At 74.4% G+C, this 55,999-nt stretch carries 52 protein-coding genes and 2 pseudogenes (2 of these 54 only partly in view); 27 read left to right on the forward strand and 27 right to left on the reverse strand.

Annotated features, from left to right (window positions below):
* Positions 1 to 218, forward strand: partial view of a hypothetical protein gene (locus tag AB0E83_RS03625; protein ID WP_362105245.1) — the end only. Its footprint begins 1,132 nt before the window's first position; 218 of the gene's 1,350 nt are visible here — the last part of the coding sequence; its start codon lies beyond the left edge, outside the window; its stop codon occupies positions 216 to 218.
* Positions 219 to 369: 151 nt separating this feature from the next.
* On the opposite strand, the gene AB0E83_RS03630 is transcribed toward AB0E83_RS03625, so the two are convergent.
* Entirely contained in the window at positions 370 to 1,383 is a 1,014-nt protein-coding gene (locus tag AB0E83_RS03630) for an Lrp/AsnC family transcriptional regulator (protein ID WP_362105248.1), read from the reverse strand.
* A 548-nt stretch (positions 1,384 to 1,931) separates the two neighbouring features.
* Between AB0E83_RS03630 and AB0E83_RS03635 the strand changes: the two genes are divergently transcribed.
* Together AB0E83_RS03635 and AB0E83_RS03640 are read left to right on the forward strand one after the other, a co-directional pair.
* On the forward strand, positions 1,932 to 3,437 hold the full coding sequence (locus tag AB0E83_RS03635) for an MFS transporter (RefSeq protein WP_362105251.1): 1,506 nt from the start codon (positions 1,932 to 1,934) through the stop codon (positions 3,435 to 3,437).
* Entirely contained in the window at positions 3,434 to 4,732 is a 1,299-nt protein-coding gene (locus tag AB0E83_RS03640; RefSeq protein ID WP_362105254.1) for an amidohydrolase, read from the forward strand. Before AB0E83_RS03635 ends, AB0E83_RS03640 begins: the two co-directional genes overlap by 4 nt.
* A gap of 207 nt (positions 4,733 to 4,939) precedes the next feature.
* Here the strand turns inward: AB0E83_RS03640 and AB0E83_RS03645 are convergent, their stop codons facing one another.
* Together AB0E83_RS03645 and AB0E83_RS03650 are read right to left on the reverse strand one after the other, a co-directional pair.
* Positions 4,940 to 5,197 (reverse strand): hypothetical protein, encoded by a 258-nt coding sequence (locus AB0E83_RS03645; protein ID WP_362105257.1) that lies wholly within the window; start codon positions 5,195 to 5,197, stop codon positions 4,940 to 4,942.
* Entirely contained in the window at positions 5,187 to 5,423 is a 237-nt protein-coding gene (locus AB0E83_RS03650; RefSeq protein WP_362105260.1) for a hypothetical protein, read from the reverse strand. Before AB0E83_RS03650 ends, AB0E83_RS03645 begins: the two co-directional genes overlap by 11 nt.
* A gap of 271 nt (positions 5,424 to 5,694) precedes the next feature.
* On the opposite strand from AB0E83_RS03650, the gene AB0E83_RS03655 reads away from it, so the two are divergent.
* The 5 genes from AB0E83_RS03655 (at position 5,695) to AB0E83_RS03675 (ending at position 12,807) form a co-directional block, all read left to right on the forward strand.
* Positions 5,695 to 6,900 (forward strand): phospholipase D-like domain-containing protein, encoded by a 1,206-nt coding sequence (locus tag AB0E83_RS03655; protein WP_362105263.1) that lies wholly within the window; start codon positions 5,695 to 5,697, stop codon positions 6,898 to 6,900.
* 601 nt (positions 6,901 to 7,501) lie between these two features.
* Positions 7,502 to 9,136 (forward strand): ribosomal protection-like ABC-F family protein, encoded by a 1,635-nt coding sequence (gene abc-f / locus AB0E83_RS03660; protein ID WP_362105266.1) that lies wholly within the window; start codon positions 7,502 to 7,504, stop codon positions 9,134 to 9,136.
* A 384-nt stretch (positions 9,137 to 9,520) separates the two neighbouring features.
* Positions 9,521 to 11,227 (forward strand): VCBS repeat-containing protein, encoded by a 1,707-nt coding sequence (locus AB0E83_RS03665; RefSeq protein ID WP_362105269.1) that lies wholly within the window; start codon positions 9,521 to 9,523, stop codon positions 11,225 to 11,227.
* 168 nt (positions 11,228 to 11,395) lie between these two features.
* Positions 11,396 to 12,196, forward strand: coding sequence for a hypothetical protein (locus tag AB0E83_RS03670; RefSeq protein WP_362105272.1), 801 nt, complete (start codon positions 11,396 to 11,398; stop codon positions 12,194 to 12,196).
* A gap of 71 nt (positions 12,197 to 12,267) precedes the next feature.
* Positions 12,268 to 12,807, forward strand: a complete 540-nt coding sequence (locus tag AB0E83_RS03675) for a hypothetical protein (RefSeq protein WP_362105275.1) — start codon at positions 12,268 to 12,270, stop codon at positions 12,805 to 12,807.
* Between the two features lie 202 nt (positions 12,808 to 13,009).
* Here the strand turns inward: AB0E83_RS03675 and xdhC are convergent, their stop codons facing one another.
* Genes xdhC through AB0E83_RS03690 form a run of 3 tightly spaced genes read right to left on the reverse strand, consistent with a single transcriptional unit; the run spans position 13,010 to position 17,716 of the window.
* Positions 13,010 to 13,819 (reverse strand): xanthine dehydrogenase accessory protein XdhC, encoded by an 810-nt coding sequence (gene xdhC, locus AB0E83_RS03680; protein ID WP_362105431.1) that lies wholly within the window; start codon positions 13,817 to 13,819, stop codon positions 13,010 to 13,012.
* Position 13,820: 1 nt separating this feature from the next.
* Complete coding sequence (gene xdhB / locus AB0E83_RS03685; RefSeq protein WP_362105278.1) at positions 13,821 to 16,196, reverse strand: xanthine dehydrogenase molybdopterin binding subunit; 2,376 nt, start codon at positions 16,194 to 16,196, stop codon at positions 13,821 to 13,823.
* Complete coding sequence (locus AB0E83_RS03690) at positions 16,193 to 17,716, reverse strand: FAD binding domain-containing protein (RefSeq protein WP_362105434.1); 1,524 nt, start codon at positions 17,714 to 17,716, stop codon at positions 16,193 to 16,195. Before AB0E83_RS03690 ends, xdhB begins: the two co-directional genes overlap by 4 nt.
* A gap of 741 nt (positions 17,717 to 18,457) precedes the next feature.
* On the opposite strand from AB0E83_RS03690, the gene AB0E83_RS03695 reads away from it, so the two are divergent.
* The 3 genes from AB0E83_RS03695 to AB0E83_RS03705 are packed head-to-tail and all read left to right on the forward strand — an operon-like array spanning position 18,458 to position 22,214.
* Positions 18,458 to 19,897, forward strand: a complete 1,440-nt coding sequence (locus AB0E83_RS03695) for a uracil-xanthine permease family protein (protein ID WP_362105281.1) — start codon at positions 18,458 to 18,460, stop codon at positions 19,895 to 19,897.
* Positions 19,894 to 21,507 (forward strand): amidohydrolase family protein, encoded by a 1,614-nt coding sequence (locus AB0E83_RS03700; protein WP_362105284.1) that lies wholly within the window; start codon positions 19,894 to 19,896, stop codon positions 21,505 to 21,507. Before AB0E83_RS03695 ends, AB0E83_RS03700 begins: the two co-directional genes overlap by 4 nt.
* The gene (locus tag AB0E83_RS03705) at positions 21,504 to 22,214 is read left to right on the forward strand and encodes a sulfite exporter TauE/SafE family protein (protein WP_362105287.1); all 711 of its coding nucleotides are present in this window, start codon (positions 21,504 to 21,506) and stop codon (positions 22,212 to 22,214) included. The genes AB0E83_RS03700 and AB0E83_RS03705 overlap by 4 nt, the downstream gene beginning before the upstream one ends.
* Here AB0E83_RS03705 and AB0E83_RS03710 read toward each other — a convergent pair.
* From AB0E83_RS03710 to AB0E83_RS03725, 4 genes are all read right to left on the reverse strand, one after another.
* Entirely contained in the window at positions 22,198 to 23,247 is a 1,050-nt protein-coding gene (locus AB0E83_RS03710) for a substrate-binding domain-containing protein (protein ID WP_362105290.1), read from the reverse strand. The genes AB0E83_RS03705 and AB0E83_RS03710 overlap by 17 nt on opposite strands.
* Positions 23,248 to 23,532: 285 nt before the next feature.
* Entirely contained in the window at positions 23,533 to 24,729 is a 1,197-nt protein-coding gene (gene argJ / locus AB0E83_RS03715; RefSeq protein WP_362105293.1) for a bifunctional glutamate N-acetyltransferase/amino-acid acetyltransferase ArgJ, read from the reverse strand.
* A 138-nt stretch (positions 24,730 to 24,867) separates the two neighbouring features.
* A complete protein-coding gene (locus AB0E83_RS03720) occupies positions 24,868 to 25,362 on the reverse strand; it encodes a carboxymuconolactone decarboxylase family protein (RefSeq protein WP_362105296.1) in 495 nt (164 codons plus the stop codon).
* Between the two features lie 347 nt (positions 25,363 to 25,709).
* Positions 25,710 to 26,486: a DUF4232 domain-containing protein gene (locus AB0E83_RS03725; RefSeq protein WP_362105299.1), complete on the reverse strand. Its 777-nt coding sequence runs from the start codon at positions 26,484 to 26,486 to the stop codon at positions 25,710 to 25,712.
* Between the two features lie 254 nt (positions 26,487 to 26,740).
* On the opposite strand from AB0E83_RS03725, the gene AB0E83_RS03730 reads away from it, so the two are divergent.
* A complete protein-coding gene (locus AB0E83_RS03730) occupies positions 26,741 to 27,364 on the forward strand; it encodes a hypothetical protein (RefSeq protein ID WP_362105302.1) in 624 nt (207 codons plus the stop codon).
* Between the two features lie 233 nt (positions 27,365 to 27,597).
* On the opposite strand, the gene AB0E83_RS03735 is transcribed toward AB0E83_RS03730, so the two are convergent.
* On the reverse strand, positions 27,598 to 27,948 hold the full coding sequence (locus tag AB0E83_RS03735) for a hypothetical protein (protein WP_362105305.1): 351 nt from the start codon (positions 27,946 to 27,948) through the stop codon (positions 27,598 to 27,600).
* Between the two features lie 211 nt (positions 27,949 to 28,159).
* Between AB0E83_RS03735 and AB0E83_RS03740 the strand changes: the two genes are divergently transcribed.
* The 6 genes and pseudogenes from AB0E83_RS03740 (at position 28,160) to AB0E83_RS03765 (ending at position 33,866) form a co-directional block, all read left to right on the forward strand.
* Positions 28,160 to 28,591 (forward strand): hypothetical protein, encoded by a 432-nt coding sequence (locus tag AB0E83_RS03740; protein WP_362105308.1) that lies wholly within the window; start codon positions 28,160 to 28,162, stop codon positions 28,589 to 28,591.
* A gap of 384 nt (positions 28,592 to 28,975) precedes the next feature.
* Entirely contained in the window at positions 28,976 to 29,347 is a 372-nt protein-coding gene (locus tag AB0E83_RS03745) for an RNHCP domain-containing protein (protein ID WP_362105311.1), read from the forward strand.
* A 27-nt stretch (positions 29,348 to 29,374) separates the two neighbouring features.
* Positions 29,375 to 29,791, forward strand: coding sequence for an RNHCP domain-containing protein (locus AB0E83_RS03750; protein ID WP_362105314.1), 417 nt, complete (start codon positions 29,375 to 29,377; stop codon positions 29,789 to 29,791).
* 270 nt (positions 29,792 to 30,061) lie between these two features.
* Positions 30,062 to 31,456 carry a Mucin-2 gene (locus AB0E83_RS03755; protein ID WP_362105317.1) on the forward strand — a complete coding sequence of 465 codons (1,395 nt, stop codon included), beginning with the start codon at positions 30,062 to 30,064 and terminating at the stop codon, positions 31,454 to 31,456.
* 161 nt (positions 31,457 to 31,617) lie between these two features.
* Positions 31,618 to 32,476 (forward strand): annotated as a pseudogene (locus tag AB0E83_RS03760) (MBL fold metallo-hydrolase).
* Positions 32,477 to 32,663: 187 nt separating this feature from the next.
* Positions 32,664 to 33,866 (forward strand): S8 family peptidase, encoded by a 1,203-nt coding sequence (locus tag AB0E83_RS03765; protein ID WP_362105437.1) that lies wholly within the window; start codon positions 32,664 to 32,666, stop codon positions 33,864 to 33,866.
* Between the two features lie 118 nt (positions 33,867 to 33,984).
* On the opposite strand, the gene AB0E83_RS03770 is transcribed toward AB0E83_RS03765, so the two are convergent.
* The 3 genes from AB0E83_RS03770 to AB0E83_RS03780 all read right to left on the reverse strand — a co-directional run bounded on the left by AB0E83_RS03770 (position 33,985) and on the right by AB0E83_RS03780 (position 36,263).
* On the reverse strand, positions 33,985 to 34,215 hold the full coding sequence (locus AB0E83_RS03770) for a ferredoxin (RefSeq protein WP_362105320.1): 231 nt from the start codon (positions 34,213 to 34,215) through the stop codon (positions 33,985 to 33,987).
* Between the two features lie 50 nt (positions 34,216 to 34,265).
* Complete coding sequence (locus AB0E83_RS03775) at positions 34,266 to 35,465, reverse strand: cytochrome P450 (RefSeq protein WP_362105323.1); 1,200 nt, start codon at positions 35,463 to 35,465, stop codon at positions 34,266 to 34,268.
* A gap of 228 nt (positions 35,466 to 35,693) precedes the next feature.
* Positions 35,694 to 36,263, reverse strand: a complete 570-nt coding sequence (locus AB0E83_RS03780; protein ID WP_362105326.1) for an EF-hand domain-containing protein — start codon at positions 36,261 to 36,263, stop codon at positions 35,694 to 35,696.
* 445 nt (positions 36,264 to 36,708) lie between these two features.
* On the opposite strand from AB0E83_RS03780, the gene AB0E83_RS03785 reads away from it, so the two are divergent.
* A complete protein-coding gene (locus AB0E83_RS03785) occupies positions 36,709 to 39,300 on the forward strand; it encodes a tetratricopeptide repeat protein (RefSeq protein WP_362105329.1) in 2,592 nt (863 codons plus the stop codon).
* 27 nt (positions 39,301 to 39,327) lie between these two features.
* On the opposite strand, the gene AB0E83_RS03790 is transcribed toward AB0E83_RS03785, so the two are convergent.
* The 9 genes from AB0E83_RS03790 to AB0E83_RS03830 form a co-directional block, all read right to left on the reverse strand.
* Positions 39,328 to 39,804, reverse strand: coding sequence for a S26 family signal peptidase (locus AB0E83_RS03790; RefSeq protein ID WP_362105332.1), 477 nt, complete (start codon positions 39,802 to 39,804; stop codon positions 39,328 to 39,330).
* Between the two features lie 23 nt (positions 39,805 to 39,827).
* Complete coding sequence (locus AB0E83_RS03795; protein ID WP_362105335.1) at positions 39,828 to 41,819, reverse strand: ABC transporter ATP-binding protein; 1,992 nt, start codon at positions 41,817 to 41,819, stop codon at positions 39,828 to 39,830.
* A complete protein-coding gene (locus tag AB0E83_RS03800) occupies positions 41,816 to 42,373 on the reverse strand; it encodes a hypothetical protein (protein ID WP_362105338.1) in 558 nt (185 codons plus the stop codon). The genes AB0E83_RS03795 and AB0E83_RS03800 overlap by 4 nt, the downstream gene beginning before the upstream one ends.
* Positions 42,374 to 42,397: 24 nt before the next feature.
* Positions 42,398 to 42,961 carry a MauE/DoxX family redox-associated membrane protein gene (locus AB0E83_RS03805; RefSeq protein WP_362105341.1) on the reverse strand — a complete coding sequence of 188 codons (564 nt, stop codon included), beginning with the start codon at positions 42,959 to 42,961 and terminating at the stop codon, positions 42,398 to 42,400.
* A gap of 60 nt (positions 42,962 to 43,021) precedes the next feature.
* Positions 43,022 to 43,210 carry a hypothetical protein gene (locus AB0E83_RS03810; RefSeq protein ID WP_362105344.1) on the reverse strand — a complete coding sequence of 63 codons (189 nt, stop codon included), beginning with the start codon at positions 43,208 to 43,210 and terminating at the stop codon, positions 43,022 to 43,024.
* A 325-nt stretch (positions 43,211 to 43,535) separates the two neighbouring features.
* Positions 43,536 to 44,546 carry an ABC transporter substrate-binding protein gene (locus tag AB0E83_RS03815; protein ID WP_362105346.1) on the reverse strand — a complete coding sequence of 337 codons (1,011 nt, stop codon included), beginning with the start codon at positions 44,544 to 44,546 and terminating at the stop codon, positions 43,536 to 43,538.
* Positions 44,547 to 44,560: 14 nt separating this feature from the next.
* Entirely contained in the window at positions 44,561 to 45,334 is a 774-nt protein-coding gene (locus tag AB0E83_RS03820) for an ABC transporter ATP-binding protein (RefSeq protein WP_362105349.1), read from the reverse strand.
* A gap of 1 nt (position 45,335) precedes the next feature.
* A complete protein-coding gene (locus tag AB0E83_RS03825) occupies positions 45,336 to 46,355 on the reverse strand; it encodes an iron ABC transporter permease (protein ID WP_362105440.1) in 1,020 nt (339 codons plus the stop codon).
* Between the two features lie 249 nt (positions 46,356 to 46,604).
* Positions 46,605 to 47,450 (reverse strand): methyltransferase domain-containing protein, encoded by an 846-nt coding sequence (locus AB0E83_RS03830; RefSeq protein WP_362105352.1) that lies wholly within the window; start codon positions 47,448 to 47,450, stop codon positions 46,605 to 46,607.
* Positions 47,451 to 47,743: 293 nt separating this feature from the next.
* Here AB0E83_RS03830 and AB0E83_RS03835 point away from each other — a divergent pair, with 293 nt between their 5' ends.
* The 6 genes from AB0E83_RS03835 to AB0E83_RS03860 all read left to right on the forward strand — a co-directional run bounded on the left by AB0E83_RS03835 (position 47,744) and on the right by AB0E83_RS03860 (position 53,161).
* A complete protein-coding gene (locus AB0E83_RS03835; protein WP_362105355.1) occupies positions 47,744 to 48,514 on the forward strand; it encodes a methyltransferase in 771 nt (256 codons plus the stop codon).
* 13 nt (positions 48,515 to 48,527) lie between these two features.
* Positions 48,528 to 49,571 carry a pyridoxal-phosphate dependent enzyme gene (locus AB0E83_RS03840; RefSeq protein ID WP_362105358.1) on the forward strand — a complete coding sequence of 348 codons (1,044 nt, stop codon included), beginning with the start codon at positions 48,528 to 48,530 and terminating at the stop codon, positions 49,569 to 49,571.
* 150 nt (positions 49,572 to 49,721) lie between these two features.
* On the forward strand, positions 49,722 to 50,543 hold the full coding sequence (locus tag AB0E83_RS03845; RefSeq protein ID WP_362105361.1) for a DUF364 domain-containing protein: 822 nt from the start codon (positions 49,722 to 49,724) through the stop codon (positions 50,541 to 50,543).
* Positions 50,540 to 51,844, forward strand: a complete 1,305-nt coding sequence (locus tag AB0E83_RS03850; protein WP_362105364.1) for an MFS transporter — start codon at positions 50,540 to 50,542, stop codon at positions 51,842 to 51,844. Before AB0E83_RS03845 ends, AB0E83_RS03850 begins: the two co-directional genes overlap by 4 nt.
* Before the next feature lie 79 nt (positions 51,845 to 51,923).
* Complete coding sequence (locus AB0E83_RS03855; protein WP_362105367.1) at positions 51,924 to 52,367, forward strand: Fur family transcriptional regulator; 444 nt, start codon at positions 51,924 to 51,926, stop codon at positions 52,365 to 52,367.
* Positions 52,368 to 52,438: 71 nt separating this feature from the next.
* A complete protein-coding gene (locus AB0E83_RS03860) occupies positions 52,439 to 53,161 on the forward strand; it encodes a DoxX family protein (protein ID WP_362105370.1) in 723 nt (240 codons plus the stop codon).
* A 48-nt stretch (positions 53,162 to 53,209) separates the two neighbouring features.
* Here AB0E83_RS03860 and AB0E83_RS03865 read toward each other — a convergent pair.
* The 3 genes and pseudogenes from AB0E83_RS03865 to AB0E83_RS03875 all read right to left on the reverse strand — a co-directional run.
* A pseudogene (locus AB0E83_RS03865) lies at positions 53,210 to 53,362 on the reverse strand (indole acetimide hydrolase); the annotation flags it as partial.
* A 117-nt stretch (positions 53,363 to 53,479) separates the two neighbouring features.
* On the reverse strand, positions 53,480 to 53,866 hold the full coding sequence (locus AB0E83_RS03870) for a hypothetical protein (protein ID WP_362105373.1): 387 nt from the start codon (positions 53,864 to 53,866) through the stop codon (positions 53,480 to 53,482).
* A complete protein-coding gene (locus tag AB0E83_RS03875; protein WP_362105376.1) occupies positions 53,863 to 54,129 on the reverse strand; it encodes a hypothetical protein in 267 nt (88 codons plus the stop codon). The genes AB0E83_RS03870 and AB0E83_RS03875 overlap by 4 nt, the downstream gene beginning before the upstream one ends.
* A gap of 192 nt (positions 54,130 to 54,321) precedes the next feature.
* On the opposite strand from AB0E83_RS03875, the gene AB0E83_RS03880 reads away from it, so the two are divergent.
* Positions 54,322 to 54,825: an SRPBCC family protein gene (locus tag AB0E83_RS03880; RefSeq protein ID WP_362105379.1), complete on the forward strand. Its 504-nt coding sequence runs from the start codon at positions 54,322 to 54,324 to the stop codon at positions 54,823 to 54,825.
* Between the two features lie 104 nt (positions 54,826 to 54,929).
* Here AB0E83_RS03880 and AB0E83_RS03885 read toward each other — a convergent pair whose 3' ends face one another.
* Positions 54,930 to 55,910 carry an NAD(P)-dependent oxidoreductase gene (locus AB0E83_RS03885; RefSeq protein ID WP_362105382.1) on the reverse strand — a complete coding sequence of 327 codons (981 nt, stop codon included), beginning with the start codon at positions 55,908 to 55,910 and terminating at the stop codon, positions 54,930 to 54,932.
* On the opposite strand from AB0E83_RS03885, the gene AB0E83_RS03890 reads away from it, so the two are divergent.
* A protein-coding gene (locus tag AB0E83_RS03890) for an ABATE domain-containing protein (protein ID WP_362105385.1) crosses the window boundary here: on the forward strand, positions 55,909 to 55,999 show its start. Its footprint extends 485 nt past the window's final position; the window shows 91 of its 576 coding nt (coding positions 1–91); it begins with the start codon at positions 55,909 to 55,911; its stop codon lies beyond the right edge, outside the window. The two genes, AB0E83_RS03885 and AB0E83_RS03890, sit on opposite strands and share 2 nt — an antisense overlap.

A 55,999-nucleotide genomic window follows, 5' to 3' on the forward strand; every position in this document is an offset into this window, starting at 1 on the left:
ACGCGGCGCCGCGCATCGCCGAGCTGCTCGCCGGCGCCGGGCGCGTCGAGGAGGCCGTGGCCGTTCTCGCACGGCACGCCTCCGCGAACCGCCACGACCTGGCCGGCCACCTCATCGACCTCGGCCGTGTCGAGGAGGCCCTGGCCGTCCTCCGACCACGCACCTCCCGGCCTCCCGAACCGTCGAGCGGTCCCTGGCCCGCCGCTCCCCCGTTCTGAGGTCCTGCCCCCTCCTGGGCGCGCTCGCCCGCCTGGCGGCCGACCCTGCCTGCCGAGACGCCGGGTCGTGGCGGGCCGCCGGTACCGAGCGCAGGCCGCTTTCGCCGGGGTTCGGAGCGGGCGCGAGAGGGTGAGCAGGCGGGGGGTGAGTTCAGCGTTGGCCCTGCCGGGGGCGCTCCGGGCCGTCCGCGAAGCCCGCCCGCTTGTACGTGCGCATGAGCAGCGCCACCTCCGTCGACGTGACGCCCTCCAGCGCGCCGAACACCCGGGTCGTGAAGTCGTGCAGGTCCCGGGTCGAGCGGTGGCTGGAGTACCCGAGCAGGGGCGTCGTCCCGGTCGTCACCACCAGATGGCGCAGCTCGGGCTCCCGGGCCAGCCGCCGGATCACCGCGTCCATCCGGGCATGGCTCACGGCCAGTCGGAACCGCGCCTCGACCGGGTAGCCGAGCACGAGCGGCTCCGCGTGCAGGCGCAGGTGCAGGACGTGCGAGGTCCGCAGACGGGCCAGCCGGCGGCGCGCGGTGGTCTCGCCGACCCTCAGTTCGCGCGCGAGCCGGGTGGTCGACATGCGGGCGTCGTCGCGCAGCAGTTCCACGAGGCGGCGGTCCAGCTCGTCCAGGGCGGGCGGCTCCGGCAGCGCGCGGCCCTCCATGGCCCGGCGCCGCACGTCCGTGGGCTCGTCGTCGTACGGCGCCCAGTCGCTGGCCGTGAGGAGCAGCCGGAGGACCACGGAGGAGTGGACGTCGGCCACCCCGTCGAGCCGGCCGATCACCGCGTCGACCAGGCTCAGCAGCGCGTCGTGGTCCGGCACGTTCAGCTCGGCGAACACGTCGAGCGCGCCCGTGGCGACCTCGACCGACCGGGCCTCCGGCCGCCGCGCCAGGGCCAGCGCGGTCTCGTGGACCCGGCCGGGCGCGCACCGTACCGCCACCTCGGCGGTGACGCCCTCGCCCAGGTACTCCGGGACGAGCGCCGCGGTGAACGCCACCGCGGCGGTCGCCGTCATCCGGTCCAGGCGCCGGGCGACCGTCCGCTCGTGCACCCCGGCGACCGCCGCCACCTCGGAGAACGGCGCGCGCGGATCGCGGTGCAGCGCCCGGAGCACCGCATGGTCCAGAGCGTCGAGCGCGAGCGGCGCGCCGGCGGGGCGGGGCTCGGTTGCCATGGGGTCTCCTGGCGCGGTGGGGGGGAGCGGGTGGCGGGTGGAGTGCCGGGCGGACCGTACGCCACCGGCCGGAGCGGGACCGGTGGCGTGACGGAGGGACCGTACGGCACCGGCCGGAGCGGGACCGGTGGCGTGATGGAGGGACAGTACGACACCGGCCGGAGTGAGTCCGGCGGCGCGGCGGAGGGGCCGGGAACGTACGGCACCAGTCTGAGCGAGCCCGGCGGCCTACCGGGCGGACCGTACGCCACCGGCCGGAGCGAGCCCGGCGGCCTACCGGGCGGACCCTACGACACCAGCCGAAGCGGGACCGATGGCGTGACGGAGGCCGTTCGGGGGGTGCGGCTCGATGCCCGGATCCGCCGAAAAGAAGTGCTCGTGCGCCTCCATCACCCGATTATGGGGCGCGCTCTTGCCCGAGTCCGAGCCCGCTGGCGACATTGTGGTGCGGATTCCGCCACGGAGCAGGCCGGTGACCGGCGGCCCGGAGGCGTCCGACCCCGCACTCCTGCCCAGGCCCCCGGGCCCTTCCCGAACAGGTGGTACGTATGACGGACACCCCGACCCCGCGGACGCCACCGGCGTCGCGGGCCGTCCGCGCGACCCCCGCCATCACCGCCCCCGCCATCACCGCGCCCACCAGCGCCGCGCCCGCCGCCGCGACCCCCGCCGTCGCCGTGGTCGCCTCCGTCGTGCTGGTCGAGCTGGCCAGCGGCATCACCCAGGGTTTCCTCTCCCCGCTGCTGAAGGGGCTGACCGACACCCTCCGGGTGACCGCGGCCGACCTGAACTGGATCAGCATCGCGAACCTGCTCGCCAGCGTCGCCTTCACGCCCGTCCTGTCCCGCATGGGCGACCTCTACGGGCACCGGCGGATCCTGCGCTGGAACCTCGCGATCGTGCTCCTCGGTTCGGTCCTGGTGGGGCTGAGCCGGTCGTTCGGCGTGCTGCTCGCCGGTCAGATCCTGCAGGGCGCGTTCGCGGGCTTCTTCCCGCTGCTCGTCGGGATCCTGCGGAACCGCAGCGGCGACTCCGAGAGCCGTCGCGGCATCAGTCACATGGTCGCCGCGCTCGTCGGCGGCATCGCCCTGGGGCTGGTCGCCAGCGGCTTCGTGGCGCGTACCGTCGACAGCCCCACGGCCGCCCTGTGGGTGCCCACCGCCGCCGTCGGCCTGGCCCTCGCCGTCACCTGGCCGCTGCTGCCCGAGTCCGGGACGCGTCCCGGCGGGCGGGTCGACTGGGCGGGCGGCGTGCTGCTCTGCGTGGGGCTCGTCGCGGTCATGCTGGGGCTCGGCATGGGCGGGCTGCCCGGCTGGGAGTGGAGCTCGGTGCGCACCCTGGGCTGTCTGATCGGCGGCGTCCTCGTCACCGCCCTGTGGGTGCTCGTGGAGCTGCGGACCGCCGAGCCGATGATCGACGTCCGGATGTTCCGGCGCCGCAACGTCGTCACCGTCTCCCTGGTGACGCTGACGTTCACCTTCCCGATGATCGGCCTCCAGGTCGCCAACCCGGTCTTCCTGGGCACCGGTCCGGCGGAGCACGGCTACGGCCTGGGCCTCGACCCGTTCGCCATCGGCCTCGCGATGCTGCCCAACATGCTCGCCCTGGCGCTGGGCGCGCTGGCCGCGCCCGCCGTCGCCGCCGCGATCTCCGACCGGCTCACGCTGTGCGCCGGTTCGCTCCTGATGGCCGCCGGCTACCTGGTCTCGCTGAACTGGCACGGCGCGATGCTCCCCTTCCTCGCCGGGACGGCCGTGGCGGGCTTCGGCACCGGTTTCCTTCAGCACTCCACCCGGACGCTCGCCGTCGAGTCCGTCCCGCACGACCGGACCGCGGTCGGCTCCGGCATCAACGAACTCCTGATCAACGTCGGCGGTTCGATCGGCGCGGCCGCCGTCCTCACCGTCTTCGCCGCGCACACCCCGGCCGGCGAGGCGCTGCCCGAACTCGGCGCGTACACCGCCTCCTGGACGATCTGCGCGGTCGTCTCGCTGGCCGGCGCCGTGATCGCCCTCCTGTACCGCACCCCCGACGACCGTGAGGCCCGCCCGTGACCGCCACCGCACCCACCACCGCCCCCGGCCCGCTGCGCGCCCGCGCCCGCGAGGTCGTGGAGCGCCGCCGGGACGACGTCCTCGCGCTCAGCCACCAGTTGCACGCCGATCCCGAACTCGCCTACGAGGAGCACCGGTCGGCCCGCCGGATCGCCGACCTCGTCGAGGCCGCCGGGTTCGAGGTGACCCGCGGCGTCTGCGGCCTGCCCACCGCCTTCACCGCCACGGCGGGCACCGGCGACCTCGTGATCGGCATCTGCGCCGAGTACGACGCGCTGCCGGACATCGGCCACGCCTGCGGCCACAACGTCAACGGCGCGGCCGCCGTCACCGCCGCCCTCGCCCTCGCGCCGCTCGCCGACGAACTCGGCGTCACGGTCAAGCTGCTCGGCACCCCCGCCGAGGAGTCCGGCGGCGGCAAGGTCGACATGCTGCGCGGCGGGGCCTTCGACGACGTCGCCGCCGCGATGATGGCGCACGCCGCGCCGCGGGACTCGGTCGGCATGAGTTCGCTGGCCATCAGCAGCTGGAAGGTCGGCTACACCGGCCGCGCCGCGCACGCCGCCGCGATGCCCGAGCGGGGCGTCAACGCGGCCGACGCGATGATGATCGCGCAGGTCGCCATCGCCGCGTACCGGCAGCAGATGCGTCCCGGCGCCGTCGTCTCCGGGGTGGTCACCTCGGGCGGCGCGGCCGCGAACGTCATCCCGGCCCGCACCGCGGCCGACTACGACTGCCGTGCCGTCACCAGCGAGGAGCTGGTCGAGCTCCAGGCCCGGGTGCGCGCCTGCTTCGAGGCCGGCGCGCTCGCCACCGGCGCCGAACTCGCCCTGGAGACCGTCGGCAACGACTACGCCGACCTCCGCCAGGACCTCGCCATGGGCCGCAGCTACCTGGCCGCCGCCCGCGCCCTCGGGCGGGACGTCCAGGCCGTGGACCCGGCGATCCGGGGCGGCTCGACGGACATGGGCAACGTCTCGCACCACGTCCCGAGCATCCACCCGATGATCGGGTACGACTGCGGCGACACGATCATGCACAACCCCGAGTTCACCCGCTTCGGCACCACCCCGCAGGCCGACCGCGCCGTCCTGGACGGCGGCCTCGCGATGGCCTGGACGGCCCTCGACCTGGCCACCGACCCGGCCCACCGGGAGGGGCTTCTCAGCCGACTCGCCGCCCGCGGCCCGTACCGGGACCGGGACCGGGACCGGGATCAGGACCTGTATCGGGGGCGGGAGCAGGACCGGGGCCGGGGCCGGGGCCGGGAACAGGCTGATTCGACGGTCCGTTGAGAACGGGGCCGTGACGGGGGGAGAGAGGGCGCGTGGGTGGGCCTGGCCCGGAGCGGGACGGACCTGCCGCGCACGGACCGCGCGGCGGACACCAGGCGGACGGCGGCGGACACGAGGCGGACGGCGACGGACGCGGCGCCGGTCGATGCCGGGGCCGGGGCCGGCACCGACAAGCTGCACCACATCGTTGCCGAGGCGGGCGCTCGCTCAGGCTTCGACGTACGCCACGATCGTGACGGTGCGCAGCGAGGTCACGTAGTAGATGACGCGGACGCCGTCGACGGGGTCGGTGTAGTCGCGCAGCAGGGTGCCGGGGACCGGGGCGCCGAGGTCGGGGCGGACGCTGATGGCGACGATCGCGCGGTCCAGGCGGTGGGTCTCGGCGGCGGTGAGCTCGGCCAGCTGGGTGAGGGCGGGTTCGACCAGGACGACCTGGGCACGGCGGGGGCCGTGGTCAGGCGACACGGGGCCGCCGGCCGGCGAGGTGCTCGAGGTGGGCGTCGCGGGCTTCCTCCCACAGCGTGCCGGTCTCCGCGGCCGGGTAGCCGTGGGCGGCGATGTCCTCCAGGACGGAGGCGAGGACGTCGGCCTTCGCGCGCTGGTCGGCGGCGTAGGCGCGGACGGCCGCGGCGGCGTGCTCGTCGAGGGGCTGGCGGTCGTGAACGGGCGCGGCGGCCGGCTGCTGGCTCATCCGGGACTCCTGGACTCTGGGGCGGGACTCCTCCTTCACGGTATCGCCCGGGCCGGGGCCCGGGGAGCGTTCCGGGGGAATCCCGGTCCCGCCGCGGACCCGGGCGGGCGGCGCCGTCCGCGGCCCCGGCGGCCTGCCGCGTCGGCCGCCGCCGTGCGGGCCGTCCCGTCCGTCCGACGGCGGGTGTGGTCCCGCCGTACCGCGGTCTACGCTGTCGCACCGCGCACGGAGTCGATCTTCATGCGTGCCGGCCCCCTGCCTACTCCGAGGAGTGATTCCGATCTTCGCACCCACCCGCCGTCGCATAGGCGCGGCCGTCCTGCTGGCCTGTGCCCTGCTGGTGCCGGGCACCGGCACCGCCGTCGCGGAGGAGACCGTCCCCGTCCGCACCGGAGCGGTGTTCAACGACCCCAAGGGAACCGTGACGGAGCAGAACGCCGTCAAGGACCACATCATCAACGCGATCCACCGGACGGAGCCGGAACGGGTCATCCGCGCCGCGCTGTACGCGCTGACCGACCAGGACTACACGGACGCGCTGGTGGAGGCCCACCGGAAGAACGTCAACGTCCGGGTCGTGCTGGACGTGAAGTACGCCGACTCGGCCGCCGCGAAGAGCCTCATCGCGAACCTCGGCCAGAACAAGTCCGCCCGCTCCTGGGTGTACGTGTGCAAGAAGTACCCCTCCGACCCGACGAGCACCGTCGGCGGCTGCATCGCCACCGCGCCCGACAGCGCGAACCCGCGGAACCACAACAAGTTCTTCACCTTCTCCCGCACCGGCACGGTGGCGGGGGTCGAGGAGGACGTGGTCATCCAGACCTCCGGCAACCAGACCCCGCTCAACACCGCGAAGTACTGGAACAACGCGTACACCGTCGTCGGCAACACCGACCTGTACACGGCCTACGTCGGCTACTTCGACGACCTGGCCTCGGGCGTGAAGAACAGCGACTACTACACCACCGCCAAGGTGGGCACCGAGAAGTACTACTTCTTCCCGCAGGCCAGTGGCGACGTCGTCGTCGACGTCCTCGGCAACGTCGCCTGCACCGGCAACACCACGGTCGGCACGCCCAGCGGCCACCGCTCCGTCGTCCGCGTGGCGGCCTTCGCGCTGCACCGCGCCGCGGTCGCGAACGCCCTGGTCACGCTGGCGAACCAGGGCTGCAAGGTCGAGGTCGTCTACGCCGAGGGCAACGCCGCCGCCACCCTCGCGGGCCACGCCAACATCACGCTCAAGCAGCTGAACACCGCCGACGGCTACCTCGTCCACTCCAAGTACCTGACGGTCGAGGGCAATTACGCGGGCCACCCCGACACCAAGTGGACCTTCACCGGCTCCCACAACCTGGACCAGTCCTCCCTGACGGAGCAGGACGAGGCCATGCTGCGTCTGGAGGGCGCGGCCCCGCACGACGCGTACGCGCGCAACTTCGCGGCGCTGCTCACGTACGCGTCGGCCCCGGCGGCCTGACCTCCGTCCGGCCCGACCTCCGACCGGCCTGACCCCCGTCCGGCTTGACCCCCGACCGGCCTGACCTCCGTCCGGCCCGGCCTCCGTCCGGCCTGACCCCCGTCCGGCCCGACCCCCGTCCGGCCTGACCTACGTCCGGCCTGACCTACGTCCGGCCTGACCCCCGTCCGGCCCGGGCCCGCGGTCCGGAGTCGGCCGGGGTGGTCCGCCCCGGCCCTCCGGCCTGCGGGCGTCCGGGCCCCGCCCCTCCGGCGGAGCCCCCGGGGGCGCGTGAAGCCCCCGACCGGTTCGGCGGGGGGGGGCGCCGTACACGTGTCCCCCGGCCGTCCGGCGCCCCGGACGCCCGCGCACACCGGCGCCCCCGCCCGTCGTCGACGCCCTGCCGCGTCGAGCTGGTACGGTGGAAAGAGACGTGTTGTCGATCGAGGAGTCCGTAGACGTGGTGGGTGAAGACGACATCTCCGGGTGAGATCCGGATCTGACGGCCACCGGCCGGCGCTCGGAAGCGCTGCCGAGGTGGTCCGTTTCGTCGTACCCCCTTTCCCACTGTCTTCCCGGGGCAGAGGTCTACGCCCTGCCCTCAGCGCCTCCGAGGTCCCTCATGTCCGACGCAGCCATCATCTGTTCGAACCTCTCCTTCGTCTGGCCCGACGACACCCCGGTCTTCCACGACCTGTCCTTCAGCGTGCCGCCCGGCCGCACCGGCCTGGTCGCGCCCAACGGCTCCGGCAAGTCCACCCTGCTCAAGCTGATCGCGGGTGAACTCCGGCCCGCCGCCGGATCCGTGCACGTCGACGGCGTCCTCGGCTACCTCCCGCAGAGCCTGCCGCTGACCGGCGACCTCACCGTCGCCGAGGTCCTCGGCATCGCCGAGGTGATCCGCGCCCTCGACGCCGTCGAGTCCGGCGACGTCGACGAGAAGCACTTCACCACCATCGGCGACGACTGGGACGTCGAGGAGCGCACCCGCGCCCAGCTCGACCGGCTGGGCCTGGCCGGCCTCGCCCTGGACCGCAGCCTGGGCACGCTCAGCGGCGGCCAGGTCGTCTCCCTCGGCCTCGCCGCCCAGCTCCTCAAGCGCCCCGACGTCCTCCTCCTCGACGAACCCACCAACAACCTCGACGCGCGGGCCCGCCACCACCTCTACGACGCCCTGTCGGACTTCAACGGCTGCCTGCTCCTCGTCAGCCACGACCGCGCGCTGCTCGACCGCATGGACCGCGTCGCCGAACTCGGCAGCGACGAACTCCGCCTGTACGGCGGCAACTTCACCGCGTACGAAGAGGCCGTCCGCGCCGAGCGGGAGGTCGCCGAGAAGAATGTCCGCAACGCCGAACAGGAACTCAAGCGCGAGAAGCGCGAGGCCCAGCAGGCCCGCGAGCGCGCCGACCGCAGGGCGAGCAACGCCGCGAAGAACCTCAAGAACGCCGGCCTGCCGCGCATCTTCGCCGGCACGATGAAGCGGGGCGCGCAGGAGGCCGCGGGCAAGTCCGGCACGATGCACGCCGCCCGGGTCAGCGAGGCCAAGGCCCGCCTGGACGAGGCCGGGCGCGCGCTGCGCGAGGAGGCGCGCCTCACCCTGGAACTGCCCGACACCCGCGTGCCCGCCGGCCGCGACCTCTTCGTCGGCGAGCGGATGCAGGTCCGGCTCGGCGACGCGGAGGTGTTCGCCGCCGGCGGCGTCGACCTGTCCGTACGCGGCCCGGAGCGCATCGCCCTGACCGGCCCCAACGGCGCCGGGAAGACCACCCTCATGCGGCTGATCACCGGCGACCTCGCCCCGGACGACGGGGAGATCAGGCGGAGCGACGGCCGCGTCGCCTACCTCTCCCAGCGGCTCGACCTGCTGGACCTGGACCTCACCGTCGCGGAGAACTTCGCCGAGTTCGCCCCCGAGCGGCCCGAGGCGGAACGCATGAACCTCCTCGCCCGCTTCCTCTTCCGGGGACCCCGCGCGCACCTCCCCGTCGGCGTCCTCTCCGGCGGCGAGCGGCTGCGCGCCACCCTGGCCTGCGTGCTGTGCGCCGAACCGGCCCCGCACCTCCTGCTGCTCGACGAGCCCACGAACAACCTCGACCTCGTCAGCGCGAGCCAGCTGGAGAGCGCCCTCAACTCCTACCAGGGCGCCTTCATCGTCATCAGCCACGACGAGCGGTTCCTCGCCGAGATCGGCGTCGACCGCTGGCTGCGGCTGGCCGACGGGACGCTGAAGGAGACCGGAGCCCCCGCGGTGTGAGCCGCCGGCACGTGACCCGGCCCGCGCCCGAGACTCCACGGGCGGCGGGCAACGGGCGGCGGAGCGGGGACGGGCTCTCCCTGTGGTACCGACAGGCCCGGTACGGAACAGGCGGGTTCGGTACGGACAAGGTCGGCACGGACAGGTTCGATATGGAACGGGCAGGTTCGGTGCGGAAAGGGCAGGTATGGACAGGGGTTCGGGGTCGGCGGATCTGACGGATTCCGAAAGTCGTTTGTTCTCCTGATCATTCTTGTGCGTACACTCCGCCTACACATCCGGGGGGGGTGTTCGCCCTCCGCACGTGCCCGTCCCCGTGGCCGTGCGGAGGCGCCGCGAACCCCTCGTTCCGGTTCCTGTTCACGTTCCCCAGGGGGGGATCTTTTGCGTTTCGCTCTTTCCGGGCGTGCCGGCCGTGTCACCACCTGCACCGCCCTCGCCCTCTCCGCCGGCATGCTGCTGGCGTCGCCCGCCGTCGCCGAGTCGGCGCCCCAGCCCGTTCTGAAGCGGTCGCTGACCGAGACCACGCCGATGCCGACGCTCGACGCCGCGGAGCCGGCCGGCACGGCCCGCACCGCCGCGGCGACGGCCGCCCAGCAGCCCCGGTTCGACGTGACCGGCGACGGCAAGACCGACCTGATCCACCGCACGCGGCACGGCATCACCTTCGTCGCGCCGTCCTCGGGCGGGGAGCACGTCGAGTTCACCACCGAGGGCACGTCCACCGACCTCGACCTCGTCCCGCTCGGTGACCAGGACGCCAACGGCGCGCCCGAGGTGCTCTCGGTCTCCACGACCGGCGCGCTCCGGCTGTACTCGGACGCCTCCCTCGTCTCGGGGTCGCTCCGCTGGACGGGCTACGGCTGGAACATCTACAACAAGGTGTTCTCGCCCGGTGACGTCGACGGCGACGGCAGGGCCGACGTCATGGCCCGCCAGTACAACGGCGACCTGTACTTCTACCGTGCGACCGGCACGATGACGGCGCCCTTCGCCGGCCGCGTGAAGGTGGGCCCGGGCTGGGGCGCGTACGACCAGGTCGTGGGCCTCGGCGACAACGACGGCGACGGCAAGGGCGACCTGCTCGCCCGCACCCCGGCCGGCCAGGTGTACTTCTACGGCAGCACCGGCAACAAGCTGGCGCCGTTCAAGCCGCGCAAGGCGCTCGCCACCGGCTGGCAGGTCTACAACCAGATCGTCGCCGTCGACGACCGCAACCTCGACGGCCGCGCCGACGTGTTCGCGCGCGACCTGAACGGCACCCTGTGGGCGTACTACGGCCGCGGCAACGGCACGTTCACGGCGCGGGCGCAGACCGGCACCGCCTGGAACAGGGTCGAGCAGTTCGGCGGGGCGGGCAACATCCCCTCCGTCGGCAAGACCCTCTTCATGGCCCGCGACAAGGCCGGCACCCTCTTCTGGTACCGCGGCCTGAACAACGGCAAGCTCGCCGCCCGCGAGCAGGTGAGCGACACCGGCGGCTGGGCGGGCGCGCACGTCTCGCTCTCCTACGCGCTGGACGGCAACACGATCCCCGACCTCCTGTACGTCACCCAGGGCTACCTGATCAACACCTCCAACAGGCACGTCTTCGGCGGCGGCTGGCAGGTCTACAACCGGCTCGTCGGCCCCGGCGACCTGTCCGGCGACGGCAAGTCCGACCTGCTCGCCCGTGACGCGTCCGGTGTCCTGTACCTGTACCGGGGCAACGGCGCCGGCACGGGCTTCTCCTCCCGCGTCCGGGTCGGTTCCGGCTGGAACGCGTACAACCAGATCCTCGGCGCGGGCGACTACACCGGCGACGGCCGTGCGGACGTCCTGGCCCGTGACGGCTCCGGCACCCTGTTCCTGTACAGGGGTACGGGCTCCGCCACGGCCCCGTTCGCGGGCCGGGTGAAGATCGGCGGCGGCTGGGGCACGTACAGCAAGCTGGTGGCGCCGGGCGACATCAGCGGCGACGGCCGGGCCGACCTGCTCGCGGTGACCGCGTCGGGCGACCTGTACCGCTACCTGGGCACCGGCACCAACTCCGCGATCAGCCCGCGGGTGAAGATCGGCTACGGCTACCAGACGTACACCAACCTGTACTAGAAGGCCGACGGGCGCCCCGCACCGGAGTTCCGGCGCGGGGCGCCCCGCCCTTTCCGCGGCCCTCGCGGGCGGACCAGCCGGCACGGGCGGACCGGCTGACACGGGCGGCCGGGCGGCCGCGGGGCCGCGGGGCCGGCGCTGTCGGACCGCCGTGGAAGACTGCGGCGCATGTCTCTCGCGGATCTCACCTCGGACCAGTGGCGGTCGTACGACCTGCCGGCCGCCCGCCGGATCGCACGGCGCGCGGCCGAGCTGGTGGACGGCCGCGTGGTCGCCGTCGACCCGGTCGAACACCTCGGCGCCCGGACGCACCGCGTGCGGATCGAGCGGGGCGGGCAGGAGTTCGCCCTGGTGCCGGGCGGCACCGTGACGCTCGGCTTCGACCTCGACGCCTGGCGGCCGACGGCCGAGCAGGCCGCCGACTACCGGGAGAGCCTGGAGCAGGGCTACGGGACCGGCCCCGACCTGCGGTCCCACCTCGCACAGCTGCTCAGTCCGCGCCGCCGCGTCACCTTGGCGGCGGTGCTCGTGGCGGTGGAGGACGAGAACCTGACCGCTCCTCCCGCCGAGACGCCGGCCGTGCTCGCGTCCCGCGGTCTGCGGATGCCGAGCCCCGACGAGTGGGAGCACGCCTGTGGCGCCGGTGCCACCACCCTGTTCCGCTGGGGCGACGCCTGCCCCCTGGACCGGGGCCCCTACGACGACCCCACCGGCCCGCAGCACCGGCCGAACGCCCTGGGCCTGCGCATCGCCTACGACACCTACCGGACCGAGCTGACGAGCGACCCCACCGCGGTGCACGGCGGCGACGGCGGCGAGTCGGCGTGCGGCGGATACGGCCACCTGCTCACGTGGCTGTCCCTCGCCACGGCCAACCGCCACCCCTTCTACGCCACCGAGTTCGTCCACGCCCCGGACGGCGAAGACCTCTACGAGGACTTCTCCACCCGCCCCGTCCTCCCCCTCTGATCCCCTTCCGGCGCACCGTCGCCCTCCGGCTCCGGAGTGCTGGATCATTGGTCCCGAGCGGAGGGGGCGACGTGTCCGGGGGTTGCGACGTGGGTGTCGGCGCGCTGGTGCGGGCGGAGCTGGAACGGCACGACTGGGGCGCCCTGGCCTGCCTCTGCGGTGACTCCGCGGATCACGTGCCCCTGCTGTTCGAAGGTCTCCTCACCGCCGAGACGCCGCGCGAGATGCTCACCCTCGACGGTCACGTGGAGGACGGATGCGTCCTCGCCGAGTGCACCGCGCCGGCGGTCGGTGTGATCATGGCCGCCCTGGCGGGCGAGGTGTCGGTGATGGCCCGGGACCAGCTCCTGCGGACGCTCGTCCACGTGGCCGCCGGCTCCGGCTGCGACGAGGGCCTCGGCAGGTGGCCGCTGGGCGACGCCTGTCGCGCCGGAGCCGAGGAGGGCTTCTGGACGCTCGTGCGGATCGGGCTGACCGGGAGCGGGGACGACGCCGAGACGGTGGCCGACATCTGCGCGTTCTTCGCTCTCGGCGGGGACAAGGCGGCTCACTACCAGACCTTGCTGCGCGAGCGCGCACGAGCGAGGACCAAGCGCGGGGCGAGGCGCTGACGGGGGCTCGCCCCGACAGGGCGGCCCCCCGCGTCGTGACGGTCCCCCTCGTGACGGTCCCCGTCGGGTCCGCCCCCGCCCCCGCCGTACCCGTCCCCGTCGTATCCGTCCCCGTCGTATCCGTCCACTCGCGGGACAGGGCCCGCCCAACTCCCCTACGCTAAAGGATTTCTGACCCCGTCCTCCGCGCGCCACGGGGCGGTCAGGCCGTTTCGGCCTCGAAGGCGCGCAGGAGGTCGGCGGCGACGCTCACGGCGATGGTCGCGGGTTCCTTGCCGGTGATGTCGGACAGGCCGATCGGGGTCTTGATCCGGGCGATGGCGGCCTCGTCGTGGCCCCCTTCCGTGCGGAGGCGGTGGCGGAAGCGGGTCCATTTGGCCGCCGAACCGATCAGGCCGATGGAGCCGAGGTGGGGGGTGCGCAGGGCGGCGTCGCACAGGGCGGCGTCCTCGGCGTGGTCGTGGGTCATGATCAGGACGTGGGTGCCGGGCGGCAGTTGTTCGAGGACCTCCTCGGGCAGCAGGGGCGTGTGGTGCACCCGCACCCGCGCGACCGCGTCCGCGAGGACGGCGAGCCGTTCCTCGGCGAGGACGTCGGAGCGGCTGTCGACCAGGTGGAGGTCGAGGTCCTGGCGGGCCAGGATCCGGGCCAGTTCGATGCCGACGTGCCCGACGCCGAAGACCGCCACCGCCCGTACCACCGGGAGGGGTTCGAGCAGCACCGAGACGGTGCCGCCGCAGCACTGCACGCCGTGCCGGTTGGTCACCTTGTCGTTGAGGGCGAAATCCATCAGTTCCGGTTCGGGCGCGGACGCGGCGATCATCTCCCGGGCCCGGTCGACGGCGACCGCCTCGACGTTGCCGCCGCCGATCGAGCCCCACGTCCCGGTCCGGCCGACGACGAGCTTCGCGCCGGCGTCGCGGGGGGCGTGGCCGCGCACGGTCGCGACGGTCACGAGCACGCCGGGCTCCCGGCGTGCTCGCAGCCGCGCGACCGCGGTGACCCAGGTCATGTCAGGCACGGGCCGGCACTTCTGCCCCGGCCCGCGCCCCGTCGCCGGCGCGGCGGGCCGCCTGGACCGCCCAGTACACCGCCTCCGGCGTGGCGGGCGAGGCCAGTTCGACGGCGATCCCGCCCGGCCCGAACGCGGCCGCGGCCTGCCGCAGCGCCTCGCGCACCGAGAACGCCAGCATCAGCGGGGGCTCGCCCACCGCCTTGGAGCCGTAGACCGCGCCCTCCTCGGTGGCGTTCTCCAGGAGCGTGACGTGGAACTCCTCGGGCATCTCCGAGAAGCTCGGCAGCTTGTACGTGCTCGCCGCCTGGGTCAGGAACCGGCCGCGGCCCGGGCCGTCGCCGGTGTCCCAGCGCGGGTCCTCCAGCGTCAGCCAGCCCGCGCCCTGCACGAAGCCGCCCTCGACCTGACCGATGTCGATCATCGGGGAGAGGCTCTCGCCGACGTCGTGGACGATGTCCACCCGCCGGATCCGGTACGCGCCGGTGAAGCCGTCGACCTCCACCTCGGTCGCCGCGGCGCCGTAGGCGAAGTACTTGAACGGCGAGCCGCGGAAGGCCGTGGCGTCCCAGTGCAGGCCCTCGGTCCGGTAGAAGCCGGCCGCCGAGAGCTGGACCCGCTGGAAGTACGCGGTGCGCACCAGGTCGTCCCAGGCCAGCTCCTCGTCGCGGCCCAGGGCGCGCGCGACGCCCTCGACGATGCGCACGTCCGAGGCGTTCGCGCCCAGCCGGGTGGCGGCCACCTGGAGGAGCCGTTCGCGCAGCTGCTCGCAGGCGTTCTTGATCGCCCCGCCGTTGAGGTCCGCGCCCGCGCTGGCGGCGGTGGCGGAGGTGTTGGGGACCTTGTCGGTGCGCGTCGGGGCGAGGCGGACCCGGTGCGGCGGGATGCCCAGCGCGGTCGCGGCCACCTGGATCATCTTGGTGTGCAGGCCCTGGCCCATCTCGGTGCCGCCGTGGTTGATCAGGACGGAGCCGTCCTTGTAGATCAGGACCAGCGCGCCGCCCTGGTTGAAGGCGGTGAGGTTGAAGGAGATGCCGAACTTGATGCCGGTGATCGCGAGGGCCCGCTTGGTGTGCGGGTGCGCGGCGTTGAACGCGGCGATCTCGCGCGTACGGTCGGCGAGGCCGGCGCCCTCCTTGACCTGCCGCCAGACGGCGGAGATCCGTTCGGGCTGGGTGACCGGCTGTCCGTACGGCGTCGTCTGGCCCTGGCCCGGCCGGTAGAAGTTGCGCTCGCGCAGCTCCATGGGGTCCAGGCCGAGCAGCGGCGCGCAGCGGCCGAGGACGTCCTCGATCACCAGCATGCCCTGCGGGCCTCCGAAGCCGCGGAAGGCGGTGTTGGAGACCGTGTTCGTCCTGGCGATGCGGCCGGCGACGCGGGCGTTCGGGATCCAGTACGTGTTGTCGATGTGGCACAGCGCGCGGGCGAGGACCGGCTCGGACAGGTCCAGGCTCCAGCCGCCGTCCGCGACCAGGGTGGCGTCGAGGGCCTGGATGCGGCCCTCGGCGTCGAAGCCGATCTTCCACGTGGCGTGGAAGCCGTGCCGCTTGCCGGACATGGTCATGTCCTGCGTCCGGTTGAGCCGGAACCGCACCGGGCGGCCCGTCAGCTTGGCGCCGAGCGCCGCGACGGCCGCGAAGCCGTGCGGCTGCATCTCCTTGCCGCCGAAGCCGCCGCCCATCCGCAGGCACTGCACGGTCACCTCGTGCGCGGGCACGCCGAGCACGTGGGAGACGATCTCCTGGGTCTCCGAGGGGTGCTGGGTGCTGCTCTGGACGAACACCTGCCCGTTCTCGTCGATCTGGGCGAGCGCCGCGTGCGTCTCCAGGTAGAAGTGCTCCTGGCCGGCGAACTGGAACTCGCCGGTGAACACGTGCGCGGAGTCGGCGAAGCCGGCGTCGACGTCGCCGTGCACCATCAGCGGCCGGGCGCCGTGGTAGCTGCCGGCCTCGATCGCCTCCCGCAGCGAGACCAGCGAGGGCAGCTCCTCCAGCTCCACCTCGACGGCCGCCGCGCCGAGGCGGGCGGCCTCCAGGGTCTCGCCGAGCACCCAGGCCACCGCGTGGCCGTGGAACATGACCTCGTCGGGGAAGAGCGGCTCGTCGTGCTTCATGCCGGCGTCGTTGACGCCGGGCACGTCGGCGCCGGTCAGCACGCGGACCACGCCGGGCACGGCGAGCGCGGGTCCGGTGCGCAGCGCGGTGATCCGGGCATGGGCCTTCATGACCTGGACCGGGTAGGCGTGCAGCACGTCCTTGGTGCGCTGGACCAGGTCGTCGGTGTAGAGCGCGGTGCCCGTGACGTGCTGGAAGGCGCTCTCGTGCGGCATCGGGAGGCCGACGACCGGCTTCTCGGGGCGCTCGGACAGATGACTCATGACGACACCGCCTCGGTGGTCTGTGCGTACAGCTTCAGCAGGCTCTGGCCGAGCATCGCGGAACGGTAGAGGGCGCTGGCCCGGTGGTCGTCCATCGGCGTGCCCTCGCCCCGCAGCACCCGGGCCGCGGCCTCGGCGGTCTCCGCCGACCAGGGCCTGCCCTCCAGGGCCGCCTCGGTGGCGAGGGCGCGGATCGGGGTGGCGGCCACGCCGCCCAGGCCGATGCGGGCCTTGCGGACGACGCCGTTCCCGATGCCGGTTCCGGTGCCGCCCTCGATGTCGAGGGCGAAGGCGACGGCGACGCTGGAGATGTCGTCGAAGCGCCGCTTGGCGATCTTGTGGAAGGCCGTGACCGGCGACAGCGGCAGCGGGACGCGCACCGCGCGGATCAGCTCGCCGGGCCGGCGCACGCTCTGCCGGTAGCCGGTGAAGTACTCCGCCAGCGGGACCTCGCGCTCGCCGTCGGCGTCGGCGAGCACCACCGACGCGTCGAGCGCGAGCAGGGCCGGCGGGCTGTCCCCGATGGGGGACCCGGTGCCCAGGTTGCCGCCGAGGGTCGCGCCGTTGCGGATGAGCCGGGACGCGAACTGCGGGAAGAGGTCGGCCAGGAGGGGGACGCCGCCGTCGAGGCGGCGCTCGATCTCGGTGAGCGTCAGCGCCGCCCCGATCTCGACGTGGTCGGCCTCGATCCGCAGCTCGCGCAGTTCGGGCAGCCGGTCGACGGCGACGACGCACCCCGCCCGGCGGGAGCGGATGTTGACCTCCACGCCCCAGTCGGTGGAGCCGGCGACCACGACCGCGTCGGGCCGCTCGCGCAGCAGGCGCAGGGTCTCGTCCAGGGTGTTCTTCCGCAGGAACGCGCTGTCGCCCCGGGTGTACGCGGTGGCCACCGGCCGCGGCGGGGCCTGCTCGCGGCGCCGGGCCAGGGGGTCGTCCGCGGCGGGCGTGCCGACGGCGAACGCGGCGTCGCGGATGGGGCGGTAGCCGGTGCAGCGGCACAGGTTCCCGCTCAGCGCGTGCAGGTCGAAGCCGTTCGGGCCGTGCTCGGGGTCGGTGCCGCCGTCCGGGTCCGCGTGCGCGCAGCGGTCGGGACGGTAGTACTCGGCGGCCATGCTGCACACGAACCCCGGTGTGCAGTAACCGCATTGGGAGCCGCCGCGGACCGCCATCTCCTCCTGCACCGGGTGCAGGGCGGGCGGCGTGCCGGCCTCGCCGGGGGTGGCGAGCCCCTCGGCGGTGACGACCTCCTGGCCGTCGAGCGCCGCGACCGGGAGCAGGCAGGCGTTGACCGCCACCCAGTCGGTGGGCTTGTCGAGCCCGGGGCGGGCGACCAGGACGGAACAGGCTCCGCACTCGCCCTCGGCGCAGCCCTCCTTGGTGCCGGTGAGACCGCGCTCGCGCAGGAAGTCCAGCACCGTGGTGTGGGGCGCGGCCGGTGCGATCGGCGTCTCGTCGCCGTTGACCGTGATCCGTGCCTCGGTGTTCCGCGCCTCGGCGTTCTGTGCCTGGGCGTTCCGCACCTCGGCGTTCTGTGCCTCGGTGATCTGTGCCTCCGTCACGACGAGCCTCCGTTCCTGCACGTGAGCGACCGATGCGTCATGTTCGTCAATGTCAGGCAGCTTTCTGTGTTCGGACACGCCACGTGGGGAGGGCGGGCGCGGAAGGGCACGCGACGGCGAGGTGCCGGAAACGGGCGGGGAAGAGCGGGGAAGGGCGGGGAAAGGGGGGTGCGGGACGTCAGGAGACCCGCGAAGCACCCCTGTGTCGATGTGCCACGGGAGGGCACACGGGGAACGGCGCGTTCAGCAGCCGTGCGCGATCCGGCCCGGAACCCAGGCGGTGCACTCGGCGAGGCGGCCGAGGTCGGAGTAGGTGGACATCCGTCGATCGCCTCCTTCCGGGCGCTGTGGGACGACGTTGACGGCAAGCTAGTGGCCGGCGCCGGGCAGGTCAAGGGGTCACCGCCCTCCCCCGCCCACCGCGCGACCGCCGCCCGGCCTGCGAAGACCCGCGCGGAAACCCCTGCGAAGACTCCTGCGAAGACCTCTGCGGAAACCCCTGCGAAGGACCTGGCCCGGGTCCCTGCGAAGACCCCGTGGAGGCCGGCTCCGCACCCGCTGCCGCCGTTCTCTTGACGGGGTCCCCCGGCGTCCCCATACTGACGGCCAAATCGATTTGGCCAAATCGATTTGGCCCTCCGTTCGGGGCCGGATCGCGGCTGATTTGTCCGAGCATGCCCCACGCCCGAATGGAGCTCGAACGTGTCCAGTCACCGACCGCCCGCACCCCGTACGCCCTACCCCCCGGCGCCGGAACCCTCCCCGTCCGGCGCCGCCCCCGAGAACGCCCGGCGGGCCACCGCTCCCCCCGCCGTCCACCCCGTCGACGAGTCGCGCCCCCTCGGCCGGATCGTCCTCTTCGGGATCCAGCACGTCCTCGTCATGGCGGCCACCCCCATCTCGGCGATCTTCCTGATGAGCGCCACCCTTCGCCTCGACCCCGGCCTGACCGTCAACCTGCTCTCCGCGGCGTTCGTGCTCTCCGGCGTCGGATCGCTGATCCAGTCGCTGGGGCCCTGGAAGTTCGGCCCCCGGCTGCCGTTCGTGATGCTTCCCGGCGGCGCGCCGCTCATCCTGTTCCTCGCCATCGCCGAGCAGCACGGGCTGCGGACCGCCACCGGCGCGGTCCTCCTGACGGCCGCCTTCTCCTTCGTCGTCCTGCCGGTCTTCTCACGGCTGCTCAGGTTCTTCCCGGCGCTGGTCATCGGCACGATGATCGTCATCGTCGGGGTCAACCTGGTGAAGGTCGGCGCGGTCCTCGTCACCGGCCGGCCCGGGGAACCGGGGTTCGCGGACACGACGAACCTCGCGCTCGGGATGGCGACGATCGGGTTCACCGTCGTCTTCTACCTGCTCTTCACCGGCATCCTCCGGCAGCTCGCCGTCATGCTCGGGCTGGTCGCCGGCACCGTGCTGGCCGGCCTCCTCGGCCGCTTCGACCCCGGCGGCGCGACCGAGGGCGGCCTGATCGGCCTGCCGCAGCTGATGCCCTTCGGCTCACCGCAGTTCAGCCTGGTCGCCGCCCTTCCGCTGATGCTCTACAGCCTCGCCTCGATGGCGGAGGCCACCGGCCAGACCGTCATCAACGCCGAGGCCGTCGGCAAGCGGATCGACCCGCGCACCGACGTGCCCAAGACCGTCCGCGGTGACGCCCTGACCTCGCTCTTCGGCGGCTTCTTCGGCCTGCCGCTGATGGTGACCAGCGGCGAGAACATCGGGATCGTCCGCGTCACCGGCGTCCGCAGCCGCTACGTCACGGCCGCCGCCGGCGTGGTCCTCGTCGTCATCGGGTTCCTCGCGCCGGTGACCCGGGCCATCAGCGCCGTCCCGTCCGCCGTGGTCGGCGGCACGGCCATGGTCGTCTTCGCCGTGATCACCGTGCTCGGCGTGCAGATGCTCGGCCGCTCCGACCTCGACAAGCACACCAGCACCTTCGTCTGCGCCGTCGCCCTGGCGCTCGGCCTGCTGCCGATCCTCGTCCCCGGCGTGTACGCCGGCTTCCCGCCGAACGCCCGCATCCTCCTCGAAAGCGGCGTCGCCGTCGGCGCGTTCACCGCCGCCGTCCTCAACGTCCTGTTCCACCACGTCAGGCCGCGCGTCGCCGCCCGGCCGACCGCCCCGCGCACGGAAAGCGACCGATGAACCAGCTCACCCGAGACCTCCTCGACTCCCCCGACCCGCTCCTCCTCGTCCCCGACGCCGTCCTCCTGCCGGAGGGAACCGTCGACGGACACGCGGTCGTCGTCGCCGACGGCACCTTCCGCGCCGTCGGCCCCGCCGCGGAACTCGCACGCGCCCATCCGCACCTCGACGCCGTGCCCCTGCCCGGCCACCTCCTGATGCCCGGCTTCGTCGACGCCCACCATCACCTGACCCAGAGCTTCGGCTCCGCGCTCGCCTTCGGGGAGCCGTCGGAGATCTTCCGCCGGGTGTGGGTGCCGCTGGAGGGGGCGCTGGACGAGGAATCGGCCTACGTCGCGGCCAAACTGGCGGCGCTGGAGGCCCTGCGCGGCGGCTTCACCACCGTCACCGACGCCGGTACCCGCGCCGGCGTGGACGTGGACGTCGTCGCCTCCGCCGCCCGAGACGCCGGGATCCGCTGCGTCCTCGGCCTCGTCTGCAACGACGCCCGGGACGACGCGCCCGGCGACGCCGAGGACGCCACACGCGCCGCCGCCGTCCTCGAAAGCGCCGAGAAGCACCTCGCCCGGTACGACGACGACCCCCTGGTCCACCCCTCGCTCGCCGTCTCCATCCCCGAGGCCGCGACCTCCACGACCCTGCGGTCCACCGCACGCCTCGCCGCGGAAGCCGGGGCGATCGTGCAGATCCACGTCAACGAGCACCTGGCCGGCGTCGAACGCTCCCTCGTACGGCACGGGCTGCGGCCGCTCGAACACCTGCACAGGCTCGGCGCGCTCGGCCCCCACCTGCTCGCCGCGCACGCCACCCTGCTCACCCCCCGCGAGCTGACCCTGCTCGCCGACACCGGCACCGCCGTCAGCTACAACCCGGTGGCCAGCGCCTGGAAGGGCAACGCCGTCGCCCCGGCCGTCGCCATGGCCGAGCGCGGCATCCGCTTCGGGCTCGGCACCGACGGGACCCGCGGCGACGGGTTCCGGCTCGCGGACGCGGCCGAGTCCGCCCAGCGGATCGCCTACGGGCTCGCCACCGGGGACTCGTCGTGCGGCGCCGGCTGGACCTGGCTCGACCGCGCCACCGCCGGCGGCGCCGACGCGGTCGGCCTCGGCGCGCGCACCGGCGCCGTCGCCGAGGGCCTGGCCGCCGACTTCCTCCTCGTCGACCTCACCACCCCCGAGCTCGCGCTCTCCTGGGACGTGCCGTGGGAGCTGGTCCGCCGGGGCAACCGGGACCAGATCAGCGCCGTGTTCGTCGCCGGGCGCCTGCGGCTGTGGCAGGGCCGGCCCGTCGGCTGGGACGGCCCCGCGCTCGTACGGCGGGCGGTCGAACTGGCCCGGGCCACCGTCGAGAGGGCGCCCCTCACCCGCGTCCACCCCACCTCCACGGCGGCACGCCGGAACGCGACACGGGAGCGGAGCACGGCACAGCGGGGCCCGGCGCAGCAGGACACGGCCCGGCAGGGCGCGGCGCAGCAGGACACGGCACCGCAGGACACGGCCCAGCAAGGCGCGACGCAGCAGGACACGGCACCGCAGGACACGGCCCAGCAAGGCGCGACGCAGCAGGACACGGCACCGCAGGACACGGCCCAGCAAGGCGCGGCGCGGTGAGCGCGGAGGCACTCGCGGTCCTCGCCGTCACGGTGGGCGTCGCCGCGTTCGTCCAGGGCAGCAGCGGGCTGGGCTTCGCCCTGATCGTCGCGCCCGTGGCCGGGATCCTCGACCCCGGTCTGCTCCCGGTCTTCGTCCTGGCGACCATGATCCCGCTCAACCTGTACGTCGCCTGGCGCGAGCGGGCCTCGATCGACCTGCGCGGCGCGGGCTGGATCACCGGGGCGCGGCTGGCCGCCACGCCCGCCGGGCTCGCGCTGCTCTGGCTGATCCCGGACCGCGGCATCGGCCTGTTCGTGGGCGCCGCCACCGTACTGGCCGCGGTCGTGAGCCTCGCCGCGCCCGCCTTCGCGCCCGGCCGGCTCGCCTACGTCGGCGCGGGCGCGGTGACCGGGCTGACGGAGACCGCGACCGGCGTCGGCGGCCCCCCGCTCGCCCTCGTCTACCAGCACCGCCCGCCCGCCGAGCTGCGCTCGACCGTCGCGGCCTGCTTCCTCGCCGGGGAAGTGGCGTCGCTGGCGCTGCTGTTCGCGACGGGCGAGGGCCGTCCGGCGGACCTGGTGACGGCGGTGGCGCTGCTGCCGGCGATCGCCGCGGGCGCGTGGTTGAGCCGACTGGCGCACCACCGGCTGGACGCGCGCAGGACGCGGCTGTGCGTCCTCGTCTTCGCCCTGGTCTCCGGGCTCGTGCTCATGCTCGGTCTGTGACCCGTGCCGACGAGGCACGCGCGATGACGCGCGGCTCGGGCGCCGTCGCCACCGTGGCGGCGGCGCCCTCGCCGCGCAGCCGGCCGAGCAGCAGCTCCACGGCGTCGGCCGCCGCGCGGTCCAGGTGGAGGTCGACGGCGGTCAGCGGCGGCTCGCAGGTCCGGGCGCGCAGCCCGTCGTACCGGGTGACGACCATGACGTCGTCCGGCACGGACCGCCCGCTGTCCCGGATCGCCCGCACCGCGCCCACCGCGAAGGCGTCCACCAGCGCGCAGACCGCGTCGGTCCCGGGGTGTTCGGCGAGCAGGGCGGCGCAGCGCTCGTAACCGGCCCGCTCCCCGCCCGCCTCCGGCACGCTCACGACGACGGGCGGCCAGCCGGACCGCTCGGCGAGCCGCTCGTACGCCGCGAGCGCGTCGACCGACGAGTGCCGCGCGCCCGAGCCGATCATCAGCGCGGGCCGCCGGGCGCCCCGCTCGCGCAGGTGGGTGAGGAGCAGTTCGGCGACGAGCCCGCCGCGCAGGTCGACGTAGGGCGCCGGGTCGTCCGGCGCCACCGGCCGGCCGAGCGACACGTAGGGCAGCCCCCGCTCCCTCAGCTGCGCCACCGCCGCGTCGTCCGCGTCCGGTTCGACGACGATGGCCCCGTCGATGTCGACGGAGTACAGCGCGGACCCCGACTGCACGGGCGGGACGAGCACCAGCGCGTAGTCGTGCAGCAGGGCGCTCTCCGCGGCGGCCGCGGCGATCTCCATGTAGAACCCGAGCCGCGAGGGCCCGCCGGCCACCGCGAACGGCATCGAGGAGGCGAGCGCGATGGCCCTCGCCTCCCCCCTGCGCAGCCGCTGGGCCCGCAGGTTGGGCCGGTAGCCGAGCTCGGCGGCGGTCTGCTTGACGCGCTCCCGCGTCCTCGGGTCGACCTTGCCGATCCCGTTGAGGGCGTGGGAGACCGTCGTACGCGACACCCCGGCGATCCGCGCGACGTCGGCGATCGTCGGGGGCCGCGAACCGGGGCCGGGACCGGGGGTTGGCATCGCCGGGCGCTCCTTGCGGGCCGAGGACAGGACACCCCCATCTTCGCCGACCGGCCGCGGCGGGACACCACCCGGCCGTGGCACCGGTCACGGCACCAGTCACGGCACCGGCGGGGGCCTCATCGGCGGGGGCGGGAGCTGCGGTGTCTCACCGGCGGGGTCTCACTCGCGGGGGCGGGAGCCGCGGAGGCGGGAGCCGCGGAGGCGGGAGCCGCGGGGTCTCACCCGCGAGGTCTCACCGGCGGGATCTCACCGGCGGGGGCGGGGAGTCGCGGTCGGGTGCGCTCACGTCGTGTAGTCCGCGTTGACGCGGACGTATCCGGCGGACAGGTCGCAGCCGTAGACCGTGGCCTCGGCCTCCCCGAGGCCGAGCGTGACGACGATGTCGACCTCGTCCCGGCGCATGACGTCGACGAGCGCGTCGAGGGTGTCGTCCCCGGGCTCCTCGGGGTACACCTCGATGTCGCCGAACCGCACGGTGACGTCGCCCGGCACGATGTCGGTGTCGTCGGTGTTCTTGCCGATGGCCATCAGCACCCGGCCCCAGTTGGGGTCGGCGCCGTGGACGGCGGTCTTGACCAGCGGGGAGTTCACCACGCTCTTGGCGACGCGCTTGGCCTGCGCGCGGTCGCCGGCCCCGGCGACCGTGACGCGCAGGAGCTTGGTGGCGCCTTCGCCGTCACCGGCCAGCTGCCGGGTGAGGTCCAGGCAGAGGTCGGCGAGGGCGTCGGCGAACTCCGCCGGATCGACCGGCCCCGCGGCGCCGTTGGCGATGACCGCCACCGTGTCGGAGGTGGAGGTGTCGGTGTCGACGCTCAGGCAGTTGAAGGTGCGGTCCACCGCCGCGCGCAACGCGCCGGACAGGTCGGCCGGGGCCACCTCCGCGTCGGTGAACACGTAGGCCAGCATCGTGGCCATGTCGGGTTCGAGCATGCCGACGCCCTTGGCGACGCCCACGACGCGGGCCCGTCCGACGGTCCGTACGGCGGTCTTCGGGCGGGTGTCGGTGGTCATCATCGCGCGGGCCACGTCCAGCGGTCCGGCCGTGAACGCCGCGAGGCCGCGCCCGGCGGTCTCGTCGAGGTGCGCGCGGATGGTGTCCATCGGCAGCGGGCGCCCGATGACGCCGGTGGAGCCGATGAGCACCTCCTCCTGGGGGACGCCCAGGATCCCGGCGACGCGGCGGACGACCTCGGCGGCGTTCTCCGCGCCCTGGCGCCCGGTGGCGACGTTCGCGTTCTGCGCCAGCGTCGTCACGGCGCGCAGGCGCCCTCCCGCGGCGTGCGCGCGGCTGAGGACGACGGCCGGCCCCGCGAAGAGGCTCCGGGTGAACATCGCGGCGCCGGCGGCCGGCCGGTCCGACACGACGACGGAGATGTCGTCGCCGTGCTCGCGCAGGCCGCCGTGGCCGGTGTAGGCCCGGAAGCCCAGGGGCCACGCCAGGGGACCGGACTCTCGATGCAATGCATGATCATGCGTCATGCGGAATATATTTGCACTCTAGGCGTGGGGTGTCCATCCCGTTTCGGGCTCCCTGTCCGCCCACCCGCCCCTCCACCCATCCGCCTTCGCCCCTCCGGGAGTTCGGAAGGCGAGGGCGGGCGGGTTCACCGCCGGACGTCAGTCCCACTGCTGGTCGGCGAGGGAGGTGACGGGCTGGGGCTTGCCGATGACGGCGAGGGCGATGAAGAAGTTGATCTGGCCGATGGCGATGGTGAGGGTCGCGATCGCCTTCTCGTCGTAGTGCCGGGCCACCTCGGCGTACAGCTCGTCGGTGACGCGCTCGCGCCCGTGCGGGGCGGGCTGGAGGGTGGCCTCGACGAGGGCGAGGGCGGCGCGTTCGGCATCGGTGAAGTAGGGGGCGTCCTGCCAGGAGGAGACCGCGGTGATGCGCTCCTCGCTCTCGCCCGCCTTGCGCAGGAAACTGGTGTTGAGGACGGTCAGGTAGGTGTTGCGCACGATCTGGCCGGCGCGCAGGTGGATCAGGTTGATCGTCGTGCGCGGCACCGACTGGTTCCCGGTGGCCCGGAACAGGGCCGCGCTGACGTCGCTCAGCTCGGGCACGAACTCGGCGGGGTTCGCCATCCGGGAGATCGGGGCGGCGGGGTGCGTCATGGCTGTTCTCGCTCTCGTGGGTGGGGCCCCGTCGGCCCCTTCACTCCCCTGACGGACCGGCCCGCGAGGGTGTGACCGGATCCCGGAAATTCTTTTTCCGACCCTGGCCCGGCCGTCCCAACGGCCGGGAGCACCAGCGACTCAAGCGACTCAAGCGACCGAAGGACGAGCAAGCGCGCACGAACGGGAGACGGCGCCGGGGACGGAGACGGAAACGGCCGCCGTCCCGCCCCTCCGGGCGACGGAGGGACGGGACGGCGGAGCTCTCCGGGCCGCTGCTCGGAGCTGCCGACCGCGCAGAGCCGTCGGTTGTTCGGAGCTATCGATCGCTCAGGGCTGCCGGCTGCTCAGAGCTGGTTGATCGGGCGCATCGCCAGGCCCTCGGTGCCGGCCCAGCCGTTCACGCGCGCCGCGTCGTCGACGGAGACGGTGTCGAGGCCGTCGGGCAGGTCGAAGATGAGCGTGCCGCTCAGTTCGGTGCCCTCGCCGGCGATCAGGGTGGCGGTGAAGCGGTCGGACTGGTCGTACTCCGCCTCGCCGCCCTCGTCGTTGCCGAAGACGTACAGACCGGCGTAGGCCTTGCCGCCTCCCTCGACGACGACGGGCTCGGTGTCCGGCTCGCCGAGCGTCTGGACGATCGGGGCGTCGTTGCCCGCCTTGAGGCGTACCTGCGGCGCGTCGTTGAGGACGCACGGCGTCCTGGAGTTGTTGGTGACGGTCAGCAGGAAGTGACGGGGGGTCTCCCCGGCCTCGTCCTGGAGCTCGACCGCGGTGCCCAGCCCGGCGGCCTCGCAGTCCGCGTACTCCGTGCCGTTGCCGCCGCCGGTCTCGCCGCTGTCCCCGGTGCCGGTGGCCGTCGGACTGCCGCTGCCGGTCCCGGAGTCGCCCGTGGGCGCGGTGGTCTCCGACGTGCTTCCGCCAACCGGCGCGGAGCCCGAGGGGGCGGGGGCCGAGGGCGCGGAGGCCGACGGCGTGGCGGCGGTCGGCGACGCGGCGGCCTCATCGCCACCGCCGGAGGACTGGCAGGCGGTGGCCGTCAGCAGGGCCGCGGCCACGGCCGCGCCCAGGACGGCGCCGCGCAGGCCCCGGCGCGGTGAACCGTTTCTGACCGTCTTCGAGTTCATCCCTTTTCCCTCTTCCCCCGTGACCGGACCTCAGCCGGCCGGTGTACAAGCGTCAGAACCATCCTTGCCGCGCAGGCGAGCCCCCTCACCGCTCTCCCCCGTTTGTTACAGCCCTCGCACGAACCAGCGGCCGTGGCGTGACCGACCTCCCCCGCCGGGCCCGTCTCGCAAAGGGGCGGGGTGGGGCGCGGCGGGGCGGGCCGCTCGCTGCTCCCGGACCGGCCCGTGTCAGTGCCGGGTGGCAGGATCGAGGGGTGCTGATCGAGGGATACGACGCCGGCCCGCTGGTGCCGGGCGAGCCGCTGCTGGTCCGACCGGGCTTCTGGTCGAACCACCTCCTGGCGATGTGCGGCGACGGGGAGTGCGCCGAGCGCCCGCTCCCGGAGTGGTTCGGCGAGGACGACGCCGATGCCGACGCCCTGTCCGAGGTCCTCTTCGACCCCGGTCACTGGCCGGTGTTCAGAGTCCCGGCGGAGGACGGCCCCGGAGCCGTGGTGATCTACCGCAACCTGGACGACGACTGCGGCACCGACTACCTCCTCACCCCTCCGAGCGGAAGCCGCGCCGAGCCGATCGCCACCTGGGACGGAGACTTCTCGGGCCCCGGCCTGACGTGGCACGAACTGACCCGGATCGCCCACAGCCCGTCCCCCGCGGACGAAGGCGTCCGAGACTCGGCCACCCGCTTCCTGCTCCTGCTCCCCCTCCTCACCGACCCCGACCTACCGGAAGCAGCCCCGGCCCGGCTCACCGCCGCCCTGACCACGGTCGGCGCGCCCCGGACCACCGCCGCCCTCGCGGCGGAACACCTCCTGTCCCACCTCGCGAGAAGATCCCGCCACGACCCCGCATGGACGTCCCCGCTGAGCGGTACCTGAGAGGCGGGCCGAGCCGCCGGTCGCCCACGGAACGACCCCACCGGCGCCTCGCTCGCACGAGAACCGCCCACCGCCCCGAAGCCCACCGCCGCCCTCTCCCCACCGCAGACCGGCAGGGCGCAGCTCACCGTTCCCACCGACAGCACCGGCCCGCATCCGCGCCCGGACCCGGATCCTCCGGAGCGGCCGGAGCGTCCGACACACCGGCGCACCGGAGGACGACATGGGCACGGTCAGCACCGACGGTGCCACCACGCCAACTCCGGATCTGCCACGGGCTCGTGATGTGTCCGTCTGAGCAGCGACGCGTCGAGGCTCTCGACCTGCACCCGCAGTTCGGCGGCGGCGCTCGGGGGCAGCATGAGCAGAACTTCGTGCAACGTGTCCCGGGCCCAGCCTTCGCCGCAGCACGGGCAGGTGAACTCGGCCTCCCAACGCCTCCAGCGGCGCCGGGTGCCGTGGACGCGGACGGACCACACGCTCAGCGCCACCGACACGATGCCCGGGACCAACCGCTCCCGTTCAAGGGTGCGGACAGCGGCGTTCGCCGCCCCCGACAGTCCCGGGATGTCGCGGTAACGCACCCACGGCACTCCCCTCGCACGTCCACGCGGCCGAAGCGAAGCGGGTGTTCTACGCGGCACGGCCCCTTCGGACTTCCCTCATGAGCGGCGACCTCCCCCGGCCCGGGGCCGACCGGCCATCCGCCAGGACCCCGGATCTTCCGTTCGGTCGCCAACTCGACGCGGCCTCGGCAACGATACGACGCCGTCGCATCCTCACCAGGAGCCACCCGTGTCGTCCAGAACCGCAGACATCGACTTCACCTTCGCCCGCGAACTCACGGTCCGCACCACCGTCGAGGCCCTGGCCGCCACAGGATGGGCGCTGGAGGAGCCGCTCTGGTACATGGTGAACGACGACGACATGTACGACTGGAAGTCCGCCACCCGCGACCACACGCAGGATGTCCTGGCCCTCCTGGACGCACCGGAGCACGTGAACCATCACGCGGGCGTCTGCGTCTACCACGAGCAGGCGAGCACAGGCGGCCGGCTCCTGTTCTTCCCCGGCCGCCTGGCCTGTAGCTTCACCCCGTCCATCGACCGGCGGCGGCTGCCCGGCTCGGCCGGCTTCACCGACCTGAGCTGGTACATGCACACCCTTGTGCCGCCCCTCCTGACGGTCGGACTGGAGAGCTACGAAGCACGCGACATCGGCCACTGAAGCCCCTGCTCGACCCGCACTCGGCCCGCGCTCGGCCCGCGCAGGACCTTTCCCGGGGCCTCGGGGAGCGGGGAGGCGTCGAAATAATGCGTTGACGGCCCTGGAAGGCGCCTTGTTAACCTGACCGGGTCGTTCTGATTCGTTCTGGGCCTGTGTGCCCTGGAAAAGGGTGTTTGATGTCCCGGACCGCGCCGAGTGCGCCTCGCCGTACCGCGTAACCGTCCGCTTTCTTCCGCTGCCCGTTCCTCCGGGCCGCTGCCGGACGTGTTCTCCGGTGCTCCGAACCGCCTGTCCGCCGTTCTGCGGTGGCATCGGGCTGTCCTCCGACGAGGCCGCTCGGCCTGCTCTTGCTGTCTTGACCACTTCCCAGCAAGGAGCACCCGGGTGTCCCACCACACCACCACCCACAACAACATCCTCGGCCTCGGCACCTTCGCCTGTGCCTGGTGCGGTCTGACCGTGTCCGCGCACGCCCCCGACGGCGCGCCGCGCAACCACTGTCCGTCCTGTCTCCACTCCCGGCACGTCCTCGACCACGTCGAGGGCGGTCCGAGCGACTGCGAGGGCCGGATGTCCCCGATCGCCATCGCCGTCCTCCGCACCGGTGACTGGAGGGTGATCCACCGCTGCGTGCGCTGCGACGAGCTCACCTCCCACCCGATCTGCGCGGACGACAACCAGCTCATCCTGATGCGCATGGCGGTCCGTCCGCTGGCCCAGCCCCCCTTCCCGCTCGAAGCGTTCGGAACCCTCTGACCGCCCGAGAAGGGAAGGAGCACCACCGTGTCACGCACCAACAACCCCGGGCGGCGCCGCCGTCCGCAGCGGCACAAGGACGTCCTGCACGCCCGGGGCGGCCACCGGGCGGACGCCTTCCGGTGCGCGTCCTGCCGTCTCGACGTGTCCCTGGACGCGCCCGGCACCGCGCACCGCAACCACTGCCCCACCTGCCTGGCCAGTCTGCACGTCGACCGGAAGGTCCCCGGCGACCGCGCCGCGGACTGCCGGGGCCGGATGGAGGCGCTGGCGATGTCCGTCCGCGCCGACGGCGAGTGGATGATCATCCACCAGTGCGCCACGTGCGGCGAGCTCAGCGCCAACCGCATCGCCGGCGACGACAACCCCCTGGCCCTGGTCCGCCTCGCCCTCAGGCCCCTGGCCGACCCGAACGCCGCAGGCCGCGTCCTCCTCACCCTGTGACCCGGCACGGCGGCCACGAGCGGGGCGCGGCCACGGCCGCGCCCCGCGCCCCAGCCCCGACCACGACCACGACTTCACCCACGTCCGTTCCGTCGGGCTGGTGACCCGAGAGCCCTCCCCCGGCAGGCATCTGCGCCGGACGAAGCCTCAAGGGCCGGTGCGACGGTGGGCGGCAGACGGTGGTCGGCAGACGGTGGTCGGCAGAGGTCGCGCAGGGCGTACGAGATCATGGGCGCGGACCGATCGGGAAGACACGGGGGCAGGGGAATCATGGTGGCGTTCCACGCGTCCGCGCTGGACGGAGTGGCCCGGAATCCGGTGCTGCCGACGCCGTTGCTGCTGCGCCTGCTCGCCTTCGAGGGGGACGGTGACCGCCCGCCCCGTGACGTTCTTCAGCGAGCCGGACTCCCCGAGTCGGCCGTCGCGCTGATCCTGGCCCACCCGAACCCGGGGGCCCGGATCGATTTCGCCCTAAGTGCCAGGGCGGAGCCCGCACAGCGGGCCCGGCTCGCGGACGATCCTTCTCCCCGGGTGCGGGCGGCTCTCGCCTACGGACCCGAGGCGTACGATCCGCGCGCGAAGGGCGCGCCGCTCCCGGACGCCGTGTGCGCCCGCCTGCTCGACGACCCCGATCCTTCCGTACGCGCGGCCCTGCTGGAGTCGCCCCATCTGGCGCCGTCGTTCGTGGCGTCGATGGCCACGCATCACCGCGCGGCAGCGCGCCGGGAGGCGGTGCGTGCGTGGGAGGCCCTGTCGGCGGGCGAGCGGTCGGCACTGCTGGCCGACCCCGCTCCCGAGGTGCGGCGGGCCGCCGAGTTGCAGGAGTGCCGGCGGGACGCCCGCGTGACCGCCGCACTCCTCCGCGACCCGAAGTCCGCCGCCGAGGCGCTGCGTCGAGGGCTCCTCGACCGTGCCGGCGCCGAGCGGTGCGTCGCCGAGCGGACGCACCTGGCGGCCCTCGCCGAGAACCCGTCGCTCCCCGCCGACCTCGTGGAGCGGCTCGCCGTGGACCCCGACGAAGCCGTACGGCTCGCCGTCTCCCTTCGGCCCGAGCTGGACGAGACGCGGCGCATGGCCGTCGACTTCACGGCCGGGGAGCTCGACAGGGGCGCCGGCGTGCGGTGGGTGCGGGACGGGCTCGCCGACCCCGAGGTGCTGCGCCGGGCCGCGACCTCCGCCCACCCGCTGCTCCGGCGCGCCGCCGCCCGGAGCCCCCACCTGCCGCCCGACCTGCTGCGCCTGCTCGCACGCGTCGAGGACCCGGTGGTGGAGAACCTCCTGGGCATTCACCACCCCGACGCTCCGGAGGAGGTCCTGATGCGGGTGTTCGCGCGGCTGGGCGGGACGTTCTCCGCCTGGATGGCGGAGACGCACCCCCGGTTCCCCCGCGAGGGTCTCGCCGCCCGCTACGCGGACCACCCCGACGGGAACCACCGCCGGCTGGCCGTACGGGATCCGGCCGCCACGCCGGAGCTGATCGAACGGCTCAGCCACGACCCCGTCGTCCGGACGCGCCAGGCGGCGGCCCGCGACCCGCGCCTCCCGCTCCGCCGGCTCCGCGAGGTCCTCCTCGTCCCCGAACTGGCCTCCAGCGCGGGTGCCAACCCGGCGCTCCCCGAGGACGAGATGGCCGCCGTCCTGGACCGGGCCGGCGTTCCCGCCTGACCGCCGGGCGGAACCGGCTCGTCCGCTCCCTTCCCCGCGGCGGCCTGAACCCGGCGCGCCGGGGCCCTGCCGTGCCGTCAGCGGGGGGGGCCGCCTGCGCGGAAGAGAAGCGGAAGGGAAAAGGAAGCGCGGAGGGGCGGGGGCGTGGAAGGATCGCGGGCATGTCCCCCAGCGTTCCCCGCCTCCGGATCGGCTCGACCGAGATCATCGCCCTCGCCGACGCCGAGGGCCCGTTCTTCTCCCCGCGCGCCGAGGCCTTCCCCGGGGCCACGGCCGCCCAGTGGGCCGAGGCCGACCGCTTCGACCCGGGCTCGGTCGACGCCGAAGGGCGCTGGTGGCTCCAGTTCCGCGCGTACGCGATCCGCGGCGACAAGGGCCTCACCGTCGTGGACGCCGGGATCGGCCCGGCGGACAGCCCGGCCGCCTCATGGGCGCCCGTGCCCGGCACGCTCCCCGCGTCGCTCGCCGCCGCGGGCATCGACCCGGCCGACGTCGACACCGTGGTCCTGACCCATCTGCACACCGACCACGTCGGGTGGGCGGTCGTGACCGAGGCGGCCGAGCCGCCGGCGGGCGGCGCGGCGGACGGCGCCGCTTCGGCCGGAGCCCGCCGCCCCTACTTCCCGAACGCCGAGTACCTGCTCCAGCGGGCCGAGTTCGACGCCCTCGCCACGATCAACCCGCAGCTCCGCGAGACCCTCACCGACCCGCTCGCGGCCGCCGGCCGGCTCCGGCTCCTCGACGGGGACACCCCCCCTGCGCACCGGACGCGCGGTCGCCACCCCCGGCCACACCCCCGGACACCAGAGCGTGCTGGTCGCGGACGGGGACGAACTGGCGCTCGTCACCGGCGACCTCCTGGTGCACGCCCTCCAACTGCTCCACCCCGGACTCGCCTACGCGCACGAACTCGACCCCGAGGCGGCCGGGCGGTCGAGGAAGCGCATGCTCGACCGCGGTGCCGCCACCACGCTGCACCTGGCGACACCGCATCTGACGGAACCGTTCCTCCCGGTGTGACCCCCTCCCCCCTCCCCGGGCCGGAGAAGCGCGGAGGGGTCCGAGTGGGCGAGCGCGTTCGAGTGGTGCTTCAGGTGTTCGGCGGGTCGGTGGGAAATGTCGTAGGGCCTGATCGTTTCTGCATGATGGCCTGCCGCGCATGAACACCCACCGAAACGTCGTCCTGGCCGCCGCCATGACCGCGGCCATGGCCCTCGCGGCCCCGCTCGCCACGGCCGCACAGCCGCAGGCCGCACCGGAGCCCACCCCGGCGACCCCGGCGACCTCGACCACCCCCGCGACCCCCACGGCCCCCGTGGCCCCGGCGCCCCTGCGGACGTCCGCCGACGCCGTGCCCGGCGAGTACATCGTCACCCTCGACAAGGGCGTGGACGCGGCCGAGCTGGCGCGAAAGCTCGGCCTGAAGCCGAAGCACGTCTACACCTCCGTCCTCAACGGCTTCGCCGCGCCCCTCACGGGGCTCCAGCTGGAGGGCGTCCGCAAGAGCCTCGGCGTGAAGGCGGTCGAGGAGGACACCCGGGTGGCGTCCGCGCCCGCGCCGTCGACGGCGCCCAAGGCGCCGTCCTCCTCCTGGGGCCTGGACCGGGTCGACCAGCGGCAGCTGCCGCTGAACGACGACTTCACCGTCAACGGCAACGGCGCCGGGGTGACCGCGTACATCCTCGACACCGGAATCGACTACACGCACCCCGAGTTCGGCGGCCGCGCCTCGGCCGGGTTCGACGCGATGCCGGACGCCGGGGTCCAGCGGGGCCGGGACTGCAACGGCCACGGCACGCACGTCGCGGGTACGGTCGCCGGCGCCACGTACGGCGTCGCGCGCAAGGCGAACCTGGTCAGCGTCCGCGTCCTGGGGTGCGACGGCAAGGGCTCGTACGCCGGGATGATCGCGGGCATGGACTGGGTGGCGAAGAACGCCAGGCAGCCCGCCGTGCTCAACGGCTCCCTCGGCGGCCCGAGGTCCGAGGTCCTCAACAAGGCCGCCGACGCCGTCTCCGACGCGGGCGTCCTGCCGGTCATCGCCGCGGGCAACGAGGCGCAGGACGCCTGCAACGTCTCCCCCGCGTCCGCGGCCCGCGTGATCACGGTCGCCGCGAGCGACCGCTGGGACCGGGAGACCTCCTTCTCCAACTACGGCCCCTGCGTCTCCCTCTACGCCCCCGGCCAGGACATCGTCTCCGCGAGGCTGGGCGGCGGCAGCATCGCCGAGAACGGCACGTCCATGGCCGCGCCGCACGTCACGGGCCTCGCCGCCCTCTACAAGCAGGCCCACCCGAACGAGCTCCCGGAGGACGTCGCCTCCTTCCTCCTCGAAGAGTCCACCAAGGACGTCCTGACCTCCCTCAGCAAGGGCACCCCCAACCGCCTCCTCTTCACCGCCGGCCTCTGACCCCGGCTTCCGCACGGCTCACCGCGGGGAGGGCGTACGCGGTCGGCACTCGGGGGCGTACGCGGAGGTCGTACGTGGGGGCACCCCCCACGTACACCGGGGGGTGCCCCGTACGCCCTCACCGCCCGGGCCGCTCCCCGAGGGTGATGGCCTGTACGGGACAGGCGCGGGCCGCCTCGCGGACCAGCGTTCCGCTCCCGGCGCCCCCGCCTTCCCCGGCGCCCCCGCCGTCCTCGCGGCCGGGCAGGACGGTGCCGAGACCGTCGTCGTCCTGGGCGAAGACGTCGGGGGAGAGCAGGGCGCACTGCCCGGCTCCGATACAGACGTCCGTGTCGATGGAGATGCGCACCGGCCGGGTTCCCTTCTCCGGATGGCTGACTTCGTGCACCACGGGACGGCTCACCAGGTGACGGGGAGTTCGAGCATTCCCTGGATCGTGTCGCCGGGCTTGAACGGGATCTCCTCCGCCGGTGCCGCGAGGCGCAGCCCCGGCAGCCGGCGCAGCAGCGTCCCGAGGGCGATCTCCAGTTCCGTGCGGGCCAGGTTCTGCCCGAGGCACTGGTGGATGCCGAAGCCGAAGGCGACGTGGTGGCGGGCCGGGCGCCGCCAGTCGAGCGCGTCGGGGTCGGCGTAGACCGCTCCGTCGCGGTTGATGAGGGAGGTGGAGAAGACCACTCCGTCGCCCGCGCGGATGACCACGCCGTCGACCTCCACGTCCTCGCGGGCGACGCGCAGCATGCCGTCCGCGATCGACAGGAACCGCAGCAGCTCCTCCACCGCGGTGGGCAGCAGCCCGGGATCCGCCCGCAGTTCGGCGAGCCGCTCGGGGTGCCGCAGCAGGGTGTACGTCCCCAGGGAGATCATGTTCGCGGTGGTCTCGTGCCCGGCGACGAGGAGGATCGTCGCCAGCTCCACCAGCTCCTGCCGGTCGGGGCGGCCCTCCCGCGCCTGCCGCGCCACCAGGTCGTCCAGGACGCCCTCGCCCGGCTTCGCGCGCTTGCCGTCGATCAGCTCGCCGAGGTAGCCCTCCAGCCGGGCGAGCGCCTCCTCGGTGTCCTCGGCCGTCGGGCCGCGCAGCAGCCGCCGGGACTGCTCCTCGAAGAAGTCGTGGTCCTCGTACGGCACGCCCAGCAGGTCGCAGATGACGATCGACGGCACCGGCAGCGCGAAGGCGCTCACCAGCTCGGCCGGCGGCCCCGCGGCCTCCATGGCGTCGAGCAGCCGGTCGACGGTCTCCTGGATCCGCGGCCGCAGCCCGTCCGTGCGCTTCAGGGAGAAGCTCGGGATCAGCATCCTGCGCTGGGCGTTGTGCTCGGGGTCGTCCCATCCGAGCAGCGCGGCCCGCCGCCGGCCGCGCACGGCGGCGGCGCGTTCGGCGGGGATCGGGAAGTCGGGCCGGGTGGAATCGGTCGACAGCCGCTGGTCGGCGAGGAGCGCCCGGGCGGCTCGGTGCCCGGAGACCAGCCACACCTCCCGCCCGTCCCACAGGGTGACCCGGGACAGGGGGCGTTCCTCGCGCAGGGGGTCGTAGGCGGCCGGCGGGTGGTAGGGACAGGACCGGTTCTGGGGGAAGGCGACGGCTTCTTCGCTGACGGTCATCAGAGAACCTCGCAGACGGCGGGTCATCGGCTCCGGCGTTGGCACCGCTCCCCACTACATGCCTCAGGCATCTATCCGGTCTACACGAAGTTCGGCCAATCCACCGAAACGAGTGGATCCGCCCGCCGTGCCCCGCTCCGGCCACCGGGCCGGAGCGGGCCGGGGCGGGCCGGAGCGGGCCGGAGCGGGGCGGAGCGGGGCGGAGCAGGGCGGGGCGGGGGTTCGGGGTCAGGTCCGGGGGAAGGCCGGGCGGCCCGCCCACCAGTTGCCGGTGGCGTCGGGGTCGGGGCTGGTCCAGAACTCGATGACCGCTGTGGTGAACTCGGCGGGCGACAGCGTGCCGTCGCCGTCGGTGTCGAGGTGGGCGAACGCCTCGGCCGCGTTCTCGTCGGTGAGCTCCGGGAAGTGGCCGCGCTGGAAGGCGAGGAACTCGTCGGGGCTGATCCGGCCGTCCCGGTCGATGTCGGCGATCCGCAGGTAGGTCTCGGCGATCCCGCCGAGGGCGGCCCTGGCGGTCTCGGGATCCTGGGCCAGCGCGCGGGTCGAGGCGATGAACTGCTCCTTCGGGATCCCCTCGCCGCCGGCCGGGACGAACGGCAGGTGCACCTCCCGCCAGATCGCCAGGTAGGCGTCGACGATCCGTCCGGCCTCCGGGGAGTCCTCGGCGTGGCCGAGGGAGGACGCCACCCGGCGGCCCATCTCCACGTGGTCGTCCTCGGTCAGCACGCCGTTGCCGTTCGCGTCGAGCTGGTCGAAGCCCCGCGCGATCTTCGCGGTCAGAAAGTCCTGATGGTCCATCGTCACTCCTCGGGTGGCCGCCCGTCGCGGGCGTGGCGGGACAGCGCGCCCCGCCATGCGGGGCAACGAGCGACCGGCCCGCGGGGAACCGGTCCACGGGAGACCGGCTCGAAGGGGACGCCTCCCCTCCGCGCCCCCGACGCGACGGCGGACCGCACCGGACGACCGGCTCCGGGCGCCGTGGCGCACCGGACCGAACCGGACCGGACATCCGCTCCCGGCACCGCACCGGACCGCACCGGGTGACCGCACCGGCCCGCGCCGGCCGCGCCGGGGTCCGCCGGCTCGGCGAGGCGGTCGCGGCCGGTCTCCGAGGGGGCTCTGCCTGCGGAAACTCCGCCGCGGCACCGCCCGGGCCGCCCGTGTCCTGAAGGGCGCGCCCGTCCTTCACCGCGCGTCGGCGAGTGGTTGGAAAGGGCACACGGAATGGGTAGGGTGCCCGCCTGTGACTACACCGTTACCGTTACCGTGGCCCGGCCGTGCCCGGACCGCCGCCGAGTTCGTCACACTGCTGCGGACCGCGAAGAACCGGTCCGGTCTCTCCTACCGCATGCTGGAACGCGAGGCCCGGAAGGCCGGCGACCACCTGCCGGTGAGCACCCTGGCGAACGCGCTCGGCCGGAGGTCGCTGCCGAGACCGGAGGTGGTGGCGGCGCTCGTCCGGGCCTGCGGCGGTGACCCGGCGACGGTACGGGAATGGCTGGCGGCGCACGAGGCGCTGGCCCAACGGGAGGGCACCGTACGGACGGAGGCCGTCGACCGGCCCGCCCGGGAACCGGGGGCTCCTTCCTCCGCGGGCGGCGCCGGGGACGGGGGCGCGGGGGACCGCTGGCCGCTCGCGCCCTGCCTGCTCCCGGCCGACCTGTCGCTGTTCGTGGGGCGCCGGGGGGAGCTGGACGCCGCCTGCCGGATGCTGGACCGGCCGGGGCCCGGGCCGTCGGTCGTCCTGGTCACCGGCCCCGCCGGGGTCGGCAAGACCGCCCTCGCCGTACGCGCCGGCCACCTGCTGGCCTCCGCCTTCCCGGACGGGCAGCTCTACGCCGACCTCCAGGGGTTCGACGCGGAACCGGCCGAGCCGTTCACGGTCCTCGGGGCGTTCCTGCGGGCGCTCGGCGTGCGCGGCGGCGCCGTGCCCTCCGAGATGACCGACCGCGTCCACCTCTACCGCACCCTCCTGGCCCAGCGGCGGGCCCTGATCGTCCTGGACAACGCGGCCGACGCCCGGCAGGTGAGCGACCTCCTCCCGAACGGGGCGCGCTGCGCCGTCGTCGTCACCAGCCGCACCACCCTGGCCGACATGAGCGGCCACCGGCTGCCGCTCGGCGTCTTCGACGCCGCGACCGGGCTGACGCTGCTGCGCGAGATGCTGGGCACGGAGCGGACGGCCGAGGACACGGGCTCGGCGCGTTCCATCGTGGACACCTGCGGGGGGCTTCCCCTCGCGGTGTGGGTCGCCGGGGCGCGCCTCGCCGCACGGCCGCACTGGCCGCTGCGGAAGGTCGCCCGCGCGCTCGCCGACGAACAGCGCAGGCTCGACGAACTGGCCGTCGGCCACATCGCCGTGCGCGCCAGCCTCGGCCTGTCCTACCAGGGGATGGCGCCGGCCACCCAGCGCGCCCTGGGCCTGCTCACCCTGCTGCCGACGGCCGACTTCGGGGGGTGGGCCCTGGCCGCCCTGCTGGGGGTGGACCTGGCGGAGGCGGAGAAGGTGCTCGACGACCTGGTGGAGGTCCACCTCGTCGGGGTCTGCGCGGTCGGCGCCACCGGCATCCGCTACCAACTGCACGACCTCGTACGGGTGCTCGCGCGCGAGCGGGCCGGCGGCGAGCTGCGGCGGCAGGAGCGCGCCGAGGCCCTCACCCGGCTGCTCGGCGCCGCCCTCGACCTGGCCGACCGCGCCGCGGACACGCTCAGCGTCGACTTCCAGGGCGTCTCGCAGAGCGACCTGGTCTCCTGGCGGCTGTCTCCGGCGGACACGGAGCAGCTGCTCGCCGCCCCCCTCGCGTGGTTCACGGAGGAGCGGCGGTTCCTCATCCGGGTGGCGGACCAGGCGCTGGACCGCTCGGAGGTGGCGCCGGCGGCGGGGCTCGCGACCACGCTGACGACGCTCTTCCAGGTCGGCGGGCACTTCGACGACTGGGAACGGTTGCAGGAGCGGTCGCTGAAGGCCGCCACGCGGGCCGGCGACCGGCGCAGCGCCTCGCAGCTCCACCGCTGCCTGGGCGAACTCACCACCGTTCTCGACCGCTACCCGGAGGCGCTGGCCCACTTCGAGCAGGCCCTGCTGCTCGCCGAGGGCCTGGGGCCGTCGTACCGGGCGAGCGCGACCGCCGGACTCGCGTACGTCCACCGGCTCCTCGGGCAGTACGAGGCGGCCACGCGGCGTTTCGAGGAGGCCGCCGAGCTGGCCCGGGAGGCGGGGAACGTCAACTGCCTCGTCTACGCGACCAACGGCATCGGCGTCATCGCGCTCGAACACGGCCGGGTCGCGACGGCCATGGAGCGCTTCACGGAGGGGCTGCGCGCGAGCCGCGACGGCGGCTACCGCCCCGGTGAGGCCCAGGCCCTGCGGTGTCTGGGGCAGAGCCACCGCGCCCTCGGGGAGCACGCCCCCGCCGCCGAGTCCTTCCGGCTGGCCGCCGCGATCAGCACGGAGCTCGGCGACCGGCTCGGCGCCACGCACGCGACCTGCTGGCTCGGGGACGTCCTGGTCCGCCAGGGCTCCCCGCACGAGGGCCGCCGGCTGCTGGCCCGGAGCCTCTGGGCCTACCGCGAGTTCGGAAACCTGTGGGGCGAGGCGGCCACCCTGAACGCCCTGGCGGAGGCGCAGTTGGCCGCCGGCCGGCCGGAGCACGCCCGCCGGCGCGCCGAGGCCGCCGTCCGGCTGTGGCAGGACATCGGCGCCCGCACCTGGCTGGCCACCGGTCTGGAGACGCTGGCCGAGGCCCACGCCCTGGCCGGCGACCACGCGGCGGCGGCCCGGACCCGCGACGCGGCCACGGCGGCCCGGGCACTCCGCGCCGGCTCGGAGCCGTGACCCTTCCGCGCGGGGCGGTCGGCGGCGTCACGGTGCGCGGTGGCCCCCGGCCCCGGGGGCGGGGCGGATCCGGCCGACGACCACCGCGGCGAGCCGGTCGAACGGCACGGGCCCGGTGTGGCGGGAGTCGTAACTGGCCCCGCGGTTGTCGCCGAGGACGTACACGTGCCGGGCCGGCACGACGTCCGTCGAGGAAGGCGGTCCGGGCATCCGGTCGCCGGGAAGGGCGGCGACGCGTTTGATCATGGCGGTGGGCAGGGGGTCCCCGGGCGTGACGTCCTGACCGCCGGCGCCCTCCACCGGCCGCATCCGGATCGCGACGACCGCCCCTCTGCGCACGAGGCGCGCCGGTACCTTGAGCGCCAGCAGCCGGTCCCCGTCGCGGTAGGCGGGGAGCATGCTGGAGCCGGTGACGTCGAGCAGGGCGCAGCGCCGTCGGAGCAGGAGCGCCGCCGCGCCCCCCAGGGCCGCCAGCCCGGCGGCGCCTCCCACCGCCACGTCCACGGAGCGCCTCCGCGCGGGCCGCCTCACGGGCGCGGGCCGGGCAGGGAGAGGGGGTGGGCCGCGTACGCCTCCTCGCCGGCGGAGCCGTCCGCGGGAGCGTCCGCCGACACGCCTGCCGGCACGTCAGCCGGTTCTCCCACCGACACGTCCGCCGATACGGTCGACGCGTCCGCCGGTTCGTCCGTCGGCTCGCGGTAGCCGCGGGACTGCAGCGTGAAGAGGCGGTGGTAGGTCCCTCCGGCGGCCATCAGGGCGGCGTGGTCGCCCAGTTCGGCGATCCGCCCGTCCTGGAGGACCGCGATGGTGTCGGCGTCCTTGACCGCGCCGAGCCGGTGCGAGATCAGGACGCCGGTGCGGCCGGAGCGGCGGGCCCGCAGCCGGGTGTGGATCTCGTGCTCGGCGGCCGGGTCCAGGCCGGAGCTCGGTTCGTCCAGGATCAGCAGGTCCGCGTCGGCGCGCAGGAACGAGCGGGCGAGGCCCATCCGCTGCCACTGCCCTCCGGACAGCTGCACGCCGGAGGCGTGGTCGTCCTCGCTCCAGAAGGTGCGGCTGAGGAGGGTGGCGTACCCGTGGGGCAGCCGCGCGACGTCCTCGTGCACGCCCGCCAGCCGGGCCGCCTCCTCGCACCGGCCGGGCGCGCCGAGGGCGGTCAGGTCGCCGACGGCGATGTTCTCCCGGGCCGTGAGCTCGTAGCGCATCGGGTCCTGGAAGGTGGCGGCGACGCGTCGCCGCAGCTCCGCCGGGTCCATGTCGCGCAGGTCGACGCCGTCCCAGAGGATGCGCCCGCGGGTGGGGTCGTAGAACCGGCACATCAGCTTGACCAGGGTCGACTTCCCCGAGCCGTTGACCCCCACGAGTGCCAGTGCCTTCCCGGCCTCGACGCGCAGGTCGACGCCGCGCAGCACCCAGGGCGCGTCCTCGTCGTAGCGGAACCACACGTCCCGCAGTTCGACGGCGTCCCGCAGGGGCGGGACCGCGACGGCCCGCCGGGGGGCGGGGAGGTCGGGGCCGAGCCCCACCACGGCGACGTAGTGGTCGAACATCATCAGGGAGTGGTGCACCTGCCCGGTCTCGGCGGCCAGTCCCGCGATGCCGCTCTGCACGGCGGGGACGGCGGCCAGCACCAGGGAGACGCCGCCGACCGTCATGGTGCCCCGCGCGGCGGCCCCGACCGCCCACAGCAGGGCGGCTCCGGCCAGGACGGAGGCGGCCACCTGGAGGGAGGTCTGCACGCGCAGTTCCCTGCGGTCCATCCGCTCCCGCAGTCCGTCCGCCGTGCGCCGCTCGGCCAGCAGGCGTTCCCGGAAGAACCGGCCGGCGGCGTAGAGCCGGATCTCCTTGGCGGCCTCCACGCTCGACAGGAGCGTCGCGTAGAAGAGTTCCCGGCGCTCGGTCGGGCTGATCTCCCAGAAGGTGGCGGCACGCCGGCGGCTGAGCGTGATCTCCGCCCGGAGCACGGGGACGCCGGAGAGCGCCACGACGACGGCGAGCAGGGGGTGCAGGACCGCGAGGGAGCCGACGAACCCGACGAGGAGGACGCAGCCGCGGACGACGCCCGCCACCGCCTGCACCACCTGGAAGGGGGCGAGCCCGCCGGCGTGCTGCGCCATCCTGAGCCGGTCCAGGAACTCCGGGTCCTCGAAGCGGCCCAGCCCCACGAAGCCGTCGACGGTGGTGTGCAGCCTCTCCTGGACGAGGAGGCTGGTCGCCCGGGTCATCCTGGCCTGGAGGTAGCCGGTGAGCTGGGGGGCGCCGGCCGTCACCGTGCCGGCGGCGGCCAGCGCGACGGCGGGGCCGAGGGCCACGTCCGCGCCGCCGCCCGCCGCGAGCCCGTCCAGGATGTCCTTGACCAGCCAGGTGACCACCACGGGCGCCGCGGCGGACACCACGGTCACCGCCAGGAATCCGGCCATCGCGACGGGGGTGGCCCGCAGGCCGAGGCCGAGGGCCGCCGCCACGGCGCGGTGGAGCGGCACCGCGCGGGGCGGTGCGGTGGCGCCCGGGGCTGGGCTCACGGCCGCCCCGCCGGAACGGCGGCGAGGACCCGGTCCCCGACCGCGGCCACGGCGGGCGGCTGCCCGTCCGCCGCCGAGACGGCGAACTGGGAGGGGAAGGCGGTGACGTCGAACGCGCTCACGCAGGGCCCCTCCGGCGTCTCCCGTACGACCCGCGCCACGGAGGAGAGCCGCTCGGCCATCGCCCGGGCCTCGTCCTCGTACGGCTGTTCGTCGCTCCCGGTCACCACGACGGCGATCACCTGGCGCCGCCCCTGGAGCGCGCCGGCCCGCTCGACGAAGCGGGGCAGCTTGTCCCGGCACGGCTCGCAGCCCGTGGTGAAGAACGCCACCACGGCGCCGTCGGTGAGGTCGCGTTCCGTCAGCGGCACGCCCTCGACGCACCGGGTGCTGAAGGGTGCCACGGTCGCGCCCACGGGGAGGCCGCCCTCCTCGGTGAGGGCGGGGGCGGCGGAGGACCGGTCCCGGAGCCGGCGGAGGACCGCGAGCGTCAGCAGGAGGTCCAGCGCGCAGAGCGCGCCGACGACCACCAGCGCTATGGCCAGGTAGACCATGGTTGGCCTCTTCTCGGTAGGGGATCAGACGCGCGTGCGGGTCGGGGCGGCGGGTGCGGGACGCAGCAGCGTCACCAGTTCGTCCCCGACCACCAGGACGAGGGCGGCCGTCGCCCCGCACAGCCAGGCGGCGAACCGGGCCTGCCAGGAGGGGTGCCCGCCCTCCCACACGCCGGGGGCGGCCGCCGCCGCGAGCGCGAGGAGCACGGCGTTGCGGACGAGTTGGGGCGGGCCGACGGGGCCGGCCGAGGTGCCGAAGCAGCGGCAGGCCACCCGTTTCCCGGCGCGCAGGGCGCGGGCGACGGCGTAGGTGAACGAGGCCAGCAGGCCGGTCGCCGTCAGCAGGCCGGTCAGCGCGGGGAGCCGGCCTCCGTACGTCGCGGGCCAGGCCAGGAGCAGGGCGCCGGCCGCCTCCGCGAGGACGACGCCCGCCGCGAGGACGGGGGCCCGGGCGGCGGACACCCGGCCCAGCGTCTCCACGGAGGACGCGAAGGAGCGGAACGACTCCGCGTTCCCGGTCTTTCCGAGGACGGCCGCCGCGAAGACCAGGACGAGCGCGGCCCGGCTCGCGGCCGAAACGAATTCCACTGGGTCTCCCGGGGAGAGAGCGGGGGCCCGGCCCCGAAGGGGGGCCGGGCCGGGGTCGGTTCAGCAGCCGCAGCTCATGAACTCGCGCCTGTTGAGGTCACAGGACCAGACGCGCTGCGTGTAGTTGCCGAAGCTGCCGCACCGGCTGTTGATGCACCGGTAGATCCAGTAGCCGGTGCACGCGCTCGCCGTCTCCTGCGGCACCAGGCGCTCCAGCATGCGGTCGGCCAGTCCACGCACGGTCTTCATGGGGTGTCCCTTCCGTCGGTTCTTCCGGTCGGTCGGTCAGGTGCCCCCGCCCGCTCGGCCGGGGCGGTACAGAGTCTTCGCCGGGCCCCGGCCGGCGACAACGGCCGGAAGGTGTTCGGGACTGTTCGGGACGGTGTGCGAGAAGGGCGCGCCGGACGTGACGGAACGTCAGGTCACGTGTCACGGGCGGCGGGAGCCGTCGTCCGGGCGCGTCGGCGGCGGCCCGTGCACGCGGTGGGACGGGTGGGCGTCGGTTCGCGGCGCCGCCGCCCGGGGGGCCGGGGCCGTGCCGGTCGGGCGCGGCCCCGGTGCGCCGGGGGCCGGGTCAGCGCTTGAGCCGGCTCAGGTACGCCGCGAACTTCTCCAGGCCGTCGATGTTGCGCGGGCCGCTGATGCCCTCGTTGTAGTCGAGGACGAAGAAGTTGTTCTTCTTGACGGCGGGCAGCCCCTTCGTGTGGGGGGACGTCCTCAGGAAGTCGATCTTCTTCTGGGCGGGCAGGTCGCCGTAGTCGAGGATCATGATGACCTCGGGCTCGGCCTCGGCGACGGCTTCCCAGTTCACCTGCGTCCACCGCTGGTCGAGGCCGTCGAAGACGTTCCTGCCGCCGGCGGTCCCGATGATGTCGTGGGGCGGGACCTGGTTGCCCGCGGTGAAGGGCTGGTCGGTGCCCGAGTCGTAGAGGAAGACCGGGACCGGGTCGCCCTGGGGCGCCTTCGCCCTGACGGCCTCCACCCGCTTCTTCAGCCCGCCGACGACCTCGTCCGCCTTCTTCTCGACCCGGAAGATCTTGCCCAGCCGTTCGAGGTCGGTGTAGAGCGCTTCGAACGGCGTGTGCTTCTCGGGGTACTCGGGGTAGTTGAAGCAGCTCTCGCTGTGCATGAAGCTCTGGATGCCGAGCTTGTCCAGGATCTCCGGGGTGATGCCCCGCTCGTCCTTGAACCCCGACTTCCAGCCGGCCAGGACGAAGTCGGACTTGGCCTCGACCACGACCTCCTTGTTGAGGAGGTCGTCGCTGAGCATCTTCACCTTGGCGTAGTCGCCCGCCCAGGGGGACTCCGTCACCGGCGGGTTCGCCGGCGGCATCACGTAGCCGTACACGTGGTCGACCAGCCCGAGGCTGAACAGCTTGTCGGCGCTTCCGCCCTCGTACGCCACGGCACGCCGGGGGACGGTGTAGGCGACCGGTTCGCCGCACCTCTTGACGGTGACCTTCTCGGTCGCCTTGGCGTCCGTCTCCACTTCGGCGCCGCAGGCGGTGAGCAGCAGCGTGGCCGCGAGCGCGGAGCCGAGGGCGGTGCGCTGCCGCACCGGGCGGGGGGATCGGGTCATGGACATGCGTGTGGTGCCTTTCACAGGGAGGGGTCGAGCGAGTACAGGAGCTGGGGATCACCCGTCAGCGGGTGGGGGACGACGCTGGCCCGGACGCCGAAGACGTCGTGGACGAGCTCGGGGGTGAGCACGTCCTCGGGCGTGCCGGCGGCGACGAGGCGGCCGTCGCGGAGGACGCCGATGCGGTCGCAGGCGGCCGCGGCGAGGTTGAGGTCGTGCAGCACGACCAGGACGGTCAGTCCCGAGCCGCGCAGGAGCGAGAGCAGTTCGACCTGGTGGCGTACGTCGAGGTGGTTGGTCGGCTCGTCGAGGACCAGGACCGTCGGCTCCTGGACGAGCGCCCGGGCCAGCAGGACGCGCTGGCGCTCCCCGCCCGAGAGCGTGAGGACGCCGCGCCGGGCGAGGTGGCGGATGTCGAGCCGGTCCATCGCCCGTTCGCACAGCTCCCGTTCCCGGGGGCTGAGCGCCTGGTTGCCCCGGAGGTGCGGGGTGCGTCCGAGCGCGACGACCTCCTCGACCGTGAAGTCGAGGTCGACGGCGCCGTCCTGGGTCATGGCCGCGATGACCTGTGCGGAGCGGCGCACGGTCAGGCGGGAGAGGTCCTCCTCGCCCACCCGGACGGTGCCGGCGCTGGGGCGCAGCGCGCGGTACACGCACCGGAGGGCGGTGGACTTGCCGCTTCCGTTCGGGCCGACCAGGCCCACGACCTGGCCGGATTCCACGCGCAGGGACAGGTCGCGCACCAGGCTCCTGCCGTCGGTGACCACCGAGAGTCCGTCGAGTGCGAGTTCCATCTCAACGGCCTCCGAACATGTAGCCCTTGCGGCGCATCAGCGTGACGAACACCGGCACTCCGACGAGGGCGGTGATGACGCCCAGGGGCAGCTCGCGCGGTGCCACCAGCGTCCGGGACACCAGGTCGACCCAGACCATGAAGATCGCTCCGGCCAGGGGCGCGACGGCCAGCACGCGCGCGTGCGTGGCGCCGACGACCATGCGCACCACGTGCGGCATGACCAGGCCGACGAACGCGATGGCGCCGCTGACGGCGACCATCACTCCGGTCACGAGCGAGACCAGGACGAGCAGGGCCTTGCGGTGCCGGTCGGGGCCGACGCCCAGGCTCGCGGCCGTCTCGTCCCCGAGGGCCAGCACGTCCAGCGCCCGGCCGTACCGGTACAGCACGACGAGGCCGAGCAGGACGACCACGGTCACGACCGGGAGCGCGCCCCAGTTCGCGGCGCCGAAGCTGCCCATGGTCCAGTACAGGACCATGCTGGTCGCCTCGCTGTCCGGCGCGAAGTAGATCATCAGGCTCATCACCGCCTGGAGCCCGAGCGACAGGGCGACGCCCGTGAGGACGAGGCGCAGCGGCGAGAGCGAACCCCGGCCGGCGGAGGCCGCGTAGACGAGGAGCGACGCGATCAGGGCCCCGATGAAGGCGCCGGCCGACACGGCGTGGATGCCCAGGGCCGCCAGTCCTCCGGTGACCGTGACGGCGACGGCCCCGGCGGAGGCGCCCGAGGAGACGCCCAGGACGAAGGGGTCGGCGAGCGCGTTGCGCACCAGGGCCTGGATGGCGACGCCGATCGCGCTCAGCCCGGCGCCCACGAGCGCCGCGAGCAGCACCCGGGGGGTCCGGATCTCCCAGATGATCTGATAGGTGGTCACCTCGTCCGGGGCGATGCGGCCGCCGCTGACGGCCGCCCACAGGTACCGGGCGGTCTCCCCCGGGGTGACCACGGCGGCGCCCAGGCCGATGGCCACCACGATCGAGACGAGGAGGACGGCGAGCAGGACGGAGCAGGCGAGCACCAGGCCCCTGCGGGAAGCGAGCCGGCTCCTCACCCCCCGCGCGGGTTCGGGGGGCGACTCGCCGGCCGGAGCGTCGGCGGCGCTGCTCGCCGACGGCGCGGTGATCGCTGGCGGTGACATAGGGATCGGCCTTCCAGATCGAACGGAACGTGCTGCGGGGGCGGGTGGTGTCCGCCCGTGGGGGACCCGCTCGGGACGGGTCACGGAACGCGGGCCCCCGGGGGTCGACCGGGCCGCGGGCGGCGGTCGTCAGGGGCGGGCGCCCCGGGGGCGGCGCGGCGGGGCGACGCGGGGGACGGCCCCCGTGCCCACGAGCACGGAGGCGTCGATCACGTCGCGGCCCCCGGCGCGCAGACGGTCCGAGAACCGCCGGCGGACGCGCTTCGCCGCGGCGGCGGGCAGGCCGTCGAGCAGGCCCCCGGAGACGAGGTCCGCGAGGGGCCACAGGAGGTCGGGGTCGCGGGGCACGACGAGCGGGACGTGCCGCACGTCGACGAAGGACAGCGGGCGGGCGGCGAGCCAGTGCCGTAACGCCCGGGGCGTGCCGAGGGGGTGGAGCCGATCGCCCGGCCGGAGGACGTCGGCGGCGCCCGGCCGTTCCGGCGCGAGGGCCCGCCGCGCCGCCTCGGCCAGCGGGACGAGCGCGTCCCGGGTCCAGACGGTCACGGCCATCCGCCCGCCGGGCCGGAGCAGCCCCGGCAGCCGCTCCGTTCCGGCCGGGACGCCGGAGCACGGGGGGACGCCGAACCCGCACAGGACGGTGTCGTAGCCACCGGGGGGCGCCGGCCGGTCGAGGACGTCGGCGGGCGGGAAGCGCACGGAGGAGAGGCCCCGGAGGGCGGCCCGCGCGCGGCCCCGCTCACGCGAGGACTCCGCCGTGTCCACCGCGTCGACGCCGCCGAGCGGGCCGACCCGCTCCGCGGCGGGGATCGCGAACGCGCCCGCGTCACGCCCCACGTGGAGGACGCGCGCACCGGGGCGCAGCCGCGCGGCGTCGGCGGCGGCCTCGCCGATCGGCGCCCACAAGGCGCTGAACAGCCGGTCGGGATCCTCCTCGTCTCCCGCCGGTCCGGCGGCCACGTCGTGCGGTTCCATTCGGGCTCCCCCCGGGTGACAGCGGAATGACAGCGGGAGCGTATATGAAAACGATAATCACTACTACCCCCCACCCACACTGCCGCCTCCATGGCCACGAGGGCCGGGACGCCGGGCGGAACGGGGCGCCGGGAGCGGGGCGGTGCGGAAGCGCGCGCCTCTGAGGGGCCATCAACTGATGTTGACAATCATTTTCATCATGCTTCATGCTGCTCGGGCCCCGCACCCCCGCCGCGACCGCCACCCGTTCCCCGGCCCCCGGCTTCCCCTTCCACCCCACCCACGGAGGACCCATGACCGACCGGACCGCCGGCGGCACCGCCGCGTCCCAGGACGACGTGCGCGCGCTGCTGGACTCCCTGCCCGACACCCTGCCCCGGGACGAGATCCTGGCCATCAACAGCGGCTCGAAGTCCGACATCCACACCGAGCGGACGTACGCGTACAACGGCTGGACCTTCACCCTGCCGCCGGGGGTCTTCAAGCCGGGCGACACCAGCCGCATCGTCCACGACCGCCTCCTGGACGGCACGATCCCGGTCAAGGGCCGCTCCTACGCGGCGATGGGCGTCGGCCTCGGCGTCGAGGCCGTGATCGCCGGCGGCCTCGGGGCGCGCGAGATCTACGCGGTCGACGTCCACCCGGACAGCGTGGCCACCGCCGCCGCCCACTACGAGCGCCTCGTCGGGGACCGGACCGGCACCGTCTTCCGGCCGCTGGTCTCCAACCTCTTCGAGGAGTTCCCGGACTCCGCGCGGCTCGACGTCATCACCTTCAACCCGCCCGCCGTCAGCGCGCGGACGAGCGACGACCCGACCGTGGTCCGGAACGTGTGCGTGGGCGCCGAGATCGTCCTCCGCTTCTTCGACCAGATCGTCACCCGGGACCTGCTCGCCCCGGACGGCGAGATCCACCTGATCGTCTCCAACACCGCCGAGCTGAAGCGCATCGTCGGCCACGGCGTCGACGCGGGGTTCCGCCCCGTCGTGCTGCACCGCCAGACCTGGGAGGGCGACAACTGCCAGGCGTACCTGTTCAAGCTCGTACGGCACGACGCCGCCTGACCGGAAGGACGACATGCACGAGCACATAGCCGAGGCCGTCAAGGAACCGGACGTCGTCGCCGTCCCGCCCGGCGCGATCTGTCTCCGCTTCGAGACCATGAAGCTCTACTCGGCCCTGGGCGCGGTCCGGCACCTGCTGGAGACCGGACAGGTCGAGCCCGGCGACACCCTCGTCGACAGTTCCAGCGGCATCTACGCCCACGCCCTCGCCCTGGCCTGCCACCGCTACGGCCTCCACTGCCACATCGTCGGCTCCACCACCGTCGACCGCACGCTCCGCGTCCAGCTGGAGATCCTCGGCGCCACCCTCGAACAGGTCCGCCCCTCCAAGAACCTCCGCCTCGACCAGAACCTCCGCGTCCAGCGGATCGGCGAACTGCTCCGGGAGAACCCGCACTACCACTGGATGCGGCAGTACCACGACGCCATCCACTACCTCGGCTACCGCGACATCGCCGACCTCGTCCGCAAGGAGGTCCCGGAAGGCCCCCTGTCGCTCGTCGGCGGCGTCGGCACCGGCGCGTCCACCGGCGCCGTCGCCACCTACCTGCGCGAGGCCGGCCGCGACGTGACCCTCGTCGGCGTCCAGCCGTTCGGCAGCGTCACCTTCGGCGCCGAGCACGTCTCCGACCCGGACATGATCATCGCCGGGATCGGCAGCTCCATCCCCTTCCAGAACGTCCGGCACGACCTGTACGACCGCGTCCACTGGGTCAACTTCGACTACGCCATGTCCGGCGCCGTCGAACTCCTCCGGGCCAGCGGCATCTTCGCCGGCCTCTCCGCGGGCGCCGCGTACCTGGCGACGCTCTGGGAGCGGGAGCGGGACGCCGACCGCACCTACGTCTTCCTCGCCGCCGACACGGGGCACCGCTACGTCGACAGCGCCTACGCCCACCACGCCGCGGCACGGGGACTCGGCGCCATGCGGCCCCACGAGGTGACGGCGCGGGACGAACTCAGGCACCCGTGGTCCGCCATGGACTGGCCCCCGGCCGACCGCGACCTGCCGCGTGGCGCGCCCGTCCTCGTGGCCGATTCGGCCCGGCGTCCGTGACGAGGGGACGGGACCGGCGCTCGCCGCCGCGCCGCCCGGACCGTCGCCTCCCCGCCCCTCCCCCCAGGCGGCCCCTCGCGCGCCGCCCCCCGCCGTACCCATCCGAAACGCGCCGCCCCCGCCCTACCCATCCGAAAGAGGAACACGACCATGACTCCCGCACCGCCGCGGTCCGTAGCGGAACTCCAGCAGGCCGTCCTGGACGGGGCCTTCGGGCCCCTCCCCAGCGAGTGGGCCGTCACCAGCGCCTTCTGGGCGCACCACACCACCCGCCTGGCCGGCAGCCGGGTCACCTACCGCAACCAGTACGTGCTGCTGCGCTCCGGGGACTCCTTCGGCGCCTGCTCCTTCGAACCCGGCGACATCGCCCCGGACTTCTGCGCCGACGCCTCCGGGCACACCCTGGACGCCCTGATACGGCACGACTCCGCGCCGGTGCGCGTCGCCGCGCTCGACGCCTACCTCGGCCGCGTGCGCCCGCACCGCGACGCGAAGGACGCCGAGGCCGTCACCCTGCCGACCGGCACCCCGGAGGTACGGGCCGAGGCGAGGGACGCGGCCGTCGCCGGGCTCCTCGACATCGCGCCCGGGGCCGAGGTCGCGCTGATCGGCGTCGTCAACCCGCTGGTCGCCGCGATACGGGAGCGGGGCGGCGTCCCCCTCCCCTGCGACTTCAACCTGCGCACGACCCACTGGGGCGACCCCGTCACCGACGACATGGACCAGGTGCTGGCCGAGGCCGACGCGGTCGTCGCCACCGGCATGACCCTCGTCAACGGCAGCTTCGACCGGATCCTCGCCCACTGCCGCGAGCGGGACCTCCCGCTGGTGGTGTACGCCCAGACCGGCAGCGCCGTCGCGCGCGCCTTCCTGGGCGCCGGCGTGACCGCGCTGTCCGCCGAGCCCTTCCCCTTCTCCCAGTTCAGCGCCGACGCCACCACGCTGTACCGGTACCGGGCGGAGCGGGCATGAGCGGCGAGACGAAGTCCCCGGAGGCGGCCGGGCGGAGCGGCGGAACGCGGCCGGGACGGGCGAGCGGCACGGACGCCGACACCGCGTCCGGCACCGCCGCCGTCCCCGGCGACCTGGCGATGACCCGCGTCCTGTGGCCGTTCATGCTGGCCTCCGCCGTCGGCCTGGTGCCCTTCACCGTCTACAGCACCTTCCTCGTCCCCATGGCCGAGGTCTCCGGCGGCGGCGTCGCCGCCCTGGGCCAGCTGCGCGGCCTCGGCGGCCTGGCCGCCCTCGCGGTGGGCACCGCGCTGGCGCCGCTGATCGACCGCGTGCGCCGGGAGTGGGCCGCCGCGGGCGGCCTCGCGGTCCTCGCGGTCTCGGCGGCGCTCGGCACCAGCGGCGAGTTCCTGCTCCTCGCCGCGTTCTGCCTGCTGGTCGGCGCCGGCACGGCCGTGCTCAACCCCGCTCTGACCGCGGCCGCGGCCGACCGGTTCGACCACGACGCCGCGGCGGGCCGCGCCGCCACCCTCGTCACCGCCACCCAGTCGCTGACCGCGCTCCTCGCCGCGCCGCTCGTGGCCCTGCCCGCCCTGGTATGGGGCTGGCGGGGCGACCTGTGGGCCATCGCCGCGATCTGCGCCGCCCTCGCCCTGTACTTCCTCCTGCGCGGCCGCCGGGGGACCGGGGCGGAGGCCGCCGGGGCGACGGAGCGGCCCGGCTACCTGGAGTCCTTCCGGCTCCTCGGCGCCCTGCCGGGCGTGGTGCCGCTCATCCTCGTCGCCCTGCTGCGCACGGCCGCGTTCATGGGCTACCTCGCCTACCTCGCCGCCTTCTACGACGAGCGGTTCGGGCTCGCCCCCGAGCCGTTCGCGCTCGTGTGGACGCTCAGCGGCACCGCCTTCTTCCTCGGCAACCTGCTCGCCGGACGGCTGCTGAGCTCCGACCGGGCGACGGTCCCGGCGGAACGCCTGATGACGTACGGGCTGGTCGTGGCGCTGGCCGCGCTCGCCGGCGTCTTCTTCACCCACTCCCTGTGGCTGGCCCTGCCCCTCACGGCCCTGGTCGGCGCCGGTCACGCGACGGTCGCGGCCTGCGTCACCACCTCGCTGGTGCGGCGCTGCGGCTCCCTGCGCGGCACGGCGCTGAGCGTCAACGCCGCCGGGATGAGCTTCGGCGTCTTCCTCGGCGCCGGACTGGGCGGTGTGGGCCTGGCCCTCGGCGGCTTCGCCGGCACGGCGGCGGCCCTCGGCGGACTGACCCTCGTGGCCCTCGTCCTCGCCCGCGTCGCGGCCCGCTCCCCGGCTCCCGCCGGGGACTGAGCGGAAGCCCGCCGCGTGCCGGGGCCCGGCGCGCGGCGGGCCCCGCCCCATCGGAACGGCTTTCGGCAGGGGGTCGGCCATGACCGTCACACCAGCGGGGGCGAACCGGCGCGCGTCCCGCCGGCGCGCCGCCGTGGAGCAGGCGCTGTCCGAGCACGCGGGGTTCGTCTCGGCCCAGGAACTCCACGGGACGATGGGCGGGTCGGGCGTCCGCGTCGGTCTCACCACCGTGTACCGCGCGCTCCGGGACCTGGAGCGGTCCGGTGCCGCCGACGTCGTCCGCGACGAGGCCGGCGAGCGGCTCTACCGGTACCGCCGCCCCGAGACCGGCCACCGCCACTACCTCCTGTGCCGGCGCTGCCGCCGCCACGTGCCGCTCGACACGGACGCCGTCGAGGAATGGGTGGCCGCCGCCGTACGGTCGTCGGGCTTCGCGGAGGTCGAACACACCCTGGAGCTCACCGGGATCTGCGCCGGCTGCCGCGCGGCGGGGACGCGGCCCGGCGGGGACGCTCCCCCATGACCCCCGGGGGAGTGTGCCGCGTGTCACATCGGCGGGTGTCACGTCCGGTGGGCCGGCGGTGTCCCGGAGGCATGACCGAACAGAGCGCCCCCCAGCACCGACCCGACGTCCACCGACGGCCGCCCCGGAACGGCGGTCGGGGAACCGACGCGCCGACCGCGCCGACCGGCGGCCGCCCGCACGCGACCGGCCGGGGGCCGGTCCCCGCCGCACGGTCCGGGAGGAGCCGGATCCGTCACTGGGCCTTCTGGTCCGCCACCGTCGTCGTCCTCGGCGAGCTGCTCGCCGGAGCGGCGTGGAACCTCCTGACGATCGACTGGGTCGAGGCCCAGATGGACCACCTCGGCTACCCGCGCTACTTCGCCCACGTCCTGGGCGTGTGCCACGTCGGCGCGGCCGTCGCCCTCGCCGTGCCGGGGTTCCGGCTGGTCAAGGAATGGGCCTACGCGGGCGTCTTCCTCATGTGGTCGGGTGCCGTGGTCTCCCATCTGGCGCGGGGCGACGGTCCGGTGTCGTGGGGACCGCCCCTGATGTTCCTGGCCTTCGCCGTCGCGTCGTGGGCCCTGCGGCCGGCCGGCCGCCGGCTCCCGGAGACACGGCTCCGCCCGGACCGCTCCGACGACGCGGGCCGGGACGGGACGGACCGGCCGGAGGCCCGCCCCCGCGAGTGGGCCGGGTCGATCGGGCTCCTCGCCGTCCTGGCCGCCGTCTCGCTCGCCACGCTGCCCGTCGCGGAGGACGTCACGCGGGAGTGGCCGGCCGAGCGCGGCTGGGTCGGCGGAGAGCGGCCGTGACCCCCGCGCGCCGGCCCTCCGCGCGGGGGGGCACCCGGTACGGGATCCCGGGCGCGGGTCGATCGGGGTGAGGACCCCCAGGCGGTCCTCGACCGCCTGGGCCGCGTCCAGGCACAGGTCCTCGCGGAACGCGCGGCCGACGATCTGCACCCCCGTGGGGAGGCCGTCGGTCACGCCGGTCGGCACGGCCACGCCGGGTACGTCCTCATCGGCCACCTCACCCCGCGGGAGGCGTACGACGTCCTCGACGCCCACCTGGCCGGCCTGTGGGACCGGACCGCCGCGTGAGGGCGGTGCCGGCCGGGGTCCCGGCGGGGTTCAGCGGTTGAGGTCGAAGACCGGGACGTCCAGCCCCTCGTACGCCTTCGGCGCCACCGTCGCGATCAGCGCGTCCGCGCCCCACTCCGGCAGGTTCCGCACCGCGTGGACGGCCGCCCCGACGCCCGCCGGGACGCCCTCGCGGCGCAGCCGGGCGACCGTGAGCACGCCGGCGTAGTCCAGGTCGAGGGTGTGGATCACTTCGAGCTGGCCGACGTGCTCGGCCATCCCCCCGTACTCCGCGTCCGCCTCCAGGACGGACAGGACCGGCACCCAGAGGCGCGTCTCGGGCTCGAAGTGGGCCCGGTGGACCAGCGCCGACACCTGCCGGTTCCCGGAGAGGGCGAGGAGGGACGGGGCGTCCAGGACCAGATGGTGAACGATCACGCCGCCGCGTCCTTCGGCCGGGCGCCGAACGCGTCCCGGAGGCGGGCTCCCATCGCCTCGCTCTCCTCGTCGCTCACCACCGTGCCGAAGTGCTCCGCCAGGTAGGACCGGGTCCGCTCCGCACGCTCACGGCGCTCCTCCGCCGTCAGCGTCGACTCCGCGAACTCCTGCACCAGGGAACGGATCGACACCCCCCGCGACTCCGCAATCACCGCCAGCCGGTCCCGGACCTCGGCCGGCACCCGAATCATCGCATCAGACATGGCGGAAGTATACGCGGGCGTATACGGGTGCGGGGGCGAGCGCGCGGACGCTTCGGAACGCACCCGGAGCACTCCCCCGCGAAGCCGCCGCCCGCTAGCGTACCGACGAGTAGGAAGCGGGCGGCGGTCCCTCGCGGCCCGAGCGCCACGAAGCGGCACGAAGAGGCACGACGCGGCACGAGGGGAGCGGGCATGGAGCGGGTGCGGAGCCTGGAGGAGAGCACGGTGGTCGACGCGCCGCCGGCGGTCGTCTACGGGTTGGTGGCGGACCTCCGGAACATGGGGCGGTGGAGCCCGGAGTGCCGGGCCGTGTGGGTGCCGCGGCCCCCGGCGCGCACCGGCTCCCGGTTCGTCGGGATCAACCGGCGCGGGCCGTTCCTGTGGCCGACCCTCGGGCGGGTGTCCCGGGCCCGCGAGGGCCGGGAGTTCGTCTTCGACGTCAGCGCCTTCGGTCTGCCGATCGCCCGCTGGGGCTACCGGTTCGAGCCGGAGGGCCCGGGCACCCGGCTCACCGAGTTCTGGCAGGACCTGCGGACGGAGGGCCGTCGCGGCCGGGCCGCCGACCTCCTCGGCACGGTCTTCGCGGGGACGGCCCCGGCCCGTCGGGTCGCGCTCAACCGGGCCGGGATGCGCACCACCCTCGACCGCATCGCGCGGGCCGCGGCCGCCGGGGCGGTCGGCCCGGCGGCCCGGTAGGCCGGACGGGGCTCCGGGACGCCGAACCCGTCGCCCTCCGGGCCGGCCGGGACCGTCCGGGGACGTCGGCCCGCCCCCGTCGGCGGACGTCGCGCCGAGGTCCTTCATGCGGGCGACGGGGTTCCCCGCGGTTGCCGCTCGGCGATCACGGCCCAGTCGTCCGCCGCGCGGCCCTCGGCGATCGCCCGGTCGAACACGTCTCCGAGCAGTTCGCCGAAGGGCAGGGGGACGGCCCGGCCGGCTGCCGCGTCGAGGGCGAGGTGGAGGTCCTTGCGTCCGAGTTCCGCGGTGAACCCGGCGGGCCGGTAGCTCCGTCGCGCGATCATCGACCCGTATCCGGAGTAGACGGGTCCGGGGAAGAGCGTCGAGGCCAGCAGTTCGACGAACCGGTCCGGGTCGGCGCCGACCGCGTCGGCGACGCTGATCGCCTCCCCGAGCGACTGGATCGCGCAGGCGATCAGGTAGTTGCCCAGGACCTTGACGGTGTTGGCCTGCTCGGGCAGTTCGCCGAGCCGCCAGGTGCGGGACCCGATCACGTCGAAGAACGGCTGGACCCGGTCGACGAGTTCGGGCTCCCCCGCGGCGAGGACGTTCAGCGCGCCGGCCTCCGCGACGCCGACCCGGCCGAACACCGGGGCCGCGACGTAGCCGATCCCGTGCGCGGCGTGCGCCTCCGCGGCGCGGCGGGCCAGTCCGACGCTCACCGTGGCCACGTTGACGTGGACCGCCCCGGGCCGTGCCTCGCCGAGGACCCCGGAGTCGAGGAAGACCTCCGCGACGGACGCGTCGTCGGACAGGACCGAGAACACCACCGGGCACTGGAGCGCCTCCGCGACGGACGCGGCGCGGAGGGCGCCGGCGTCCGCGAGTTCTTCCGCGGGTCCCGCCGAACGGTTCCACACCACGGTCTCGTGGCCCGCCCGCACCAGGTTGCGCGCGATCGCCCGCCCCATTCCGCCCAGACCGACGACCGCGACCTCGCCCCTCATGTGACCTCCCCTGGTGAACCGTCCAAGACGGTTCCATGGTGGCGCACGGCGGCACCCCCTGTCGAACCGGCTAAGCTGGTTCACGGATCGGTCCATGGTGGTGCGGGAGGTGGTGGCCGTGGAGGCCCGTCGGCTCTTCCGGCTGGACAACGAGGTGCTGGCGTTCCGCTTCACCGCCACGATGA

This window comes from Streptomyces sp. NPDC035033, from assembly GCF_040636735.1.
Taxonomy (GTDB): domain Bacteria; phylum Actinomycetota; class Actinomycetes; order Streptomycetales; family Streptomycetaceae; genus Streptomyces.

Coding starts and splice junctions, on each gene's coding strand:
- AB0E83_RS03630 (WP_362105248.1), bottom strand. CDS start 1,383: ATGGCAACCGAGCCCCGCCCCGCCGGCGCGCCGCTCGCGCTCGACGCT.
- AB0E83_RS03635 (WP_362105251.1), top strand. CDS start 1,932: ATGACGGACACCCCGACCCCGCGGACGCCACCGGCGTCGCGGGCCGTC.
- AB0E83_RS03650 (WP_362105260.1), bottom strand. CDS start 5,423: ATGAGCCAGCAGCCGGCCGCCGCGCCCGTTCACGACCGCCAGCCCCTC.
- abc-f (WP_362105266.1), top strand. CDS start 7,502: ATGTCCGACGCAGCCATCATCTGTTCGAACCTCTCCTTCGTCTGGCCC.
- AB0E83_RS03670 (WP_362105272.1), top strand. CDS start 11,396: ATGTCTCTCGCGGATCTCACCTCGGACCAGTGGCGGTCGTACGACCTG.
- xdhC (WP_362105431.1), bottom strand. CDS start 13,819: ATGACCTGGGTCACCGCGGTCGCGCGGCTGCGAGCACGCCGGGAGCCC.
- xdhB (WP_362105278.1), bottom strand. CDS start 16,196: ATGAGTCATCTGTCCGAGCGCCCCGAGAAGCCGGTCGTCGGCCTCCCG.
- AB0E83_RS03700 (WP_362105284.1), top strand. CDS start 19,894: ATGAACCAGCTCACCCGAGACCTCCTCGACTCCCCCGACCCGCTCCTC.
- AB0E83_RS03710 (WP_362105290.1), bottom strand. CDS start 23,247: ATGCCAACCCCCGGTCCCGGCCCCGGTTCGCGGCCCCCGACGATCGCC.
- argJ (WP_362105293.1), bottom strand. CDS start 24,729: ATGACGCATGATCATGCATTGCATCGAGAGTCCGGTCCCCTGGCGTGG.
- AB0E83_RS03720 (WP_362105296.1), bottom strand. CDS start 25,362: ATGACGCACCCCGCCGCCCCGATCTCCCGGATGGCGAACCCCGCCGAG.
- AB0E83_RS03725 (WP_362105299.1), bottom strand. CDS start 26,486: ATGAACTCGAAGACGGTCAGAAACGGTTCACCGCGCCGGGGCCTGCGC.
- AB0E83_RS03755 (WP_362105317.1), top strand. CDS start 30,062: ATGGTGGCGTTCCACGCGTCCGCGCTGGACGGAGTGGCCCGGAATCCG.
- AB0E83_RS03765 (WP_362105437.1), top strand. CDS start 32,664: ATGGCCCTCGCGGCCCCGCTCGCCACGGCCGCACAGCCGCAGGCCGCA.
- AB0E83_RS03775 (WP_362105323.1), bottom strand. CDS start 35,465: ATGACCGTCAGCGAAGAAGCCGTCGCCTTCCCCCAGAACCGGTCCTGT.
- AB0E83_RS03780 (WP_362105326.1), bottom strand. CDS start 36,263: ATGGACCATCAGGACTTTCTGACCGCGAAGATCGCGCGGGGCTTCGAC.
- AB0E83_RS03800 (WP_362105338.1), bottom strand. CDS start 42,373: ATGGTCTACCTGGCCATAGCGCTGGTGGTCGTCGGCGCGCTCTGCGCG.
- AB0E83_RS03810 (WP_362105344.1), bottom strand. CDS start 43,210: ATGAAGACCGTGCGTGGACTGGCCGACCGCATGCTGGAGCGCCTGGTG.
- AB0E83_RS03815 (WP_362105346.1), bottom strand. CDS start 44,546: ATGTCCATGACCCGATCCCCCCGCCCGGTGCGGCAGCGCACCGCCCTC.
- AB0E83_RS03820 (WP_362105349.1), bottom strand. CDS start 45,334: ATGGAACTCGCACTCGACGGACTCTCGGTGGTCACCGACGGCAGGAGC.
- AB0E83_RS03830 (WP_362105352.1), bottom strand. CDS start 47,450: ATGGAACCGCACGACGTGGCCGCCGGACCGGCGGGAGACGAGGAGGAT.
- AB0E83_RS03835 (WP_362105355.1), top strand. CDS start 47,744: ATGACCGACCGGACCGCCGGCGGCACCGCCGCGTCCCAGGACGACGTG.
- AB0E83_RS03840 (WP_362105358.1), top strand. CDS start 48,528: ATGCACGAGCACATAGCCGAGGCCGTCAAGGAACCGGACGTCGTCGCC.
- AB0E83_RS03845 (WP_362105361.1), top strand. CDS start 49,722: ATGACTCCCGCACCGCCGCGGTCCGTAGCGGAACTCCAGCAGGCCGTC.
- AB0E83_RS03850 (WP_362105364.1), top strand. CDS start 50,540: ATGAGCGGCGAGACGAAGTCCCCGGAGGCGGCCGGGCGGAGCGGCGGA.
- AB0E83_RS03855 (WP_362105367.1), top strand. CDS start 51,924: ATGACCGTCACACCAGCGGGGGCGAACCGGCGCGCGTCCCGCCGGCGC.
- AB0E83_RS03860 (WP_362105370.1), top strand. CDS start 52,439: ATGACCGAACAGAGCGCCCCCCAGCACCGACCCGACGTCCACCGACGG.
- AB0E83_RS03875 (WP_362105376.1), bottom strand. CDS start 54,129: ATGTCTGATGCGATGATTCGGGTGCCGGCCGAGGTCCGGGACCGGCTG.
- AB0E83_RS03880 (WP_362105379.1), top strand. CDS start 54,322: ATGGAGCGGGTGCGGAGCCTGGAGGAGAGCACGGTGGTCGACGCGCCG.
- AB0E83_RS03885 (WP_362105382.1), bottom strand. CDS start 55,910: ATGGACCGATCCGTGAACCAGCTTAGCCGGTTCGACAGGGGGTGCCGC.